Here is a 55,507-nt window from a genome sequence, read left to right as displayed (position 1 = left end):
AAAACGGCCCCACCGCGAGTCCCGCGTTCACCCATACCGAGTCCCGCATTCACACATGCCGAGTTGCGGTTTCGTGCACATCCCGGCTGCTACGCCGCGAACCGTCGCTGCGAGAAGACACGTCGGATCTCGGCGTGCAGCCGGGCCGGATCCTTCAGGTCGTCCGCGGTCGCGCGGATGACGGTCCAGCCCCGACGCCGTAGGTCCTCGTCGCGGGCGGCGTCCCGGCCCACCCGGTCCACGTGGGCCGCGTAACCGTCGTACTCGAGGGCCACCAGCGGTTCCTCCCAGGCGAGATCCAGGCGATAGATCTCCCGGCCACTCATGTCGAGCACGGGAAACTGCGGCGTCGGGACGGGAAAACCCGCGTCGTACAGGCTGAGCATCAACCAGCTCTCGGCCGGTGACTCGGCCAGCCCACTGCCAAGCGCGAGGAGAACCTGCGACCTCCGCCGGCCACGCGGATCCCGCCGGCCGGCGATCCGGTGGCCGACCTCGGCCCGGAACTCGTCCCGCAGTTCCGGCGACAAGGACGCGAGCGCCTGGTCGAGACACGCCAGGGCGTCCCGGCGGGGCGCCCGGCACAACAGCTCCGCCAGGGCATGTTCGAGGGCCATCACCCGCAGCCCGTCCAGGACCACGACGTCATCCTCGTCGTACAAACCCTGGTGAACGGCCACATCCGGCAGGTTCGACAGCCGCCGTTGGTAGTCCACCAGGAGGTGGATCCTCCCGCCGCTCGCCGCGGTACACCCGTGGAGGAACGCCGCGGTGTGGCTCGTCAGCACCGCGCGCGGGCCGGCTAGCAGGAGCGCCGCCGCGGCCCGAGTACGGAGTTCGAGCTGGCAACCGCGAACGACGACCACGTGACGGGAGTACGGAATCAGCAGTCCGTCGCGCAGGAGCGCCTCGAGTCGGTACCGGCCCAGCTGCCGGCGCAGGTCGCGGACCCGGTGGGCACCGTGGAGTCCCGGCGGTAGTGCGTACATGCGATCACGGTGCACCAGCCGCCGCGTTCAGGTCGGCCGCCGATCTCCAACTGTGGATAACTCCAGCGGCTGTGGATAACTGCGGATCTGCACGAAACCGCAACTCGGTAAGTGTGAACGCGGGACTCGGTGTGTTTGAACGCGGGACTCGCGGGTGGGGGGTTGCGTCGGGGTGGGGTGGCTGGGATGCTCGGGGAAACATTCCAGTTGGATTGTATTTGCGGGGAGTCGTTATGGCGCGGGCTCGGTCGCTGGTCGGGAAGGTTGTCGTGATCACGGGTGGGGCTCGTGGGATCGGGGCTGCCACCGGGGTCGCGCTTGCTCGGGCCGGGGCGTCGGTGGCTATCGGGGACCTCGATCTCGACCTTGCGAAGGGGACGGCCGGGGAGATCGACGCGCTGGCCCTGCCGCTCGACGTGACCGACCGGGACGGGTTCACGAAGTTCCTCGACGAGGTCGAGAAGCAGCTCGGGCCCGTCGACGTGCTCATCAACAACGCCGGGATCATGCGGCTCGGGCGGTTCGAGGACGAGGACGACCGGACCACCGCGCACCATCTCGCCATCAACCTGCATGCCGTCATCCACGGCACGCGGGAGGCGATCAAGCGGATGCGGCCGCGCGGGACCGGGCACATCGTCAACATCGCGTCCGCGGCCGGGAAGGCCGGGTTCCCCGGGGGCGCCACGTACTGCGCCACCAAGCACGGGGTCGTCGGCATGTCGGAGGCCGTGCGCCACGAGCTGCGCGGGTCGGGCGTCGAGGTCTCCGTCGTCATGCCGGCCGTGGTGCGCACGGAGCTGGCCGCGGGGTTGACCGAGTCGCGGTTCATCAAGCCGGTCGAGGCCGTCGACGTCGCCGCGGCGATCGTGAAGACGTTGCAGCGCCCCAGGTTCGACGTGTTCGTGCCGCGGTCGCTCGACGCGACGTTCCGCTTCACGCGCCTGCTCCCCCGGCCCGCCGCCGAGTGGGTGGCGCGGACGTTCAAGAGCGACCAGGTGCTCTTCGGCGCGTCGCCGGAGGCGCGCAGGGAGTACGAGGCCCGCGCCGCCGCGAGCGCGCCGGGCGCCGATCGGGAGAGCGCCTGATGAACCCCGTGACGGACGCCCTTCTCGCGACGCTGAAGGCTCGCGTCTGTTCGTCCACTTCGGACACCTACACGACCACCGAGGTGTTCACGGGCGGCGAGCTGGCGACCATGCCGGAGTCGTCCGTCGGCGACGTGAACACCGCCTACGAGCTGGCCCTGCGGGCGCAGCGGGAGTGGGCGGCGCTGCCGTTGCGGGACCGGCTCGCGGTCTTCCACCGGTTCCACTCACTCCTGCTGAAGGAGCGGGAGACGCTCGCCGACCTCCTGCAGGCCGAGACGGGCAAGGCACGCCGTGACGCGTTCGAGGAGCTGAGCGAGCCCGCGATCGTCACCAGCTACTACCTGCGCACCGCCCCGAAGCTGCTGCGGCCCCGGAAGCGGGCCGGGCTGCTTCCCGGTGCGATCACGGTTCGTGAGCTGCGTCAGCCGAAGGGTGTCGTCGGCATCATCTCGCCGTGGAACTACCCGTTCGCACTCTCCTTCGGCGACCTCGTCCCGGCGCTCGTCGCGGGCAACGGCGTGGTGCTCAAGCCGGACAGCCAGACCGCGCTCAGTCCCCTGTTCGGTGCGGAGCTGCTCTACCGCGCGGGCCTGCCGAACGGCCTGCTCCAGGTGGTCCTCGGCGACGGCCCGGTGATCGGCGGCGCGGTCGTCGACACCTGTGACTACATCGGTTTCACCGGCTCGTCCCGGACGGGCGCGCTGATCGCCGCCCGGGCGGGCGAACGGCTCGTCGGGTGTTCGCTGGAGCTCGGCGGCAAGAACCCGATGATCGTGCTCGACGACGCGGACATCGCGACCACGGCGACGTCGGCCGTGCGCGGCTGCTTCGCGAACGCCGGTCAGCTCTGCCTGTCCCTGGAACGGATCTACGTGCCGGACGCGATCTTCGACCGGTTCGCCGACGCGTTCGTCGCCGAGATCGGCAGGCTGCGCCAGGCCGGCGGGTACGACTACGGCGCGGACGTCGGCTCGCTGACGTCGCAACGCGCGTTGAAGACGGTGTCCGAGCACGTCGACGACGCGAGGGCGAAGGGCGCGACCGTGCTCACCGGCGGGCGCCCGCGGCCGGACCTCGGCCCGTACTTCTACGAGCCGACCGTGCTGACCGACGTGACGCCGGACATGTTGTGCCACAAGGCGGAGACATTCGGGCCGGTCGTGTCGCTCTACCCGTACCGCGACGAGGACGAGGCCGTCTCCCTCGCCAACGACACGGAGTTCGGCCTGAACGCGAGCGTCTACGGCCGGGACCTGACCCGCGCCGCGGGGGTGGCCACGAGAATCCGCGCCGGCACGGCGAACGTCAACGACGGCTACGCGTCCGCGTTCGGCAGCACGGACGCGCCGATGGGCGGCATGGGCGCCTCGGGCCTCGGCCGCCGGCACGGCGCGGAGGGCCTGCTGCGCTACACCGACGTGCAGGCCGTCGCCGTCAAACGGATCGAGATGCTGAACCCGCCGCGGTGGCTGCCGTACGGCGTGTTCTCGCGGTTCATGGCGGTGTCCCTGCGTGTGATGAAGGCACTTCGGCTGCGCTGAGGCGGGTTGGCCAACGGCCCCCGAGCCGGTCGTACGACACGGCACCGGCAGTTCCGTGAACTGCGCGTTTCGCCCCGTTCTGTCTGTGAACTGGGAAGAAGTAGCGGCCAGTCGGCCCCTTGTGGAAGTGGACCTTTCGCGGGAACTATCAGCTATCGGGCGGAAACGGACCGTGAGGGCCCGCCCGCACAACTGAACACGGCAACCTCCAGCGCCGGCTTGTTCCGGCGTCCCCTGCGGGAGGAAAAGCGTGAGACCCACACGCCCGTCCATCATGGTCGCGGCGCTAGCCGCCGCCACCCTCGTCCTCTCCACGAACGGCACCGCGGTGTCCGACCCGCAAGGGCGCACCTCCGCCGAGTACGTGGTCAGCGGCGTCAAGACCAACGAGGCCGTGAGCTCGGTCGCCGCCACCGGCGCGGCCGTCAACTCCGTCGAGCACGGACTGCTCAACGTCACGGCCACCCCAGATGAGATAGCCGAGATCGAGCGGCTGGGCTTCCGGGCCGAGCGGCAGGACTCCATGCCGAAGGCCGAGGACGCCACACCTCTGGACTTCCCCAGCGCCGACTCGAACTACCACAACTACTCCGAGATGACGACGACGCTCAACCAGGCCGTCGCCGCGTTCCCGAACATCGCGAGCCAGCGCTCGATCGGCACCTCCTACGAGGGCCGGCAGATGGTCGCGATCAAGATCTCGGACAACGTGGGCACCGACGAGGACGAGCCCGAGGTCCTGTTCACCGCCCACCAGCACGCACGTGAGCACCTCACCATCGAGATGGCGCTGTACCTCGTCAACGAGCTGACCACGAGGTACGGCTCCGACAGCCACATCACCGACCTCGTCGACAGCCGCGAGATCTGGATCATCCCGGACCTCAACCCCGACGGCGGCGAGTTCGACATCCGTACCGGCTCCTACGCCGGGTGGCGCAAGAACCGGCAGCTGAACAGCAGCGGTTCCGCCATCTACACCGACACCAACCGCAACTGGCCCTACAAGTGGGGCTGCTGCGGCGGATCCTCCGGGAGCACCGGCTCCGAGACCTACCGCGGCCCGTCGGCGGGCAGCGCGCCCGAGGTCCAGAACGTGATGAACTTCGTCAGCTCGCGCCGGATCGGCGGCGTGCAGCAGATCAAGACGAACATCGACTTCCACACGTTCAGCGAGCTGGTCCTGTGGCCGCGGGGTTACACCACCACGAACACCGGCACGGACATGACCCAGCAGCAGTACGACACGTTCTCGACGCTCGGTCAGCAGATGGCGGCCACCAACAACTACACGCCGGAGCAGTCCTCCGACCTCTACATCACCGACGGCACGATCGACGACTGGCTGTGGGCCACCGAGGGCGTCTACTCGTACACGTTCGAGATGTACCCGTCGGACGGCGGTCTCGACGGGTTCTACCCGCCCGACGAGGTGATCAGCCGCGAGACCACGCGCAACCGCGCCGCCGTCCTGCTGCTGCTGGACTACTCCGACTGCCCGTCCCGGGTCATCGGCGTCACCTGTGACGGCTCCGAGCCGCCGCCTGCCGGGCCGACGTTCGAGAACACGACCGACGTCAACATCCCCGACGCCGGCGCGGCGGTCAACAGCCCGATCACGGTGACCGGCGTGTCCGGCAACGCGCCGTCGGACCTGCAGGTGTCGGTCAACATCCAGCACAGCTACCGCGGCGACCTGCAGGTCGACCTCGTCGCCCCGGACGGCACCGCGTACCGGCTGAAGAGCACGTCCACGAGCGACTCCGCCGACAACGTGATCGCGACCTACACGGTCAACGCGTCCAGTGAGGTCGCGAACGGCACGTGGCAGCTGCGGGTGCGGGACCTCTACAGCGCGGACACGGGCTACATCAACTCCTGGAGCCTCACCTTCTAGAAACGGCCGCCGTTCCCCGGAGCCCGATCTTCGGGGGACGGCGGCCTTCGTACCGATGAAAGGGATGTGGATGACGTCTTGGAGACGACGGCTGACGTTCACGGCGGTGAGCGTCCTGGCCGTTCTGGGGGCCGCGGCGGGCCAGGCGGTCGCCGAACCACCGGCGGCGAACGACGTACAGCCGCAGGTCATCGGCGGCACACCCGCCGCTCAGGGCGAGTTCCCGTGGATAGTGCGCCTGTCCATGGGCTGCGGCGGATCGATGATCACCGAACAGATCGTCCTGACCGCGGCACACTGCGTGCCGGCGACGGGTCCGAACACCGGCATCACGGCCACGCTCGGTGTAGTGGACCTGCAGGACCCGAACCGGGTCGTGGTCAACTCCGACTACGTGATCCGGGCACCGGGCGCGGGCGGCCCGCCCGGTGACGACTGGGCGCTGATCCGGCTCGCGCGGCCGGTCGACGTCCCGACCGTGCCCATCGCCACGACACCCGAGTTCGACACCGGCACCTTCACCGTCGCCGGCTGGGGCGCCGCGACCGAGGGCGGTCCGCAGCAGCGGTTCCTGCTCAAGGCACAGGTGCCGTTCATCGACGACGAGCAGTGCATGAGCGCGGGGAGCAGCTACCTCAATCTCGTGCCCGCGGAGGAGATCTGCGCCGGCAACTGGGACTCCGGCGGCGTGGACACCTGCCAGGGCGACTCGGGCGGCCCGCTGCTCAACCGGGACGCCAACGGTGAGTTCGTCCTGATCGGCACCACGAGTTGGGGCATCGGCTGCGCCCGCCCGCAGAACCCGGGCGTCTACATGCAGGCGAGCCACTTCTCGGACGCCATCCTCGCGGCGGCGGCGTCGCTCGGCCCGAGGTGCACGCCGGCGGCCAACACGACCGGCCTCGCCATCCCGGACCTCGGCGAGGTGACCAGCCAGGTGACCGTGGCCTGCGACGGCAACGCGTCGGGCCAGACCAAGGTGGAGGTGAACATCAACCACCCGTACCGGGGTGACCTGGTCGTCGACCTGATCGCACCGGACGGCACGTCCTACCGGCTGAAGACCGCGAAGGGCGACGACGGCGCGGACAACGTCAACGAGCTGTACACGGTCAACGCGGCGAACAAGGCCGCGAGCGGCACGTGGACGCTGCGGATCCGGGACGTCTTCAGTGGCGACACCGGCACGTTGAAGAACTGGAAGCTGACCGTCTAGTCCATGTTGGTCTCGACCCGCTGAGGGCCATCCGCCGTATTCGGGGGGTGGCCCTCAGCGGCGTGCACAGGCAAGATAGCCGAGGTTACCGTGAGGTAGCGTCGCTGTTGTGCGGACATGGCGACGCCCTTCGTTCCCAAGGAGCAGACCATGCGCGAACTCGCCGTCCCCCCGCTGGCCAGCGTGCCGGAGAGCGGCGGCCTGGCCGACGTCGTCTACCTGAACGTCAAGGAGGCGCCGACCGACGTCGTGTTCCGCAGGAAGGTCGGCGGGGCGTGGCGGGACGTCACGACCGAGCAGTTCCTCGGCGAGGTCGTGGCGGTCGCGAAGGGCCTGGTCGCGTCCGGCGTCGGGCCGGGTGACCGGGTCAGCATCCTGTCGGCGAACTGTTACGAGTGGACACTGTTCGACTTCGCCGTCTGGGTCGCGGGCGCGGCGTCGGTGCCGGTCTACGTCACCTCCTCGGCCGAGCAGGTCGAGTGGATCCTGAGCGACTCCGGCGCGGTCGCGGTGGTCACGGAGAACGCGGTGCTGGCGGAGCGGGTCGAGCAGGTCCGCGACAAGCTCGGCAGCCTCAAGCAGGTCTGGCGGATCGACGACAAGGCGGTCGAGACGCTGGTCGAGGCCGGCAAGGACGTGGCGGACGAGGTGCTCGACGAGCGCAGGGCCGCGGTCAGGCCGGACGACCTGGCGACGCTCATCTACACGTCCGGCACCACCGGCCGGCCCAAGGGCGTCGCGCTCACCCACCGCAACCTGTACGCGGCGTGCCGCAACGCCGTGGAGTACCTGTCCGTGCTGTTCAAGCGCGGCACCCCTCTCGACGAGGCCTCGACGCTGCTGTTCCTGCCGCTCGCGCACGTGTTCGGCCGCATGGTCGAGGTCGCGGCCTTCATGGCCCGTGCCACGGTCGGTCACTGGGCGGACGTGAAGACGCTGACCGACAACCTGGCCGCGTTCAAGCCGACGTTCCTGCTGACCGTGCCGTACGTGCTGGAGAAGGTCTACAACGGCGCCCGGCAGAAGGCGCACTCGGGCGGCAAGGGCCGGATCTTCGACCTGGCCGCCGAGACCGCCGTCGCCTACAGCGAGGCGGACGGCAGGGCGGGCCTCGGCCTGAAGCTCAAGCACGCCGTGTTCGACCGGCTCGTGTACGCGAAGCTGCGGGCCGCGCTCGGCGGGCAGGTCAGGTACGTGATCTCCGGTGGCGCCGCGCTCGGGCCGCGACTGAACCACTTCTTCCGCGGCATCGGCATCATCGTGCTCGAGGGCTACGGGCTGACCGAGTCGTCGGCCGCCTCGGTGGTCAACTCGCCGGACCGGGTCAAGCCCGGCACGGTCGGCCGGCCGCTGCCCGGCTCCGCGGTCCGGATCAGCGACGACGGCGAGATCCAGATGCGTGGCGAGGCGATGTTCACCCGGTACTGGCAGAACGACGCGGCCACCGCGGAGGCCATCGACGGCGACGGCTGGTTCGCGACCGGCGACCTCGGTGAGCTGGACGAGGACGGCTACCTGAGGATCACCGGGCGGAAGAAGGAGATCCTGGTGACCAGCGGCGGCAAGAACGTCGCGCCGTCGGTCATCGAGGACCGGATCGCCGCGCACCCACTGGTCGGACAGGCGCTCGTCGTCGGCGACGGGCAGAAGTACATCGCGGCGCTGATCACGATCGACGCGGAGTACTTCGGCTACTGGAAGACCACGGCCGGCAAGGACGCGGCCGCGTCGGTGACCGACCTCGCGGCCGACCCGGAGCTCAACGCGGAGATCCAGAAGGCGGTCGACGAGGGCAACCTCGCGGTGTCCAAGGCGGAGTCGGTCCGGAAGTTTCGGATTCTCGACACCGAGTTCAACCCGGAGAACGGCTACCTGACGCCATCGCTCAAGCTCAAGCGCAACATCATCATGAAGGACTTCGCGAACGAGGTTGACTCCCTCTACTCCTGACTTGGTGTAACCACTTGTTCTCCGGATCGTAGTAGGTATGGTTTTGTCGCCCTGCCCACCAGTTTTGGAGGTTGACAGCCATGGGACGGCACTCCTCCGTCAAGTCCCGTGGCTGGCGCGCGAGATCGCCGTTGATCGCGTTGTCAGCGCTGCTGGTGCTCGCACTGGTGGGCTGGTTCACGTACGACTTCCTCGCCGACCGGCTGCGAGCGTCCAACTGCGACACCACGACGGCACTGAACGTGACGGTGTCACCGGACATCGCGCCGGTGATCAACCGCGCAGCTCAGGAGATGTCCTCACAGGACAGCTGCTACGACATCCGCGTGACCGACCGCGACTCCCAGGAGACGGCCGAGTCACTGGTGGTGTCCGACGGCAGCGAGCCGCCGGACGTGTGGGTCCCGGACTCGACGATCTGGTTGCAGCGGGCGCAGGCACGCGGTGCGTGGGACGTGCCGGTGTCGGGAACCTCGATCGCGAGCTCGCCGGTGGTGCTGGCGCTGACCCAGGACGCGGCGACGCTGCTCGGCTGGCCGGCCAAGCAGCCGTCGTGGGCGGAGGTGCTCGCCTCGAACCTGAAGATCGGCATGCCCGACCCCGCCCGCGAGCCGGTCGGCGTGTCGGTGCTGTTCGGCGTCCGGGACCTGATGAAGGCCGAACCCGACCCCGGCGCAGCGGTGACCACCGAGCTGCGGCGGCTGACGTCGGACGTCGTGCCGACGGTGGGCGACCTGTTCAACCGGCTGCCGGGCGTCGGCGCCGGGGAAGACCCGCTGGACGGTTTCCCGGTGTCGGAGAACGCGGTGCTGCGCAACAACGCGCGGCAGGACACCCCGCTGGTCGCGGTGTACGCGGACCCCGCGGTGCCGTCGCTCGACTACCCGTACGTGCTGCTGCCGACCGCGCGTGGGAAGAAGCGAGAGGCGGCGGAGAAGTTCCTGACCGCGCTCATGCAGCAGAAGACCGCAGATGCCCTGTCCGACGCGGGTTTCCGCACCCCGGACGGCGAGATGTTGCGCAACCGCGGCACGTCGGAGCTGACCTCCGGGGCGAAGGTCACCCCGGCGGAGGTGCCCGGGTCGGACGACGTGGACGACCTGCTCAACGCGTGGGCCGGCGTCAACCTGAACGGACGTGTGCAGGTGCTGCTGGACGTGTCCGGCTCGATGGCCGAGCCGGTGCCCGGCACCGGGGCCAACCGCATGGCGCTGACGTTGCAGGCGGCGTCGCTGGGCATCGGCCTGATGAAGCCGACCACGAAGCTCGGGGTGTGGCTGTTCTCGACGAAGCTGGACGGGGACAAGGACTATCGCGAGTTCCTGCCCATGCGGCCGATCGGCGAGCAGGCCAGGGACGGTGGCCTGGAGAAGCTGAAGACGATCCAGGCCGTGCCCAACGGCGGCACGGGCCTGTACGACAGCGTGCTGGCCGCGTACCAGTCGGCCCGGCAGGGCTACGAGCCCGGCCGCATCAACGTCGTGATCGTCCTGACGGACGGCAAGAACGACGACAGGAACAGCATCACCCGTGACACGCTGCTGTCGGAGCTGGCGAAGCTACAGGACCAGCGCCGCCCCATCCTGATCGTCGGCATCGGCATCGGACCGGACGTCGACAAGGGCGAGCTGCAGGCCATCTCTGGCGCGACGGGCGGCCAGGCCTTCACCACGGTGGACCCGACGAAGATCGGCGACATCTTCTACGCGGCACTGTCGAAGGTGCTCTGCCAACCCCCGCAGTGCCAACCGAAACCGGGTGGCTGACCGCCTCTCCCGGCACGTGACAGACTCGGGCGTCATTCCGTAACGGCCCGTCCATCCCTACGATAAGCAGGCAAGGTCGGGGCCTGGCGAGTACTACGGGAGTACCGGTGGCCATTGCCCTGCCCACGCGTCGGCGGCATGCCCGCACCGAGGACCCCGCTCCCCCACACCTGCGGCTCGCGGCCTTCCTCGTCGCCGCCGTGCCGGTCCTCGTCCACGCCTCGGTCGCCCTGCGCGGCTTCTACGGCCAGGACGACTTCATCATGACCTACCGGGCCGCGCACGCCGACCTGCTCGACCCGGCCTTCCTCTTCCAGGACCACAACGGCCACCTCGTGCCGGGCACCTACCTGCTCGCTTGGCTCGAGACCGCGATCGCCCCGCTCAACTTCACCGTCGCCATCCTCCCGGTCCTCGCCTTCCACGCCGTGATGCTCTGGCTCTTCTGGCTGGTGCTGACCAGGCTCTTCGGACCCCGCTGGTCGGTTCTCCCCTTCTTCGCCGCCCTCACCGCCTCGCCGCTGGTCCTGTTCCCCACCATCTGGTGGGCGTACGGCATGCAGCTCCTCCCCATCCTGGTCGGCATGGCCGCCGCGCTGCTCGCGCACCTGCGCTACCTCGACACCGGCGCCACCAGGTACGCCGTCCAGGCCGTCGCGTGGACAGGATTCGGCCTGCTCTTCAACGAGAAGGCCGTCCTGATCACCGCCGTCCTCTTCGCGGTCACCGTCCTGCGTGGCGACTCCTTCGGCGAGGCGATCGTGCGGCACTGGCGCGTCTGGGCGGCGAACGTGGCCCTCCTAGCCGGCTTCGCGGTCCTCTCCACCGCGCTCACCGCCAGCCAGACCACCGGGAAACCCGTCTCGGCGCCGGACCTCGCCGAGTACGCGTTCCGGGCCGTCGTCGACACCTTCCTGCCCGGGATCCTCGGCGGCCCGTTCGCCGCGCCCGGCAACGGCGCCACCTGGGCGACCCCGCCGCTCGCCGTGCGGATCGTGGCCGTCGTGCTCGCCGTCGCCATCATCGTGGGCAGCAAGAAGGTCCTGCCCTGGCTGTTCCTCGCGGCCTACGTGGCCGTCGGCCTCGCGCTCGTCGCGGTCACCCGGCTCGCGGACGTCGGCCCGGCGATCGGCGCCGACCCCCGCTACCTCGCCGACGCCGTGCCGGTCGCGGTGATCTTCGCGGCCTTCGCCTACCAGGGCAGGCGCGACCGGCGGTGGCCGATTGTCGCCGTGGCGTCACTCCTGGTCGTCGGCGGCACGGTCAGCTTCGTGCGGGTCGCGCCACCGCTGCAGTTCCGCGACGCGCGGGACTACGTCGCGACCGCCCGCGCCGCGCTCGCCGACCAGCCCGGCATCGTCCTGTACGACACCACGGTGCCCGGCTCGATCATCATCGACTGGTTCATCTACGACGACTTCACCTCGCGCGTGGTCGGCCTCGCGCCGGAGAAGCCCCGCTTCGACCGGCCCGCGGAGACCCTCTACCAGCTCGACGCCACCGGCCGGCCACAGCCGATCACCACCCTCACCGACTCCGTGCGCGGCGAGCGCGGCCCGGTGGCCGACTGCGGCCATCTCGTCGAGGGCGCGCCCGTGCGCATCCCGCTGACCGGCGCGTTCTTCGGGCGCCGCGTGCTGAAGCTCGGCTACTACACCGGCGACGCCGGGTACGCCGTCGTCGCCACCGGCGACACCCGGGAGACCGTCCGGCTCCGCGAGGGGCTGCACGTGCTGTACATCCCGGTCACGGGCACCCAGTCTCACGTCGACGTGTCGTGGAGCGCGGACCGCCAGCCCCTGTGCGTCACCGACGTCGAGATCGGGACACCGCGCTAGAACGGGTCGTACGGTCCATGATGGCCGAACCAGCCGGCCACCGGCCGCAACCGCAGGCGCAGCAACACCTTGAGCACCACGTTGCCGAAGAACCACGGCAGCTGCGTCACGACGCGCCACCGGTCCGTGAGCGCGGGCCTGCGCACCGCGAACCTGGCGAGCGAGCGGCTTCTGTCCACGTAGGAGTACCGGGCCCCGGCCAGCACCTTGACGAGTGTGCCGGCCGTCACACCGATCGACGAGAAGCAGTCGTGCACCAGGATCTCGCCGCCCGGTGGCAGATGGACGGACCAGCGCAGGTCGTCCACGTAGGTCCAGTAGTCGTGCTTGCCGTCGACGTACAGCAGGTCGATCGGTCGCGTCCAGGACCCGCGCAGCTTCGTGGAGTAGCCGACGACCAGCTCGACGACGTCGGTCAGGCCGGCGGCGGAGATGTTGGCCTCGAAGCGCGCCCGCGTCCCCGTGCCGCCGAACAGCCGACCGTCGACGAAGGCGTCGATGGCGACGACCCGGGCGCCGACCTCGCGGGCCGCGTGGCCGAGGACGACCGTGGACCTGCCCTGGTGGCTGCCGATCTCGACGACCGTCGCGCCTGGTGGCAGCCTGCGCACGGCGTCCCACAGCATGCGAGCCTGTCCCTCGCTGAGCCAGCCCGGGATGCCGGCCGCGGCGGCCCAGGCCGGGTCGAATCCGATCGTCACACCACCTGTCACGAGCGAACAGTAGCTTTAGGATCAGCCGGATGTTAACCACCGTTCGTACCTGGCCACGCAACCCGGCCGCATGGGTCATGGCCCTGCTGACGGTGGTGTCGTTCCTGCAGCGGCCCGGTCGGACCACCTTCGACACCAAGCTCGACCTCGTCGTCGACCCGGTGGCGTTCCTCGGCCGCGCGCTGCACCTGTGGAACGCCGACGCGACCGGCGGCGAGCTGCAGAACCAGGCGTACGGCTACCTGTTCCCGATGGGCCCGTTCTTCGCCGCCGGTCAGCTGCTCGGCGTGCCGCCGTGGGTCACGCAGCGGCTCTGGTGCGCGCTCGTGCTGTGCCTGGCCTTCGGCGGCATGCTGCTCCTGGCCCGCGCGCTCAACATCGGCTCGGAGCCGGCGAGGTTCGCGGGCGCCGTCGGGTACGCGCTGGCACCACGCATGCTGACCGAGATCGGGCCGCTGTCGGCGGAGATGTTGCCCGCCGCGCTGCTGCCGTGGGTGCTGTTGCCGCTGGTCAGGGCGAACCGGCTCGGGTCGCCGCGGCGGGCGGCGGGGCTGTCGGCGCTGGCCGTGCTCGGCATGGGCGGGGTCAACGGCGCGATGGTCGTGATGTCGCTGGTGCTGCCGGGCCTGTGGCTCGTGACCCGCCGGTGGACGCGCGAGCACGTGCGGCTCGTCGGGTGGTGGGTGGCCTCGGCGGTCGCGGTGTGCCTGTGGTGGGTCCTGCCGCTGCTGCTGCTCGGCGAGTACAGCATGCCGTTCCTGAACTACATCGAGTCGGCGACGAACACGACCGCGCCGATGTCGCTGTTCGAGGTGCTGCGGGGCACGAACCAGTGGGTGGCCTACGTCATCGAGGGCACGCCGTGGTGGCCGTCCGGATTCCTGCTGATCGACAACCCGCTGCTGATGCTCGCGACCGGCATGGTCGCGGCCGTCGGCCTGTTCGGGCTGGCGCGCGGCCGGCTGCCGGAGCGGCGGTTCCTCGTGCTCAGCGTGCTGACCGGGTTGACGCTGCTGACCATCGGCTACGTCGGCGCGCTGGACAGCCCGCTGTCGTCGGTGGTGCGTGGGCTGCTGGACGGGCCGCTGGCGCCGTTCCGGAACGTGCACAAGTTCGAGCCGGTCCTGCGGCTGCCGCTGATGCTCGCGTTCACGCACGCGATCACCGGCCGGCTGCCCGGCCTGGCCCGCGCGACGACGCCGGTGGCCGCGACCAGGGCGCGGCTGGCGGTCGGGGTCGCGCTGGTCGTGGTCATGGCCGCGCCGGCGTGGCTGTTCACGCTGCGGCCGGGTCCCGGCTGGTCGGACGTGCCGGACTACTGGCGGTCGGCGATGACGTGGCTCTCCGACCACAGCGACGTCCACTCCGCGAGCTCCGCCCGTGACCCCCAGGCCCGCACGCTGCTGTTCCCCGGCACCGGCTTCGGCGAGTACACGTGGGGCCGCACGGTCGACGAGCCCGCGCAGGCACTCGCGCGGGCACCGTGGGCGGTACGCAACCAGGTGCCGCTGGGGTCCGAGGGCAACACGCGGGTGATGGACGCGGTGGAGGACGTGCTCGCGGACGGGCGCGGCTCGCCGGCGCTGGCCGGGTTCCTGGCGCGGGCCGGGTTCCGGTACCTGCTGCTGCGTGGCGACATCGACCGGCGGACGACCGACGCGCCGCCGACGAACGTGATCCGTGCCGGGCTGGCGAGCTCGGCCGGGGTGACGCGGGTGGCGGCCTTCGGGCCGCTGGAGGTCTACCGGGTGGCGCCGGACGTGCCGCTCGTGACCGCGGTGTCCACCTCGGACGTGCCGACGGTGAGCGGCGGGCCGGAGTCGTTGCTGCCGCTGCTGGAGTCGGGCGTCCTGCCGGCGTCGACGCCGGCCGTGCTCGCGGGCGACGGCGGCCTGGCGGACTCGCGGGAGTGGCTGGTGACCGACGGGCTGCGCCACCGCGAGCGCAACGTCGGGCGGACGCGGGACAACCTGAGCCAGACGCTGACGGCGGACGAGCGGCCGAGGCAGGACCGGCCATCGACGGACGTGCTGCCGTTCCAGGGCCAGGCGCACCAGACGGTCGCCGCGTACCGCGGGATCCGTGACGTGACGGCGTCCTCGTCGGCGGCGTTCGCGGACGCGGTCGGCGCGAGCGACCCGTCCGGGCTGCCTTTCGCCGCGGTGGACGGGGACCCGCTGACGTCGTGGCGTTCGTCGAGCTTCGCCGGTCCGGCCGGGCAGTGGCTGGAGGTGGAGCTGGACACGCCGCGGACGGTGCCGTACGTGGATCTGTCCATTGTGGACGAACTACGCGTCGGCTGGCCGGTGACGAAGGTCCGGCTGACCACCGACGCGGGTTCGGTCGACCGTGAGGTGGCCTCGACCGCACAGCCGCAACGGTTCTCGCTGCCGACCGGGGTGACGAGCCGGGTGCGGGTGACGGTCCTGGCGGTGGCGGCCGACCGGGACAACGGGAACGTCGGGATCGCCGAACTGGGGATCCCCGGGGTGACGCCGCACCGGGCGCTCGTGGCGCCCGCGGACGCCATGCCGGCGTTGAACCAGGAGGCGAACTTCGTGTTCACGCGGGGTTCCCAGCCGAGGTACGCGTGCGTCGGCGGTGTGTGCGACCCCGGTTTCACGAGGACCGGCGAGGAGCCGGACGGCGTGCACCGGTTGTTCAACACGACGTCCGCGGCGAACTACCGCATCGAGGGGACAGTCCTGCCGGCACTGGGCGGGCCGAACCCCGTGTCGTTGCCGGGCGTGGCGGTGTCGTCGACGAGCCAGCTGGCCGGTGACCCCGCCGCCGGCCCACTGTCCGCCGTGGACGGCTCGACGTCGACCGCGTGGCGGCCGGACGTACGGGACCTGCGCCCGACACTGCGAGTGTCGTGGGAGACGCCACGGCAGCTGCACGGCCTGCGCATGGTCGGCAGCGAGGCGACCGACGTCGAGGTCACGGTGCCGCAGGGCGCCCAGACGGTGCCGGTACGCAACGGCGTGGCGAAGTTCGAGCTGACCACGAACTCGATCGAGATCCGGCCGATCGGCGGCACGGGCGCGGTGAACGAGCTGCGCCTGCTGGGGATGGACCTGCCGCCGGTGCCGGCCACGTTCACCGTCCCGTGTGGGCAGGGCCCGGTGGTCACGATGGACGGGTTCACGTACCAGACGTCGGTGTCGGGGACGCTGGCGGACTACGTGACGCACCGCCCGATGCGGTTCGAGACGTGCGCGGACTCGGCGGGCGGACTGGACCTGCCGTCCGGCCGGCACGAGGTGCGCACGGACCGCGCGGCGTCGTTCGTGGTGCAGGACCTGTGGCTGCTGAGTGGTTCTCCACCGCGCGCGGCCACCCGCCCGGTGACGGTGACGCGGTGGGACACGACGCATCGCGCGGTACGCGTCGAGGCCGGTGCGGCGGCCGTGCTGACGGTGCCGGAGAACGCGAACAGCGGTTGGGTGGCGACGCTGAACGGCCGGACGCTGCCGAGGGTGCGGGTGGACGGTTGGCAGCAGGCGTGGGTGGTGCCGGCGGGACGCGGCGGGACGGTGACGCTGGAGTTCACCCCGGACGGCCGGTACCGCCAGGGCCTGCTGATCGGCGGCGTGACGGCGGCGGTACTGCTGCTGTCACTGCTGATCCCGGTACGCCGCCGAGCAACCACCAGGCGATGGCTGCCGGCACGCCGCCTCTTCACCGCACGAGACCGACAGTCCCCACCCTCCAACGGGCAACCGGGAACGGATTCACCCACCCAACCCGCACGAAAGTCCCTTTCGCGCGCCGGGGGGCCCCCCGAATTCAACGCTACCGGAGAGCACCGACATTCACGCTTGCCAGCGGAGCTGGCAGCTGAATCGGCATCGGTGCCGGCCTCAACGCCACCGCCTGGCTCGGCTTCGCCGTCCGGCACGGCTCGGCGGGCCGTCTCGGTGCGGGCGGGTGGCGAGCGGTGGGTGCCGGTCGCACTCGTGGTGTTGCTGGGCATGCTGGGTGGGATGCTGCCGATCATCCTGCTGATCGCGTGTCTGCTGGTCCGCACGTTGTGGCCACCGGCACCGCGCTGGCTGGCCGTCGGCGGCGCCGGGCTGGCGTGCGTGATCGCGGTCAGCGGGCGGGTGCTGCGCAACGGTCAGGAGTGGGCGCACGGCACGGCCGCGCAGGCCCTACTGCTCCTCGCCGTGGCCGCGGTCGTCGCCGGGTGTCTCGACTGGTTCGCGCCGCGACCGAAGCTCGACCAGCGCGCCCGCGCACACGAGCACTCCGTTGGCGATGACGGCGGCGGTGACGACCTGCGTCAACCGATCGTGCAGCCAGCCGGCCACGAGCACGATCTCGACCACGACGGCGCCCCAGATGAGCAGCGTTGACCGCCGGTCGTTGCTCGCGATGCGGGAGTACATCAGGATCTGGACGAGCGACAGCATGGACCCGACCAGCGCGAACGGCCAGACAGGGAAGCCCGCGTAGTCCCCACCCCCGATGACGGCGACCACCGTCGCCCCCAGACCAGCGGCGCCGGCGACGACCACGAGGTCGAGCGCCCCGCAGACGGCGAGCGCGACCGGCACCATCCGCCGCCGCCCGTGCTCGCTGGCGAACCTCGGCAGCACGAGAATGGCGACGGCCTGCGGCAACCAGTAGGCGATCTTGGCGACGATCGCGCCGACGGCGTACTTGCCGGCCTCGTGGGCGGGCAGGAAGTGCCGCGCCAGCACGAGGTCGAGGTTGACGAGCAGGACGAGCGCGAGCATGGCGCCGACGGCGTGCAGAACGTCGCCGACGTTCGCCTTCCGGTGCCGTCGAGGCCGGGGCCGGCCGCACAGGAGCCACCCGAGAAAGGCGACGGCCGCCGCACCGGCGGCGGTGCCGGTCAGCGCGCCGACGGCGTCGCCACCGACCACGAGCCCCACCACCGTCCCACCGATGCGGACGAGCGCGTCGGCCGTGAGGAGCCCGGCCATGGCCGTGAAGCGCCGCCGCCCCTGGAGAATCCCGAGACAGAGCCCGTTGAACGTGACACCGGCGAGCGCGACCGCCACGAGGACCGGCGGCACCGGCGAGTCAAGGTGCAGGAGCACCACCAGCAACGGCGAGGCGACCAGCGCGACAGCGGTGACCACCCCGGCGGTCACCAGCCCGAGCGCGACAAGCCCACCCTCGCCCTGCCCCCGGGCGACCCGCAGAGCGGCGACGGTCTGCACCCCCATGGCCGGCACCGCCCCGATGACGAGCACGGCCAGGAGCGACCCGAGCTCCCCGAACGCGGCTGGCACGAGAAACCGCGCCGCGATCACGTTGAGCAGGTAGGAAGCGAGCTGGTTCCCGGCAACCCCCGCGGACACGACAAGCGCGGACACCCTGGTCGTCGTCGACACCTCCGCGGTCACGCCCGGGACTGTAACCCGAACCCCCGCGAGTCCCGCGTTCGAACATAGCGAGTCCCGCGTTCACCCACACCGAGTTGCGGTTTCGTGCGGACAGCGCCACGGCTCCCACCCCGTCTGACCGATGTCGGCCAGCCACACATGCACGAAACCGCAACTCGCACTGTCCGAACGCGGGACTCGCACCGTCCGAACGCGGGACTCGCGGCGGTTCGTGGTGGGATGCGGGGGTGATGGGTTGGGCGCGGCGGCTGGTGGTGCCGGGGGTGTGTCTCGGGATGGCACTGCTCGTGCTCGCGCCTCTGCTCGGCCGGGGGTTCGTGCTCAGCTACGACATGGTGTTCGCGCCTCGCCAGTACCTTCTGCCCGACTCGTTCGGGCTCGGGTCCGCGCTGCCGCGGTCCGTGCCGGCCGACGCCGTCGTCGGGGCGCTCACCACGTTCGTGCCGGGAGACGTCGTCGCGCAGGTCTTCCTGCTCGGGGCGCTCGTCGCCGGGCCGCTGGGCGCGGCGAGGCTCGTGCCCACGGAGTCCCTCGGCGTACGGGTGGTCGCCGCCGTCACCTACGGCTGGACCGCCTACCTCGCTGAGCGGCTCCTCATGGGCCACTGGCCGTACCTGCTCGCCTACGCCGCCCTGCCCTGGGTCGTCCTCGCGCGCAGGAGCCCCGCAAAGCTCGTTCTCGCCTGTCTGCCGGGGATTCTCACGCCGACCGGCGGGATTCTCGTCGCCACGGCCGCCGTTGTCGCCGCAGGCCCCAAGCGGCTCAGGTTCACCGTCCCGATCGCGATCGTCCTCAACGCGCCCTGGTGGGTACCCGCGGTGCTGCACTCGGGCACCGCACTGTCCTCCGCGGACGCCGTGGGTGCCTTCGCCGCCCAGGGCGACAACTGGGGTGGGCCCGTCGTCAGTCTCCTCGGGCTCGGCGGGATCTGGAACGCCGAGGTCACGCCGGCCAGCCGGGGCAACCCGCTCGTGCCCGTGCTCACCATCGCCACCGTCGTCGTCGCGTTGCTCGGACTGCGGCACCTCCACGCTCGCTGGGCCCGGCGGATCACCGTCCTCGGCGCCGTCGGTGTCCTCATCGCCGCCCTGCCAACACTGCCCGGCGGCCGCCAACTGGTCGGCTGGGTCGTGACGAACGTGCCCGGCGGCGGGCTGCTGCGCGACTCGCAGAAATGGGTGGCCTGGTGGGCACTTCCCCTGGCGCTCGGGGTCGCGATGGCGGTGGAGCGGGTCGGGCGTAAGGCCATCGTCGCCGCCGCGGTCGTCGTTCCGCTCGTCGCCATGCCGGACTTCGCCTTCGCCGCCTGGGGGCAGCTGCACACCGCGCAGTACCCGGCGGACTGGTACGAGGTCACGGACATCCTCGCGCACGACCGACGGCCGGGCGACGTCGTCACCCAGCCCTTCAGTGCCTTCCGCCAGTTCGCCTGGAACCAGAACCGCACGCAGCTCGACCCCGCGCCACGCTTTCTGCCGAGGCCGACGGTCATCGACGACACCCTCTACGTCAACGGCCGGCCACTGCCCGGGGAAGACCCGCGTGCGCAACGGATCCGGGAGGGCGAACCACTGGCCGGCCTCGGCATCGGCTGGGTGCTCGTCGAGCGCGGGACGCCCGGTCGGACCAGTCTGGACGGACTCGAGCCGATCTATCGCGGTCCGTGGCTGGAGCTGTACCGCGTGCCCGGACCCATCGCCGATGCGCCGGATGGACCAGCGCGGACGCCGATCATCGTGGCGTTCGCGGCTGCCGGGGCCTTGATCCTGTTCAGCTTGTTGTGGCTGGCGTTACCGACCGGTAGATTGACAGCCTCGCGGAGCAGACGGAGGTGAAGCCGTGGGCAGGCTGATCGGCGTGATCGCCACAGTGTTGGTCGCAGTCGCTGCTGCCACGGGGGTCACCTTCGCGGTCAACAACGCCGCCGCGCCGGACAAGTCCGTCAACCTCGAGAACCCGGCCTCGCCCAACAACATGGGCGGCAGCGGTTCGGGCGCGGTCAGGTACGGGTCGACTCCCTGACGAGCTCCTCGAACGCGTCCACGCTTCTGGCCCAGTCGTACCTGCCCGCCCTCGCCCGGCCCGCCACGGCCATGCCGGCCCGCAGGGTGGCCGCGCCGAGCAGCCGGTCCACCTTCTCCACCAGGTCGTCGAAGTCGTCGGCCAGCAGGCCGGTGAAACCGTCCACAATGGACTCGGCCACGCCGCCCGCGGCACGGTAGGCCACCGACGGCACGCCGTGTGCGGCCGCCTCCATGATCGCCACGCCCCAACCCTCCTTGACCGACGGGCACACGTGCACCCACGAGCGCGCGATGATCTCGTGCTTGTCCTGCTCGTCGACCCAGCCGTGCAGTGTCACGCGGTCCTGCACGTCCCGGAGGTCCGCGTGGCGACGCAGGTTCGACAGCCACCAGCCCTGGCCCACGACCTCCAGCCGCAGCTTCGGCCAGCGTGCCGCCAGGCGGGCCACCACGTCGATCGCGTGCTCCACCTGCTTGTGCGGCACCAGCCTGCCCACCAGGACCAGGGTGGGATCCCGGTCCTGCGCGGCACGCGTGGGTGGCACGGGGTCCAAACCGTTGTGTACCACCGTGATCCGGGCCGCGGACACACCGAGCCGGTCCAGCTCGGTCCGCGTCACCTCGGACACCGTGACATAGGCGCAGTTCCGGTACAGCCGGGGAGCCAGCCTCGACTCCACCAGCCAGCCGATCCGCCCCAGCACCGGCCCCAGCACGGCGGTCCACTGTTCCCGGTGCACGTGGTGCACGAGGACCAGCACCGGGCACCGCGCGACCAGGGGCGAGAAGAACGGCATCCCGTTCTGCACGTCCACGACCAGGTCGGGGCGGAGTCGCAGAACGGCGACCAGCGCCCACAGGTACACCGTGAGCCTGCCGCCGCGCCGGCGGAACCGGACGCCGTCGACGACCTCGTCGGCGGGCGCGTTGGCATGAGCCGCGCACTGGATCGTCACGTCGTACCCGCGCCTCGCCAGACCCTCGGCCATCCGCTCCACGTAGCGCTCAGACCCGCCACCCTCGGGATGCCGGGTGTCGCGCCAGTTCACGAGCAGTACCGTGGGACGACTCATGAACGCTCCGCCAGACTAAAAAGGCTACTGATCAGTACAGTGGATCAGAAAACCGACCGGAAAGACAGCCCTAAATGGTAGGTAAGACCAACTCCCTACAGAGATCGATCCACCTGTTCCGCGCATTTCTGAAAGAGCAGTCCGAACCGGACTACTTCTACCAGGTACTCGCCGGCGACTCGGTGCGCCAGATATCGGAGTACGTTGCACTGAACGGCCGAACGATTCTCGACGTCGGCGGTGGCCCCGGCTACTTCGCCGACGCGTTCCGGGCCGCCGGCGCCGTCTACTTCGGCATCGACCCGGATGTCGGGGAGCTGTCCGCGCGTGGCGATCCCGCCAAGGACATGATCCGCGCCAGTGGCACTGAACTGCCCATACGCAGCACATCCGTGGATGTCTGCTACTCCTCGAACGTCCTCGAGCATGTCGCCGACCCGGTCCGCATGCTCGACGAGATGGTCCGGGTGACCCGGCCGGGCGGCACCGTGTTCGTCTCCTTCACGCCCTGGTTCTCGCCGTGGGGCGGCCACGAGACCGCGCCATGGCATTTTCTCGGCGGCCGTTACGCGCGCCGCCGATATGCCCGCAAGAATGGGCACGAACCGAAGAACAAGTTCGGCGAGAGCCTGTTCGCACTTACCGTCGGAAAAGCACTCCGATGGTCCCGGAGGTCCGACGACGCGATACTCGTCCGCGCCCTCCCGAGATATCACCCGTGGTGGGCGACATGGATTGTCCGGGTGCCTTTTCTGCGCGAGCTGGCCTCCTGGAACCTGGTGCTCGTGCTCCGTAGGCGCTAGCCGCTGGCACCGACCGGCTGGCGCTCCCGCGGCGGCACCCCGTCGGCCATGCCGGACTCGCCGCGACCGAAGCCGAGGAACAGCAGGAACAGCCCGACGGCCGCCAGCACGCCACCCACGATCCACATCACGATCGGCCACATGGTCAGCAGTTGCAGCTGGCTCTTGGCGTCCTCGGCCTGGCGGACGAAGTCGCTCACGGTCTTGTCGTTGAGCCGCAGCGTGCCGTTGAAGACCACCGTGCCCTCGCCCGGCTCCTTGCCCGGCGGCACCAGCTCCTGCGTCATCTCCTGCTGGCCGAGGACGATCACGCCGGTGGACGGCTCCACCCACAGCGTGCGCTTGCCCTTGTAGTACAGGTCGGCGTCGACGCTCGGCTCGTCCGGCTCATCGACGAGCGACCCGGGCACCTCCTCCTCGCCGATCCGGGTGTTCGGCACGTCCATGACGAACTTGTAGACGTCCAGTCCCTGGATGGTGTCCTCGCCGACGTACTTGGCCTTGACGGCCTTGCGCACCTGCAGGTCGTAGAACCGGTAGTCCTGCTGGTCGACGCCGAACGGGAACTTGAACGACAGACCCGGCTGCTGGACCACGCCACGCTTGGTGGGCGTCTCGCGCTTGCCCTTCTCCACCTCGACGTACTGGCCCTCGCACGGCGCGACGGCCTCGCCGGAGAACCGGTCGAAGCACAGCTCGCGCACCGTGGCGTTGATCGTGATGCCCGTCGACTCGTCGACGGTCTTGATCGCCTCGACGTAGGCCGCGATGTCGCCGTCGGCCTTGACCTCCGGCTGCGTCAGGTCGCCGGTCACGTAGGTGGTCGACCGGACGTTGAGATCGTCCTCGACCTCCGGTGACGGCGTGCCGTCCACGGTCTTGATCACGAGCGCGGTGATGCCCGTGCCTTCGGCCACCGACGTCGACTTGGTGTCGAGTGGGGCTTTGGCCAGTTGCGGATACGCCCAGAAACGCAGCAACAACCCGAGCGCCACCGCGAAGACCCCCAGTCCCAGCAGGACGAAGCCGACGACACGACGCACCGGACCTCCTCTTCGAGGCGTAGACGATGGGCGCCAAATTACCGGACAGTAACCCGAACACAAGGCCCATCTGGAGCAGTGTTGAGGCATGATTCAGACATGCGATGCGACGTGTGGTGGGCGCACCCGGCCGCGGAGACCCCCGGACTCTTCGGTCTGCTGGACGAAGTGGAGCGCGGTCGCTTCGCGGGATACCGGCGGGAGGCCGACAAGCTGCGCTTCCTCACCGGGCGCGCGCTGATCCGCGGCGTCGTGTCCGCCGAGCTGGGCGTCGCACCCGGTGACGTGGTGCTGGACAGCTCCTGCTTCGACTGCGGCAAGCCACACGGCAAGCCGAAGGTCGTCGGCTCGACGCTGGAGGTGTCGATCTCGCACTCCGGCGAGTGGGTCGCGCTCGCGATGACCGACGGCGCGCCGGTCGGCGTCGACGTCGAGGAGGTGCGGGACGCCGAGGTCGACGGCCTGGCCGGGATCTGCTTCTCGCCGCCGGAGCTGACCACGTTCAAGGCGGTACCCGACGACGACCGTCGCGGCGCGTTCTTCACGTACTGGGCCCGCAAGGAGGCCGTGCTCAAGGCCACCGGCAAGGGCATGTGGGTCCAGATGAGCAAGCTGACGCTGGCCGCCCACGACGACGCCCCCCGAGTCCTCACCTCCGAGGCCTCCGAAGTGGACATCGACGCCGTACGCATGGTCGACCTCGACCGCGGCCCCGGCTACCGCGCCTGCATGGCCGTCTTCACCGACTCAACCCCCAAGGTCGAGGAACACGAGGCCACAGACCTGATCAAGTCCCTCTCCTGACCCCCGCGAGTCCCGCGTTCAGACACACCGAGTCCCGCGTTCAGGCACAGCGAACTGCGGTTTCGTGCCCCGGCCGACCAAGACCTGCACGAAACCGCGACTCGATGTGCGCGACCGCGGGACTCGGCATGCACGAACGCGGGACTCGGTATGTGCCAACGCGGGACTCGGTAGGTGTGGACGCGGGAGTCGGAGTGTGGGGAGGCGGGGGTCGTGAGGGTTAGGTGACGTCTAGGTGTAGGCCCATTGCGCGCAGGAGGGTTTGGAACTTTGCGGAGGTTTCGGTTACCTCCAGGTCGGGGACCGAGGCTGGCATGATGCCCGCGCCCGAGTACAGGGTCATGGTCGGCGGGCCGGTGACGGGTTCGGTCAGTTCGGCGCAGCGGATGCCGACGACCCACTGGCCGTCGCCGTCGGCGTCGCACCAGCCGATGGCGCCGGCGTAGAAGCCGCGGTCGAAGGGTTCCAGCGCCTCGATGGTGGCCCTGGCCTGCGCTACGGGGGTGCCGCAGACGGCCGGGGTCGGGTGCAGCGCGCTCGCGAGTCGCAGTGCGGTGACGCCCGGGTCGCGTAGCTCGCCGGTGACGCGGGTGGACAGGTGCCAGACGGCGGTGGTGCTGACGAGCTCCGGCTTGTCGGGCACGTCGAGGGTGCGGCAGAACGGCCGGAGCGCGTCGGCGACGGCCTCGACGACGACCCGGTGCTCGTCGTGGTCCTTCTGCGAGGCGAGGAGGGCCTGACCGTTGGCGTGGTCCTGGTCGGGGTCCTGGTGCCGTGGGATCGACCCGGCCAGTGGGTTCGCGACGACGGTGGCGCCGGTGCGGGACACCAGCATCTCGGGCGTCGCGCCGACCAGCGTCCGGCGGCCGGCGGTGGCCGGGAGGTCGACGGCGTAGGTGAAGCCGGCGGCGTTGTCGGAGACGAGGTTCGCGAGCAGGGTCCGGACGTCGACCGGCGCGGCCATGGTCAGCCGCAGCGAGCGGGCCAGGACGACCTTGCGCAGGTCGCCGGCCGCCAGCTCGTCGACGGCGCAGGCCACGGCGCGGGCGTACCCGGCGCGGGAGGGCATCGCCTCGACGCTCACCGCGGACCCGACGGGCCTGCGTGGGTAGGCACGCAGGGGCCCTGACCAGCGGGCCGCTTCCGGGAGCACGATGTGCGGCGCGGCCTCGACGTCGAAGGGAAGCGCGCCGACGGCGACGGGAACGTCGGAGTCGACCAGGAGCTTCGTGACCCGCTTGGCCAACTCGTCCGGGTCGGGCTCGGTCACGACCTGGCGTTCGCCGGTCGCCAGCAGCGCCCGCCGCGGCGAGGTCAGGAGGAACGAGCCGGGGCGATAGTCCTCGATCACGTCTCCATCATTGCCCACGAGCCGGGCCGTGAAACTCCCTTGGCGGTAGGATTTTGAACACGTTCAGGGCCCGCGAGCAGCTCCCACTCACGGGCCCTGACGGTGTGTCCTGGATCGGTTAGTTCAACGCGTCGATGAGCGCGGCGCGTTGACGGTCGCCGAGGCCGGCCGCGCGCCGGTCCGGGTCGATGCCGGTCTGCTCGAGCAGCGCGGCGACCTTCACGGCACCAAGTCCGGGCACGGCCTTGAGCAGGGCGGCGACCTTGGTCTTGCCGATGGTCTTGTCGTCCTTCGCCTTGCCGAGCACCGACGCGATGGTCCGCTCACCGGACTTGATCGACGCCAACAGCTCGGAGCGCGCCTTGCGCGCCTCCGCCGCCTTGGCCAGCGCGTCAGCGCGCTGCTCTGGAGTCAACGTGGGCAGAGCCACCGTGGTGTTCCTTCCTTCTCCGTCTTCTGGCAGGTCCGCGCAGGTCGACGACCAGGCAAAAGCCTGGACCGCTCCCCCGCGGCGCCGCTGCCAGTAAACACATCAACGCCTCGGAACATACGCGCGACACGCGAAGACTTCGCGCCGAAACCGCAGGTAACCCACCTTCCGGGGGTCCAATACGGAGTGTTACCCGTGTTCTGGCGCACTTTCGCGCACTACTGTTCTGGCCAGTAGCGGTAATCAGCCACAGGGAGCTTGAACAGCGATGTTGGGCACCATGCAGGACGGTCAACTGTCCATCGCGAACCTGCTGCGGCACGGCAGCCGGGTCCACGCCAGCGCCGAGGTCGTCACGTGGACCGGGACCGAGGCCCGCCGAACCAACTACGCCGAGGTCGGCAGGGAGGCGGCACGCCTCGCGCACGCGCTGCGCAGCCTCGGGGTGACGGCCGACCAGCGGGTCGGCACGTTCATGTGGAACAACGCCGAGCACCTGGTCGCCTACCTGGCCGTGCCGGCGATGGGCGCGGTGCTCCACACGCTCAACATCCGCCTGTTCCCCGAGCAGCTGACCTACGTCGCCAACCACGCCGAGGACCACGTCGTGCTGGTCGACGGCACGCTGGTGCCGCTGCTCGCGAAGGTGCTGCCGACGTTCGAAACGGTCCGGCACGTGGTGGTCGTCAACGGCGACGCCTCGTCGCTGCGGGCGCCCGACGGCGTGACCGTGCACTCGTATGCCGGGCTGCTCGCTGACCAGCCCGACACGTTCGACTGGCCGGACGTGGACGAGAACTCCGCCGCGGCGATGTGCTACACGTCCGGCACCACCGGCGACCCGAAGGGCGTCGTCTACACGCACCGCTCGATCTGGCTGCACTCGATGCAGGTGTGCATGACCGACTCGATGGCGTTGTCGCAGGCGGACCGGGCCTTGGTCATCGTGCCGCAGTTCCACGCGATGTCGTGGGGCCTGCCGTACGCGGCGCTCATGGTGGGCGCGTCGCTGATCATGCCGGACCGGTTCCTGCAGCCGGAGCCGCTGGCCGCCATGATCGCGGCCGAGAAGCCGACGATGGCGGGCGCGGTGCCGACGATCTGGCAGGGACTCCTGGCCCTGCTGACGCAGAAGCCGCAGGACCTCGCGCCGCTGGGCCGGGCCGTCGTGGGCGGCTCCGCGTGCCCGCCGTCCCTGATGGCCGAGTTCGACAAGCTGGGCGTGACGATCGTCCACGCCTGGGGCATGACCGAGACGTCACCGCTGGGCTCGGTGTCCCTGCCGCCCGCCGGGCTGCCGCCGGAGCAGACCTGGGAGTACCGGATCCTGCAGGGCCGCTTCCCGGCGTCCGTGCGGGCCAGGCTCCGGGACGACGAGGGCAACGAGCTGCCGTGGGACAACGAGGCGGTCGGCGAGTTGGAGTGCGCCGGGCCGTGGGTCGCGGCGGCGTACTACCGCGTCGAGCCCGGTCAGGAGGGCGCGGAGAAGTTCACCGACGACGGCTGGCTGCGCACCGGCGACGTCGGCGCGATCACGCCGGACGGCTTCCTGCGGCTCACCGACCGGTCGAAGGACATCATCAAGTCCGGCGGCGAGTGGATCTCGTCGGTGGACCTGGAGAACGCGGTGATGGCGCACCCCGCGGTCGCGGAGGCCGCGGTGGTCGGGGTGCCGGACGAGAAGTGGTCGGAGCGGCCGCTGGTGGCGGTCGTGCTGCGTACCGGCGAGTCGGCCACGCCGACCCAGCTGCGTGACTTCCTGGCCGACAAGGTCGCGAAGTGGCAGCTGCCGGAGAACTGGACGTTCATCGACGAGGTGCCGAAGACGAGCGTCGGCAAGTTCGACAAGAAGCGGATCCGCGCGGCAGCCGCGGACGGCACCCTGGACGTCACCCACCTCTGACTGTTCCGCCTCCCCGGGGTTTTTGAGTGTTGGTTTTGTTGGGGAGGTGCGTTCTGTTTGGGTACGTGCTTGTGGCTGGGCTGCGTCACGTTCCCCTGAGGTGGCGGTTGGTGGCCTCGGGGCTTGAGGTCACAGATGGGGGGTGGCCTGGGTGCGGGCACGCGACGGCGGTGGGCGGCCTTGACCCTCGAGTTCGGGGATGGGGGGTGTCATGGGTGCGGGCACGCGACGGCGGTGGGCGGCCTCGGGGCTCGAGTTCAGGGAAGGGAGGTGCCATGGGTGCGGGCACGCGACGGCGGTGGGCGGCCCTGACCCTCGAGTTCAGGGAAGGGAGGTGTTCTGGGTGCGGGCAGGCGGTGATAGGCCGTCTGTTGCATGGTGGGCGTCGGATCATCGTAGTCGTATCCGACGTTGTTGGTGGGGAGAAACTGCTGGTGGGGCGCGTTGTGTGGGAGTGGGGGGTGTTGTGATTTGGCATTTGGCCTAAACCAAATGGTCGGCACCGACCGTCGGAGATCGGTATCGTCGGCCACGTGCCCGAATCCCGTATGCGGAAGCTGACCGCGACTTCGTACGTCGTGCTGGGCATGCTGAGCTACTCGCCCGCGACCAGCTACGACCTCAAGCAGTGGATCGCGAACACCATCGGGAACTTCTGGGCGTTCGCGCACTCCCAGCTGTACGACGAGCCCGCCCGCCTGGTGGCCGACGGGCTGGTCAGCGAGGACGTCGAGGAGGGCGGCCGGCGGCGCAGGACGTACTCGATCCTCCCGGCGGGCCGCGAGGCGCTGCGCGACTGGCTCTCGGCGCCGACCGAGGAGCCGACGGAGGTACGCGACCTCGGCCTGCTGAAGCTGTTCTTCCTGAACTTCGGCACCCGCAAGGACCTGCTGCAGCTCGCCCGTGACCGCCGCGAGTCGCACCGGACGCGGGCCGACGCGTACGAGGAGCAACGCGCGGAGGTCGTCGACTACGCCGACCGCTGGCAGGTCAAGACGATGGAGCTGGGCATCCGCTACGAGCGCTGCGTGGAACAGTTCTGGGCCGACTTCCTGGCGGAACTGGAGGAAGAGGACCGCCGCTGAACCCACCGTCCGGCGTGCGTGCGCGGACGACATCCGCGAACTGTTTACATGACCTTGGACTGCCAGGAAAATCCTTGGCATGCGCGCACATCCATTACGCCTGGTGACCGCCGCTCTGTCGGCCGCACTGGCGATGTCCCTGTCCGCCGTGCCGGTCATGGCCGCACCGGCCACCGCTGACGCACCGGTCGACTTCCACGAGTGGAAGTCACCCGCCGACTTCCGCAAGGGCCGCGCCGAAGGTGTCCGGCCCACGCCGGCGGGCCTGGTCATCACCCGACCCGCCGGCACGGTCGAGCACACCGAGCCCGACCTCGGCACCACCCGGACCTACGAGTTCGGCCGCTGGACCTCCCCGGTCTACCGGCCGGGCTTCGACGCCACGCAGCTCGTCGCCTCCTGGAACGCCCGGACGCCGGACGACACCTGGCTGAGCGTCGAGATGCAGGGCACCACGGCGCAGGGCACGAGGTCCGGGTGGTACACGATGGGCCGCTGGGCGCTGAAGGACACCGACATCGTCCGCACGACGGTCCCCGGCCAGGAGGACGCCGTCGGCTACATCGACGTCGACACGTTCGTCGCGTCGCAGCCGATCGCCGGCTACCAGCTGCGGGTCACCCTCTACCGCGAGCGGGGCACGCACCGGTCACCCACGGTCGGCATGGTCGGCGCGATGACCTCCCACATCCCCGACCGCTTCAGCGCGCCCGCCGGGCCGACCGCCGGCGCGTGGGGCACCGAGCTGCCCGTGCCGCGCTACTCGCAGAACATCCACGCCGGCCAGTACCCCGAGTACGGCGGCGGCGGTGAGGCCTGGTGCAGCCCCACCTCCACGGAGATGGTCGTCGAGTACTGGGGCCGCGGGCCGAGCCGGAAGGACCTGGGCTGGATCGACCCCGCCATCGCCGACCCGCAGATCCCATTCGCCGCCCGGTACACCTACGACCACGACTACGACGGCACCGGCAACTGGCCGTTCAACACCGCCTACGCCGCCTCCTTCGGCCTGTACGGGCACATCACCCGCCTGCACTCGCTGACGGACATCGAGAAGTTCATCAGGGCGGGCATCCCGGTGATCACGTCGCAGTCGTTCCTGTCCAGCGAGCTGGACGGCGCGGGCTACGGCACGTCCGGGCACATCATGGTGGTCGTCGGCTTCACCGCGAACGGTGACGTCATCGCGAACGACCCCGCCTCGCACGACAACGACGCCGTCCGCAACGTGTACAAGCGCGACCAGTTCGCGACGATCTGGCTGCGCACCAAGCGCGTCAACGCCTCCGGCGGCATCTCCGGCGGCCCGGGCGGCGTGGCCTACATCATCGCGCCGCCGTGGAAGAAGCTGCCGAGGGTCTGACACCCTCGGAGGCATGTTCGCGGACGAGGAGTACCCGGCGGCGCCCTACCCCGGGCGCCGCCCACCGGGCTCCTTCGTGCACGACGACGCCACCGGCTGGGACCTCACCGCCGACCCGGCGGCCCTGTCCGGCTGGCGGGTCGACGGCCGGGACCTCGACGACTGGCTCGCGGCACGGGACGCGCCGCCGTTGGCCGACCGCGTCCCCGTGCTCTGCTACGGCTCCAACGTCTGCCCGTCCAAGATCACCTGGCTGCGCACGGCCCTGGGCATGACGGGGCCCGCCGTGCTCCTGACGGCCCGCTGCACGGGCCTCGCCGCGGTCTGGGCCAGCGGCCTGCGGGTCGTCGACACCCAGCGCCCCGCCACCCTCGCCGCGCTGCCCGGCAACGTCGAGGACCACGCCGTGTGGCTGGCCACCCAGGACCAGGTCGCCGTGCTGGACCGCTGCGAGGGCCGCGGGGAGCGCTACCACCTCGCCCGCGTCGACACCGGCGCGGTCCGCCTCACGAACGGCACCCTCGTCGACGGCCCCCTCGCCTACACGGCCGCCGCCCCGCGGCGCATGCCGCTGCTCGTCGACGGCAGGCCCGTCCGGTGCGCGGACGTCCCCCAGGCGGGCGCCGCCGCCCTGACCGGCGTGCCGGCCGACACCGACGGGCTCACCGTCCGTGAGATCAGCGGGGCGCCGGCACCCGAGGACTTCCCCGGCCGGGTGTTCGTCTACGGCACGCTCCAGCCGACCGCATCCGACTGGTGGCGGCTCGAACCCCATGCCGGCCAGACGTACGAGGCACGCATCCCGGGTGTCCTCTACGACACCGGACTCGGCTACCCCGCGTTACGACCGGGCACTGGGCCGGGTGTCGCCGGATGGGTAGTCCACCTGGCGGAACCCGCCCGCGTGCTGTCCGAACTGGACGACTACGAGGGCACGGAGTACCGGCGGACCAGAATCGCGCTACCAGGCGGTTTGCCGTGCTGGACCTACGTGTGGGTCGACTCCGTCGAGGGATTGCGTATCCTGGCGGCCCCGTGGGGAGGCGTGGAACCCGTCTCGGAGGTGAGGGCGTGGCCCGACATGACCGACTCTGTGTGATCGCGGCGCTCGTCCTGACGGCGACCAGTGCCTGCGGCGCAGGTCAGAACGCGGCCAGCGAGCCAACACCGACCCTCTCCCCGACCACCTCGACCTCCTCCTCGCCACCGCCGCCGACCAGTGGCGTGGCCGCGCCATCAGGCCCGGTGACCAACTGCACCGCCGACCTGCTCACCGGTTCCGTCGAGACGATGGGCGCCGCGGCCGGCCACCGGTCCGTGGTGCTCGTCGTGACGAACAAGAGCAACCGGACCTGCACGATCAAGGGGTTCGGCGGCCTGCAGCTGCTCACCGCCACCAGGGAGCAGATCCCCACGAACGCGGAACGCAACCTCGATCCGGTGCCCACGCTCATCCGGCTGAACCCGGGCGGCGAGGCCGGCAAGCGCCTGCACTGGACGGTGGTCGCGACCGGTGACGAGCCGACCACCGGTCCGTGCCAGCCGGTGGCGAGCGCGATCAACGTCCTGCCACCTGATGAGACCGCACCCTTCGAGGTCGACTACGAGTTCGGCTCGGTCTGCGACCACGGCAAGCTGGAGACGAGCGCGTACTACCCGCACTGAGGCCCTGACCCCTTATTTGCGCCATTCCCTGGTCAGACGTGCCGTTCAGGAGGCACGCTCTCCCCATGAACACCGAGCCCGACCTCGCGACTGCGCAGACGGTGCGGCAACCGGTGCCTCCGCACACCGAGTCCCCGCCCGAAGCGGAACGGCCGGCGGACCCGCTGGCCAAAGTCATGCTCACCCCGCGCCAGTTCTGGGTGGTCCTCTCCGTCGCCGGGCTGCTGCTCGGCCTGCTGCTCGCGTTGCTGCCCGTGCGGGTGGCCAACGCGGACCCGGCCAACCCCGGCCACGTCACGTGCGGCAACACGATCGGCGGCGTGGAGACCGGCCCGCTCGCCGGCGCGCTCGACCGGCCGGGCCAGGACGTCCTCGCCACCTACGTGAACACGTGCGAGAGCGCGATCGCCACCCGCCTCGCCTTCTCGTGGCCGCTGTTCTTCGCCGGCGCGCTCGTGATCGTCTGGCGCGGCGTGGTGCGCAGGGAACCGCCTAGCGCTTCTCATCCAACAGCTTCCCGGGGTTGAGCACGCCGTCCGGGTCGAGGGTCCGCTTGACCGCGGCGAGCACGTCCACGCCCAGCGGGCCGATCTCGCGGGACAGGTACGGCGCGTGGTCGACGCCGACCGCGTGGTGGTGGGTGATCGTCCCGAGTGTCCCGATCGCCTCGCACGCGGCCGCCTTCGCCTGCCGCCACTGGGTTTCCGGGTCGTCCTCGGCACGCGGGACGAGCACGGTGAAGTACAGCGAGGCGCCCGTCTCGTAGGCGTGTGAGATGTGACACGCGACGACCGGCGCCCGGCCGGGCGCGGCCAGCGCCGCGACGAGCGCGCCGCGGACCGCGGTGCGCAGCTCGCTCAGGTTCTTCCAGTACGCGGCGGTCTCCAACGTCTCGACGCAGACCCCCTTGTCCAGCAGGGCGTCCCGCTGCCGTGGGCCGGCGAACCGGCCGTGCCGCCAGGACTCCCCCGCCGCCGTGCCGAGCGAGACCGGCCGCAGGTCACGCAGCACCCGCAGCGTCGCGCGCCGGCGCAGCGCGAGCTCCTCGGTGGACGTGGCCTCCCAGCCCAGGATCAGCAGGCACGGTTCGAGGACGCCCCGCAGGCGCAGGTACTTGCGCACCAGCGCGGTCTTCCAGCCACCGGACAGCGCGAAGGCGACGTCGGTCTCGTGCGGGTCGGACAGTCGTGTCACGTCCGCGAGCACCTGCCGCTGCGCCAGCTCACGCATGGCCAGCGCGCCGGCGTCCCAGCCGTCGACCACGAAACCCTCGTAGCGGCGCACGGTCGGCAGCTCACGCACCCGCACGGTCACCTCGGTGATCACTCCGAACGCGCCCTCGCTGCCGACGACCAGCTGCCGCAGGTCGGGACCGGCCGCGGACGCCGGCGCGGCGCCAAGCCGCCACTCACCTCGCGGTGTCGCGACGCGCACGCCCTCGACCATGTCCTCGAACCGGCCGTAGCCGGCGGAGGCCTGGCCGGCCGACCTGGTCGCGGCGAAGCCGCCGATCGTCGCACGCTCGAACGACTGCGGCACATGCCCGAGCGTCAGCCCGTGCGCGGCGAGCAGCCGCTCCGCCTCCGGTGCGACCACACCGGCCTGGAACACCGCGAGCCGCGACACCGGGTCCACGGACACGAGCCGGTCCAACCGCGCCAGGTCGAGCACCACGACCGCGGCCTTGTCGCCCCGCAGCGCGGCCACCCCGCCGACCACCGACGTGCCCCCACCGAACGGCACGACGCCGACACGGTGTGTCGCGCAGACCTCCAGAACCCGTTGCACCTCATCGGGATCCGCCGGCACGACCACCGCGTCCGGCACGGGCGCCGCGCCGATCCCACGGTGGCGCAGGAGGTCCAGGTAGGACAGACCACCGGTGCGGCCAAGGCGTTCGTCCCGACCCGTATGCACGTGCTCCTTCCCGAGCACGGCGCACAGCGCCTCCCGCGCCGCCGGCGGCAGCCCGGATTCCGGTACGGTCAAAGCGGAATCCGGGGCAGCCGGCGTTGTTCGTACGGGCAGACCCGTCCGCGCCGCTAGCCAGCGGGCGGCGTGTGCCGGCAGTATGGCGTTGCTGTCACCGTCGACGGGCGTCCATCCGCGACGCTCGAGGCGGTCAAGGTGGTCATTGTTCTTGCTCACTAGTATAGTGTGACATATGGCCACCATCCGTCACACTCCGTCACCCAACCGTGTTGCAGATGATGTACTGCTCGACGCGGCCAAGGAGTGCGTGCTCGCGGTAGGCGTCCGCCGGACCACGCTGAGCGATGTCGCGCGCACCGCCGGAGTGAGCAGGATGACGCTCTACCGCCGCTTTCCCGATGTGCGCGGCATGCTGTCCGCATTGATCACCCGCGAGGTCGGCACGATGCTGGCGAAGGCGACCGAGGCGGCGCGGGACGAGCCGACCGCACGGGGGCAGCTCGTCGTCGCGTCCGTGCAGATGCTGCGTTCGCTGGCCGCCAACCCGTTCATGCACGCGGTGATCGAGCGGGACGCGGAGATGCTGGTGCCGTACATCTTCGAGCGGATCGGCACGAGCCAGCGGATGACCGAGGAGTACCTGTACGCACAGCTCGCGGCCGGGCACGCGGACAACTCGATCCGGTCCGCGCCGCTGAAGGTCCAGGCCCGCACGGTCTTCCTGTTGCTACAGCCGTACGTGTTCACGATCCGGCCCTCCACATCGGACGTCGACCTGGACGACCTGCTGACCGAGTTGGGCCGGATGCTCGACGTCGCCTTACAGCCGTGAGCGCTGCCCGCGGAGCGAACCGCCGGCACCGCGCCCTCGTGGGGACGCCGTGACGACCGCGCTCAACGCGACGCGCCGTGCCGCCGACCTGGCGGCGCTGACGGCCGGCGAGGTCGTCGACGTACTCGTGGTCGGCGGCGGGGTGACCGGTGCCGGCATCGCGTTGGACGCGGCCGCACGCGGGTTGTCCGTGGCGCTGCTGGAGGCCCGCGACCTGGCGTTCGGCACGTCTCGGTGGTCGAGCAAGCTCGTCCACGGTGGACTGCGTTACCTGGCGAGGGGTGACGTGCGGCTCGCGCACGAGAGCGCGGTGGAGCGCGGCATCCTGATGACGTCGACCGCGCCACACCTGTCCCGGCCGCTGCCGCAGCTGATTCCCTTGCACAGCCAGATTTCCGGCGGTCATGCGGCGGTCGTCCACCTTGGGCTGATGGCCGGGGACGTGCTGCGCCGCGCGGCGCGGACACCGTCGGCGCTGCTGCCCTCGCCGCGGCGGGTGTCGGCGCAGGAGGCGCTCGCGCTGGCGCCGGGGCTGCGTACGTCGGACCTTCGTGGCGGGTTGCTCTCGTTCGACGGCCAGCTCACCGACGACGCGCGGCTCGTGGTCGCACTGGCGAGGACCGCGGCCGGACTCGGCGCGAAGATCCTGACCCGCACGCCGGTCGTGGGTCTGTCCGGCACCGCCGCGGAGATCCGCGACGGCGGCCGGCTCGTGGAGGTCCGGGCCCGCGCGGTGATCAACGCGACCGGCGTGTGGGCGGGACGCCTGGTGCCGTCGGTGCGGTTGCGGCCGTCGCTGGGCACGCACCTGGTGGTGTCCGGCCCGTCGATCGGCCTGGCCAACACGGCGGTGACCGTGCCGGTGCCGGGCTCGCGGTCGCGGTTCGTGCTCCTGCTGCCGCAGCGGGACGGTCTGGTGTACATAGGGCTGACCGACGAGCCGTTCGACGGCGAGATCCCGGACGAACCGGTGGCCCCGCCGTCCGACGTGGACTTCCTGCTGCTGGTGGCGTCCTCGGTGCTGGCCAGGCGCCTGACCCACGACGACGTGCTGGGCAGCTACGCGGGACTGCGACCCCTGCTCGACGCGCCGGGCCGCAGCGCGGACCTGTCCCGCGACCACGCGGTCCTGCGCTCACCGGAGGGCGTGCTGACCATCGTGGGCGGCAAGCTGACGACCTACCGCCGCATGGCCGAGGACGCCGTCGACGCGGCGGTCGCGGCCGCCGGCCTGACCGCGACGGAGTCCCGCACCCGCCACCTCGCCCTGGTCGGCGCGGCGCCCCGTCCCGTCCTGTCCACGGTGGACGCACCAGAACGCCTGGTCGCCAAGTACGGCACCGAAGCCCCACGCGTGGCCGCCCTGGACCCCACCCCGGTGGCCGACGACCTGGAGATCACGGCCGGCGAGGTCCAGTGGGCGGTCCAGCAGGAAGGCGCCCTGGACGCCGACGACGTACTCCACCGCCGCACCAGAATCGGCCTGGTCCCAACAACCCTGGCCGCGGCCCGCGAACCCGTCACCGCCCTGGTGACCAAAACCCTCCCCACCACCCCCTGACCCGCGAGTCCCGCGTTCAGACATACCGAGTCCCGCGTTCAAACACCATGAGTTGCGGTTTCGTGCTGCACGAAATCCCAACTCGGTGCGTGAACGCGGGACTCGGCGTGCGAACGCGCAACTTGGTATGCGCGAACGCGGGACTCGGTATGCGCGAACGCGGGACTCGGGGTGTGTGAGTGCGGGACTCGCGGGTTAGTGGGGTTGTTGGGCTTGGCGGAGGCGTTCTGCTACGCGGGCCACTTCTTCCTGGGTGCCGATGATCTCGAAGTGCATCTCGTCGCGGCGGCCGGTGTAGTCGCCGCCCCAGCGGACCACGTTGTCGACCTCGCCGAGGATGCTGTGGATCTCCGTGGTCTGGGACGGGGTGAAGGTGCCCTGGGCGCCGAGCACGTGGCGCGTCGCGTTGATGTCGACGGCGGTGGCGCTGGCGTGGTTGGAGATGGCGTGGCTGCCACGCACGTTGCGGTCGGCGTAGCCCCAGTCGTCGTGCTCGCCGGCCGGGCCGTTCAGCTCGACGCCCTCGACGCGGGAGTTCACCTGGCCGAGCACGTGCATGAGCACCTCGCCCGCGTCGCCGTCGGCCACCGTCACCCGGATGTTGGTGCCGGGGATGGTGTGCGCGCTGCGTTGCGGGTTGACCGGCCAGCCGTTCTGCGACACCCGGCCACCGGTCTGCGCCGGCGCGGCCTGCCGCGGCGCCTGTACCGGCTGTGCGCCGGTCACCGGCTGCTGGGCGGCGCCCCGCGTGGCCTGGTTCGGGTTGACCTGCGGTGGCGCCTGCAGCTGCGGGCCGGCCTGCACCGTCGACTGCGGGCTCGTCTGCGTGGCCTGCGGGTTGAACTGCGGCACGGCCTGTACCTGCGGACCGGTCTGCGCCTGCGGGTTGAACTGCGCGGCCGTCGTGGAGTTCTCGCCGGCGATGGGGACCTGCCGCCACTGGTAACCCGGCGCGGCGGGCGTCGCGGGGGCCTGCGCCACCAGCGTCGCGTTCTGGCCGGCGATGGGCACCTGCTGCCACTGGTAACCGGGCGCGGCCGGCGTCCCGGGGCTCGAGTACACGCCCATGTTGTTCGGATCGAGGCCCTGCGACTGCACGGTGTAGGACACCGGCGTGATCTGGGGCGTCAGCACCGGCTGGTCGCTCGCCTTGCCGCCGATCTGCGCCAGCAGCTGCTTGACCTGCTGCACCAGCTGGACGATCTGCTGCACGGTCTTGATGATCTTCTGCAGCTTCTCGACGACGTCCTTGACCTTCTGCATCGTCTTCGTGGCGGTCGTGACGGCCTTCTGGACCGACTGCGCGATGCCCTTGGCGATCGACGCGCCGAACGACAGCCACGACGACGCCAGCGCCTCGATGCAGATCGTGATGATCTGCTGCACGGCCTGGCTGATCAGGTTCATCACCGTCTGGCGGGCCTGCGCGACGGCCTGGCCGGCCGTCTTCATCGCGGACGAGACCGCCTGGCTCGCCTGTGCCAGCGCCTGCAGGCCGTCCGCCTGGTTGGCGCTCGTCGTGCGGTAGCCGGTGCCTGCGGCACCCGTCCAGCTGGTGGTCTGGGTGGTCGACGCCTGGCGGTACACCTGGGCGGTGTTCGACAGGCCCTGCGCCGCGGTGGACCACGACTGCGCCGAGCCGGTGATCGCGCTCGGGTTGCCCATGAGGATGTCGAACGGCTCCCGCAGGAACTTCACCGCGTTCAGCACCCAGCCGACCCCGGCCGAGCTGATCGCGCCGAGCGGGTCGCCCGCGACGCCGATGACATCGAGCGCGACGTTCGCGACGCCCATGGCGGAGCCGAGGATGTCGCCCTTGTCGATGGCGTCGGAGGTGCTCTTGATGTGTGTCAGCAGGTTCTGCACCTGGTTGGTCGACGAGCTGGTCGTCGTGCTCGGTGCGACGATGGTGTCACTCATTTCCTACCCCCGGTCATGACTGCTTGCTCGACCGCTTCCGCCTGTGCTTCGTGTTCCTCCGCGAACGGGGCGGTGGTGAACACGCTCACGTGCTGGTCCTCGATGGTCTGGTACCCGTCCGCGGCCTTGTCGAGCCCCGACCGGACCTGGTCGACGGTCTCGCCCGCGTGGCCCATGGACTGCCGGACCGTGTCCGCCGCACCCGTGACGGCCGACGCGAAGAACTCCGCGATCTGACCGAAAGCACCACCCGACACCGAGTCCTGCGCGCCGCTCGCAACGGACCGCACCGTCCCCGCGATGTCGCCGACCGTCCGTGCGTGTGCACGCACCTCGTCGATGTTCACGTTGAAACCGTCACCCATGGGTTCCGCCACTCTCCTTGTGTGACGCGACGATCACGTCGCTCATCGCTTCTTGTCCGTCGGCTGCTCGTCCTTCACCGCCGAGGTGAACGACGTCATCCCGGCGGTGAAGACCCGCACGTGCTGGTCCTCGGTCCGCTCGTAGCCGTCGGCGGCCAGGTTCAGGCCCGACCGGACCTGGTCGACGGTCTCGCCCGCGTGGCCCATGGACTGCCGGACCGTGTCCGCCGCACCCGTGACGGCCGACGCGAAGCACTCCGCGCTCTGACCGAAAGCACCACCCGACACCGAGTCCTGCGCGCCGCCCGCGACGGACCGCACCGTCGCCGCGATGTCGCCGACGGCCTGGGCGTGCGAGCGCACCTCGTCGACGTTGACGTTGAAACCGTCACCCATGGATCCGCCCTTCCCCTCAGTAGTCCTTGGTTACCTCTGGTGGGCTGTCGAAGTAGTCGTCGTCCGTCCGCGGGCCGCGCCGCGCGGTCGGGTCGGCCGGGACGTCGTCGCCGGTGTAGCCCTGTGGCAGGTTCGCCCGGACGGCCTCGAGCGCCGCGCCCTCGCCGACGAACTTCGTCATCACGTCCAGGACCTGCTTGCCGGCGTCGCGCTGGGCCTGCTTGCTGGTCTCGAGGATGACCCTCGCGAGGTGGTCCGGCTCCAGGTCGCGCACGCCGGGACGCAACACCAGGTCGGCCAAACCCCCGTTGGCGGTCACCCGCACGGTGACCTCCCCGTCCTGTGAGGTGGCCGACCCGCCCACCTCACGCAGTGCCTGGTCAGCCTTGTTCGCGCTGGCAGCAGCCTCTTTCAGCTTCTCGTCGTACTGCGCGAACCACTTCTCCGGGTCCATGCCTCGTTACTCCCAATGGTCCTTCGTGGATCATCTGCACCCTTGCCAGAACCTACGCGGTACCGGACAGCCGACGGTTGTACTTCGGCGAAGAATTTTCAAAGGTAACCACCGGAATCTTCCGGCGCGCGAACCCCTGGATACTTGTGTTCGACACCAAGCGAGGGAGGCGCGGGTTGCTGGAGCTGAACCGGGTCGCCAAACGCTTCGGTGACGTGGTGGCGTGCGCGGAGATCGACCTCGCGGTCAAGTACGGCGAGGTCTTCGGCCTGGCCGGGGGCGGCAAGACGACCGTGCTGCGCATCGCGGCCGGGTTGATCCAGCCGGACGCCGGCACGGTCTCGCTGACCGGGCGGCTGGGTTACCTGCCCTCCGCCCGCGGCCTGTACCCGCGAATGCGGGTGCTGGACCAGCTGGTGTTCCTGGCCGAGCTGCATGGCGCCGACACCAACGAGGCGGTGCGTGCGGCCGAGCTCTGGGCGGCGCGGTTCGGGCTGCGCGGCCGGCGGACCGACCGGGTGCGGCAGCTGTCGCTGCTCGACCAGCGGCGGCTGTGCCTCGCGGCCGCGTTCGTGAACACCCCGGACGTGCTGGTGCTGGACGAGCCGTTCGCGGACCTCGACGCGGCGAGCGCGGAGGTGCTGGCGGCGCTGGTGCGGGAGCGGGCGGCCGCCGGTTCGGCCGTGCTGCTGGCGACCGACGAGCTGGCGGTGGTGGAGCGGCTGTGCGACCGTGCCGGTGTGCTCCACAATGGACGAATGGTGGCGGAGGGCGCGGTCGAGGACCTGCGGGCACGGGTGGAGCTCGCGGTGTCCGCACCGGAGGCGCCGGTGGACTGGGCGGCGGGACTGCCCGGCGTGACGGTGCTGTCCGTCCACGATGGACTCTTCCGGCTCGCGCTGGCCGACGGCGCGGACGACCAGGCGGTGCTGGCCGCGGCGCTGGCCACCGGTCCGGTACGGGAGTTCAGCCGGGTGCGGCCCGGCCTCGCGGACGTCTTCCGCGACGTGGTGGGCTCCCGATGAGCCGTGGCATGTGGCTGGTGGCCCGCCGCGAGGTGGACAACCGCCTGCGCACCAGGTCCTTCCTCGTCGGCACGCTCGTGTCCGCCCTCGCGCTGGCCGGTTTCGTGCTGATGCAGAGCACGGTGTTCGACGGGGACCGGCGCGACACCATCGGCCTCGCCGGTCAGGCGATCGCGGTGTCGGACCAGTTGGTGTCCGAGGCACGCCAGGTCGGCCGCGCGGTGCGCACGGTCGAGGTGACCGACCTGGCCGCCGGCCGGACACAGGTCGCCGACGGGTCACTGGACGCGCTGGTGAGCGGTGCGCCGGCCGCGCTGACCGTGCTGGTGAACCAGAGCCTGGACGACGAGCTGCGCGGTGTCCTCAATGGACTGGTGCGCCAGCAGGTGCTGCGTGGACAGCTCGCGGCACTGGAGGACTCGGCGGGGCTGGACGTGAACAGCATCCTGCGCAACGTGTCCGAGGCACACGTGACCGTGCACGCACTGTCCCCTGTGGACAACTCGCTCAGCGAACGGCTGCCGATGGCGCTGGTGGTCGTGGCGTTGCTGTACCTGGCGTTGCTGCTCTACGGGTCACTGGTCGCCCAGGGGGTGGTGGAGGAGAAGTCGAGCCGGGTGGTGGAGTTCCTGCTGGCGGCCGTGCGACCGAGACAGCTGCTGGCGGGCAAGGTGCTCGGCCTGGGACTCGTCGGCCTGGTGCAGCTGGCGGCCGTCGGCGTGGTCGGGTTGGTCGTCGGCGCCGCGGTGTCGGTGCTGCCGTCGGTCGGCGCGGCGGTGGCGGCGCTGGCGTGGGGCCTGCTCTGGTACGTGCTCGGCTTCTTGTTGTACGCCATGGTGTTCGCCGCGGTGGGCGCGCTGGTGTCCCGGCAGGAGGACGTGCAGTCGGTGCTGATGCCGGTCACGGCCGTGCTGGTGGTGGCGTTCGTCCTGGGGATCGCGGTCCTGTCCAGGGATCCGACCGGCACGACGACGACCGTGCTGTCGCTGATCCCGCCGTTCTCGCCGATCCTGATGCCGGGTCGGCTGGCACTGGCCGCGGTTCCGTTCTGGCAGGCGGCCCTTGCCCTGGCCCTCACGGCGGCGACGATCGTGCCGCTGAGCCGTGCCAGCGCCCGGATCTACCAGAACTCGCTGCTGCGCAAGGACTCCCGCAGCACCCTCCGTCAGGCCCTGCGCCGCACGCCATGAAGGACCCCACCGCGGCATTGGCTGCCGCGGTGGGGTCCTTCAGGAGGGGTCAGCGGTCGCCGAGCAGGACGTAGTCGCGCTCGGTGTGGCCGGTGTAGACCTGGCGCGGGCGCCCGATCTTGGTGGCCGGGTCGTTCATCATCTCGCGCCAGTGGGCGATCCAGCCCGGGAGGCGGCCGAGGGCGAACAGGACCGTGAAGAACTTCGTCGGGAAGCCCATCGCGCGGTAGATCAGGCCCGTGTAGAAGTCGACGTTCGGGTAGAGCTTGCGCTCGACGAAGTACTCGTCGGCCAGCGCCCGCTCCTCCAGCTCCTTCGCGAGGTCCAGGAGGCTGTCGTCGCCGCCGAGCCGGGTCAGGATGTCGTCGGCCGTCTTCTTGATGATCGCGGCCCTCGGGTCGTAGTTCTTGTAGACCCGATGGCCGAAGCCCATCAGCTTGACGCCCTTCTCCTTGTTCTTGACCCGCTTCACGAAACTGTCGATGTCACCGCCGTCGTCGCGGATCTTCTCCAGCATCTCCAGCACCGCGCTGTTCGCGCCGCCGTGCAGCGGGCCGAACAACGCGTTGATGCCGGCCGAGATCGAGGCGAACAGGTTGGCCTCGGACGAGCCGACGAGCCGGACCGTCGACGTGGAGCAGTTCTGCTCGTGGTCGGCGTGCAGGATGAACAGCAGGTCCAGCGCGCGGGCGAGGTCGGGGTCGACCTCGTACGGCTCGGCCGGGAAGCCGAACGTCATGCGCAGGAAGTTCTCCACCAGCCCGAGCGAGTTGTCCGGGTACAGGAACGGCTGGCCCACCGACTTCTTGTAGGCGTACGCGGCGATCGTCGGCAGCTTGGCCAGTAACCTGATCGTCGAGATCTCGACCTGTTCCGGGTCGAACGGCCGCTGGCTGTCCTGGTAGAAGGTCGACAGCGCGGAGACCGCGGAGGACAGCACCGGCATGGGGTGCGCGTCGCGCGGGAAGCCGTCGAAGAAGCGCTTCAGGTCCTCGTGCAGCAGGGTGTGCCGGCTGATCTTCGAGGTGAAGTCGTCCAGTTCCGCCCGGGTCGGCAGCTCGCCGTAGATCAGCAGGTAGCTCACCTCGATGAAGGTGGCCTTCTCCGCCAGTTGCTCGATCGGGTAACCGCGGTAGCGCAGGATGCCGTTGTCGCCGTCGATGTAGCAGATCGCCGACGAACACGACGCGGTGTTGACGAACCCGGGGTCGAGCGTGACGAGCCCGGTGGTCGAAAGCAGCTTGCTGACGTTGATACCGTCAGAGCCCTCCGAGGCGTGGGCGACGGTCATCTCGTAGTCGCCGCCTGGATAGCGCAGGGCGACGGATTCCGTCGCGCCGTTGTTGTTCTGCCCGTCAGGCATGCGTGGTCCCTCTCAACAAAATCGTCTTGTGTTCTTAACGCTAGTGCGCGCGACGCTTGGGCGGTAAGGGCAAAGGGTGTGGGCCACCGCACTTTACGGCGCAACGCCCAGTTCAGCAGCGTAAGGCGGCTCGGCGCCCGCCCGCGAGACGGTGACCGCGGCCGCTCGCACCGCGAAGTCGAGTGCTTTCCGCCACTCCTCCGCGTTCACCTCGCGTAGCGCGTCCGGTGTCGAGATGCCGGAGTTGTGCAGCCAGCACAGCAACGCTCCGTGCACGGTGTCACCCGCGCCGATGGTGTCGACCACCGTTGTGGGCGGCGTGGCCGGAACGGGCACGGCCACTTCATCGCCGGCCGCGGTGCGCACGAGGATCCCGTCGGCTCCCCTGGTCAGCACGACGGCGGCCGGGCCCTTCGCCAGCCAGCCCCTGACCGCCTCGTGCGGGTCGCCGTCGGCGAGCCACGCCGCGTCCTCGATGGACAGCTTCAGCAGGCCGATGTCCGGCAGCCAGGTCGCGAACCGGTCGCGGTAGGCAGGCGTCACGAGGGCGGTGCGGATGTTGGGGTCGAGGACCGTGAGCCGGCCGTTGGCCGCGTGGTCGCGGAGGAGCTGCTCGTAGTGGGTGGCGCCGGGTTCGAGCGCCAGCGAGAGCGTGCCGAGCGAGACGATCTCGACGTCGCCGGGCAGCGGGCCGGGGTGACGTACCTCACGGTCGGCCGTGCCCTGGACGTAGAACGAGTAGCGGGCCGAGCCGTCGGGCCCGATGCCCGCGATCGCGAGGGTGGTCGGCTCGGGTCCACGTTGGACCATGGTCGTGTCCACACCGGACAGTCTCAGCCGGTCGAGCAGCGCGTCCCCGAAGGCATCCGTCGACAGGCGCGACAGGAAACGGACCGGCGCGTCGAGCCGCCCGACCGCGATCGCGACGTTGTACGGCCCGCCGCCGGGCAGTGGACGAAGCTGGCCCAGCTCGCCAGGACGCGCCTGTGCCGCTGGCACGAGATCGACGAGGGCCTCGCCGCCGACAAGGATCATTTGGTTTCCTCTCCTACCCAACAGTAGGAAGTCATACTGTTTGTCGTCGGACTCAAAAGGTCTTGCGGAGGGAACGGCATGGCTGCCGAACGTTTGCTGCCGAGCACGGAGGCTGAGGACCTCGTCAAGCTGGCCAGGGAGATCGCCCGGGACGAGCTCGCGCCGGTCGCGTCGGAGTACGAGGAGGAGCACCGGTTCCCCCGGGAGCAGTTCCGGCTGCTGGGGCGCAGCGGGCTCCTCGGGTTGCCGTACGCGGAGCAGTGGGGCGGCGGCGCGCTGCCGTACGAGGTGTACCTGCAGGTGCTCGAGGAGATCGCGACCGCGTGGATGTCGGTCGGCGTGGGGATGTCGGTGCACGTGATGTCGTGCTTCGCGCTGGCCACGGAGGGCACGGACGAGCAGCGTGCGCGCTGGCTCCCCGACATGCTGGGCGGCGAGCTGTTGGGCGCGTACGCGCTGTCGGAGTCCCAGGCGGGTTCCGACGCCGCGGCGCTGAGCTGTCGTGCGGTCCTCACAGGAGACAAGTATGTGGTCAACGGCGTGAAGGCGTGGATAACCCACGGCGGCGAGGCCGATTTCTACACGACGATGGTCCGCACGTCGCCCGACGGCGGCCGGGGTGTCTCGTGCCTGCTGGTCGACGGTTCGACGCCGGGCCTGTCGGCCGGGGCGCCGGAACGCAAGATGGGCCTGACGGGCTCGACGACCTCCCAGCTGGTCTTCGACGACGCGACGGTGCCCGCCGACCGGCTGCTGGGCGCCGAGGGTGACGGCCTGCGCATCGCACTGTCGTCGCTGAGCTCGGGGCGGCTCGGGATCGCGGCGTGCGCGGTGGGGCTGGCGCAGGCGGCACTGGACGAGGCCGTCACCTACGCGCGGGGCCGCGTCCAGTTCGGGCGGCCGATCATCGAGTTCCAGGGGGTGGAGTTCATGCTGGCGGACATGGCCGCGGCAGTGGAGTCCGCCCGCGCGACGTACCTGGAGGCAGCCCGGCGGCGCGACCGCGGCCTACCGTTCACCCGGCACGCGTCGATCGCGAAGCTGGTGGCGACCGACGCGGCGATGAAGGTCACGACGGACGCGGTCCAGGTCCTCGGCGGCGCGGGCTACACGCGCGACTTCCCGGTGGAGCGCTACCTGCGCGAGGCGAAGGTCGCCCAGATCTTCGAGGGCACGAACCAGATCCAGCGAATGGTCATCGCCAGGGAGTTACGCAGGGCCTGACTCCAGGTTCTCCGCCATGTGCCGCAGGGTGCGCACCGTGCGGTGGTAATCGTCGTCGGCCAGGCCGGTGAGGAACGTGGCCCGGATGCCGTGGACCTTCCGCTGGACCGCGGCATGTGCGGCCTCGCCGGCCGGGGTGAGCGCGTAGCTCCCGGCGAGCCAGCCGCGGCGGGCCATGTCCCCGGTGACCTCGTCCAGCGTGCTGACGCGTTCGTCCTGCGTGCTGACGCCTTCGGTCCAGAACGGGCGCAGCGCGTCCCGAAGGCCGGCCGCGTCCCGCGGTGCCTCCCGCAGGATGTTCAGCACCTGCCAGTGCCTCCTCGTCACCCCCTCCGCCCCGAAGGCCCGATCCATCGCACCGTCGATCAGCCGATCAAGATGCTTGAGCCAGTAGCCGATCGGCCATTCAATGCCAGTTTGCATACACATGTCATATCACATGTACATGACAGAGGCTATAGACTGCACCGCGTGGAACGGGAAGCCGCAGCCGAGGACATCGCAACCGTGGAACGCGATGCCGCAGCCATGAACCACGACCTCGCAACCGCCGAGCGGGATGTCGCGGCCGTGGAGCGGGCCATGGTTGCCATTCGCCGCAGTCAGACGCGGCGTGCCCTCGCGCGACGGGCCGGCGCCAGCACCACCGGTACCGAGGTCCTCGACGTCGTCGAAGAGGCCGAGGAGGCAGGCGAACCCGCCACCGTCACCAGCGTCGCCGCCGCTCTCGACGTCGACCAGCCCCGCGCCAGCAAACTCGTCGCCGCCGCCGTCGAGGCCGGACTCGTCCGCCGGGAGGCCGACCAGAAGGACGGCCGGCGGGCACTACTGGTACGCACCGACGAGGGCCGGCGCGTGTCCACCGAGATCCACGCCTTCCGCCAGCGAACGATCAGCGCGGCCATCGAGGACTGGCCCGCGCACGAGCAGGCCGACTTCGCCCGCCTCCTCACCAGGTTCGTCACCGCCTTCACCCCACCCACCCGCGAGTCCCGCGTTCACCCATAGCGAGTCCCGCGTCCAAACACACCGAGTCCCGCGTTCACACACCGAACTGCGGTTTCGTGCAGACACGTGTGCACGAACCCGCAACTCGCACTGTCCGAACGCGGGACTCGCGGGGTTATTGGTGGTCCTTGTAGAAGGGGCTTCTTGTCATGCCTTGGTTTGTGGGCTCGTCGAAGTGGTAGACGGGCTGGCCGTTGACGAAGACGCGGACTGCGCGGCTCATTACGTCGAGGGGGTCGCCGGACCACAGGACGATGTCGGCGTCGAGGCCGGGTTTCAGGGCACCGACCCGGTCGTCCAGGCCCATGATCCGGGCCGGGTTGACCGTGATCGACCGTAGGGCCGTGTCGGAGTCCAGGCCTTCCTTCACGGCGAAGGTCGCCTGGTGGACCAGGAAGTCGATCGGCACCACCGGGTGGTCGGTGGTCAGCGCGATCTCCACGCCGGCGCGGGCCAGGATGCCGGGGTTGCGCAGCGAGCGCCTGCGCACCTCCACCTTCGACCGCCCGACGATCAGCGGGCCGATGATCACCGGGATGCCCTTGTCCGCCAGCACGTCCGCGATCAGGTGACCCTCGGTCCCGTGGTTGACGATCAGCTTGTAGCCGAACTCCTCGGACAGCCGGATGGCGGTCGCGATGTCGTCGGCCCGGTGGCAGTGCTGGCACCACGGCAGCTCGCCGTCGAGCACGCGGACCAGCACCTCGTTCGTGTTGTTGCGCTCGAACGGCTTGTTCTCCCGGTTCGCGTGCTCCCGCGCGGTGCGGTAGTCCTGGGCCCTGGTCAGCGCGTCGCGGATCACGGCCGCCACGCCGAGCCGGGTCGACGGGAGCTTGTCCTTCTCCCCGTACACCCGCTTCGGGTTCTCGCCCAGCGCGCTCTTCACGCTCACCGGCTGGCGCACCAGCATGTCGTCGGCCGTCTTGCCCCACGACTTCACGGCCACGGTCTGGCCGCCGATCGGGTTGCCCGACCCCGGCTTGACGACCACGGTCGTCACCCCGCCGGCCAGCGCGTCGCGGAAACCCTCGTCATCGGGGTTGATGCCGTCGAGGGCACGCAGCCGCGCGCCGTTCGGGTCGGTCATCTCGTTGACGTCGACGCCCGCCCAGCCGTCGCCTTCCTCGTAGACGCCCAGATGCCCGTGCGCCTCGACGAAACCCGGCAGCACCCACGTGCCGGACGCGTCCACGATCTCCGCTTCCTCCGGCACGTCCACATCGGCTTCGGCCCCGACCGCGACGATCACGCCGTCGTCCACCAGGACCGTGCCACCCTCGATGGGCTCGCCATCGACGGGCACGACGTATCCACCTGTAATCGCGATGCTCACGACAGCAGAACCTACGCGCCCAGTGGGGTGATACCCCAGCGACCCGCCCAGGTCTCACCCGGCCGCAGCCACAGCAGGTCCACCCCGGAGTTCAGCGCGTCGGGCGGGCACGTCATCGGCTCGACGGCCACCGCTCGGGCGCCCTTGCCGGGGTACTCGTCCGGCGTGAACACCTGCACCCAGCCGAACACCGGCTCCGCCCAGACCTCGACGCCGGTCGCGCCGGAGCGGACCGAGTGCCGCACCAGCCCGTCCGCGCCGGGCACACAGCCGCCGAACGCGGTGTCCAGCTCGATGCCCCGCAGCGGCCGGCCCTCGCCGAAGTCGTACTCGGTACCGACCACGTCGATCGGCGAACCGTTGGGAATCATGGTGTCCAGGTCGACCGGCAGGACCGTGTGGGCGGCGAGCGTGAGCACGCAGTCGTCGACGTCCACGTTGCCCGGCCGCGGGTAGGGGTGCGTGCCGACGCCGAACGGCATCGTCCGCTCGCCGAGGTTGTCGACGGTGTGCTCGACGGTCAGGCCGGTGTCGGACAAAATGTAGGAGATCCCAGTGCGAAAGGGAAACGGCCAGCCCGGCGCGCCGGCGACCCGCACCTCCAGCGTGACCGCACCGTCCTCATGCGACGCCACGGACCACGACGCGTGCCGCACCAGGCCGTGGATCGCGTTGCCCCGCACGGCTTCCGTCGCCTCGAGGGTGTGCGTCTCGCCGTTCTGCGTCCACTTGGCACCGGCCACCCGGTTGGGCCACGGCACAAGCACCGCACCGGCCCCGATCTGCGGCTCGTCGCCGTAAGTTTCGGCGTAGGGCACCCCGCCGACCTCGAACGCGCGCAGCCCCGCGCCGACGGTGTCGACGACCGCCTTCGCGGAGCCGTGCGTGATCTCCAGCTGCTTTCCTGTCATGAGCGGAAAGCCTACGGGGGTCAGTGCTCCTGCGCCCGTTCCTTCACCTGTTCGCCACGCGACCGCATGACCGCCCGGTTGACGAACCACAGCAGGACGCCGACCCCGATGAGGACCAGCCCGACCCAGTAGTCGCTCGCCGGCCGGCCGGACAGCCACGGGACCGCGAGGTACGCGCACAGCACGGCGCCGACGATCGGCGTCCACCCCGGCGCGCGGAAGTGGCGGTGCGCGACCTTCTCCTTGCGCAGCACCAGCAGGGCGACGTTCACCACGGTGAACACGCACAGCAGCAGGAGCGCGGTCGTGCCGCCGAGCGTGGTGACCGCCTTGGTGCCGGCGGTGCCGGCCAGCAGCGCCACGGCGATGAGGCTGGTGGCCAGGATCGACACCCACGGCGTGCGGCGGAGCGGGTGCACGGCGCCGAAGACCTTCGGCAGGATCCGCTCGTTCGCCATCCCGTAGAGCAGGCGGCTCGCCATCAGCATGTTGATCAGCGCGGAGTTGATGACCGCGAACAGGCCGATCCACTCGAAGATCCAGATCGGGAAGTTCGGGGCGCCGACGCCGATCACCTCGAGCAGCGCGCCGGACTCGGCCGCCGCGAGGTCGTTGGCGGCGATGAGCAGCGACGACGTGACCGCGACCAGCACATAGATGACCGCGGCGGTGGCGAGGCCGGACAGCAGCGCCTTCGGGAAGATCCGCTGCGGGTCGCGGCACTCCTCGGCCATGTTGACCGAGTCCTCGAAGCCGACCATGGCGAAGAACGCGAGCGAGCTGGCCGCGGTGATCGCGAGCAGCCAGTTGGTGTCGGCCGTGTTGATCTCGACGAGGCGGCCCGGCTCGCCGTCACCGCTCGCGACCGCGAAGATGCCGACGCCGATGATGATCGCGAGGCCGGACACCTCGATGCAGGTCAGGACCACGTTGGCCTTCACCGACTGGGACACGCCGATGAGGTTGACGGCGGCCAGCAGCGCGACGAACAGCACCGCGACACCCACGATGACCGGCTCGGACAGCTCGATGTCGAACGCGGCGGGCAGGTAGGTGCCGGCGAACGCGCGTGCGGCGGCCGACGCCGAGGTGATGCCGGAGCACATCACCGCGAACGCGACCAGGAAGGTGAGGAACGGCTTGCGGAACGCGCGGTTGGTGTACAGGGCGGCGCCCGCGGCTCTCGGGTACCTGCCGACCAGCTCGAGATAGCTGAACGCGGTCAGGAACGCCACCACGAACGCGACGATGAACGGCAGCCAGAGCGCGCCGCCGACCTTGCCGGCGACACTGCCGGTCAGCGCGTAGATCCCGGTGCCCAGTACGTCCCCGATGACGAAGAAGTAGAGCAGCTTCGGGCCCATCACCCGGTTCAGCTCGGTCTTGTCCTCGATGAAGGCTGTGTTCTCGGTCACCATCACCTGAATATGCCCGATCTGGGTGGGTATGACCAGATCAAGTCGTTACGGGTTCCCCAACTATCCGGTGGTGGCCCGGTAACGCCAGAACGCCGGCAGGCAGACCACGGCGACCACGGCGAAGATCACGACGAGCACGCCGCCGCCGGTGGCCGCCGTCGCGGTGCCGACGCCGGCCGCCGCCCAGCCGTGCGCGAGGTCGGCGATGCGCGGCCCGCCCGCCACGACGACGGTGAAGACGCCCTGCATGCGGCCGCGCATCTCGTCGGTGGTGGCGGTCTGGAGGATCGCGCTGCGGTAGATCATGCTGACCAGGTCCGCGGCACCCGCCATGACCAGGAACATGACGGCGAGCCACAGGTGCTGGGCGAGCCCGAAGCCCACGATGGCCAGGCCCCACGCGACGACCGCGACGGTGACGCCGACGCCGTGCCGGCTGATGTGCGAGAGCCAGCCGGACAGCAGGCCGAAGATCAGGGCGCCGATCGGGATGGCCGCGTAGAGCCAGCCGAGCGCGAGGCCACCGCCGTGCGGGTCGCCGAAGGTGCGCTCCGCCATCTCGGGGAAGAGGGCACGCGGCATGCCGGCGACCATGGCGATGATGTCGAGCAGGAAACTTGCCAACAGAACGTTCTTCGCGGCGATGTACCGGAAGCCCGCCGCGATGTCCTTGATGCCGGCCCTTCGCCGGACCCCGTCGAGCGGGCTCAGCTTGGGCAGCCCGGCGAGGAGCAGGGTCGCGAGCACGAGCGCGACGGAGTCGGTGAGGTACAGGACGGGCAGGCCGGCGAGCGGCATGAGCGCGCCGGCGAGCAGCGGCCCGAAGACCATGCCGAACGACCCGACCGTGGCCGACAGCGCGCTGGCCGGCGCGATCAGCTCGACGGGCACGAGCCGGGCGACCGCCGCGGTGCGGGTCGGCATGTTGACCGCGACGAACGCCTGCTGGACGGCGAACACGCTGAGCACGACCCAGACGTTCGCCCCGACCACGGCGAACAGCCAGAACAGCACGCTCGTCGCCGCCACCCCGACGTTGGTGACGAGGATGACCGTGCGCCGGTCGAAGGCGTCGGCCAGGGCGCCCCCCAGAGCCCGAAGATCAGCAGCGGGACGAGCCCGAACGCGCCGGCGAGGCCGACGAACCCGGACGACCCGGTGAGGTCGAAGACCTGCTTGGGCACCGCGACGGTGGTGAGCTGCGACCCGACCGCGGTGATCGCGGTGGAGATCCAGAGCCGGCGGTAGGTGGGTATCCGCAATGGCCGGGTGTCGATCGCGACCCTGACCCGGCGAGTGGACTTAGCTGCGGAAACCCCCACGCAAAGAGCTTAGGCCCGCTAACGACCTGGCGTCGCGTGACTTTCGCCCCACCTACGGCGAGGGTGCCCGTCAGGACGGTGAACGTCCCGAGGGGCACCCTCGCGGTGGGTGACCAGGTCAGGGGCCGACGCGCTCGACCTTCCAGCCGTCGCGGCCGAGGTGGAAGCGGAGCCGGTCGTGCATGCGGTCCATGCGGCCCTGCCAGAACTCGACGACCTCGGGCCGGATGCGCCAGCCGCCCCAGTGCGGCGGCACCGGTACCTCGTCGGCGTCGGCGAAGCGGCGCTGGACGTTCGCGAGCGCGTTCTCCAGCACGGTCCGGTCCCGCACGACGGCCGACTGCGGGGAGGCCCACGCGCCGAGCTGCGAGCCGCGGGGGCGGGACGACCAGTACGTCTTGGTCTCGGCGGGGCTGACCTTCTCGACCGTGCCGCGGACCGTGGCCTGGCGGTGCAGCGTGTACCAGGGGAAGGTCGCCGAGGCGAAACGCGTCGACATCAGGTCGTGGCTCTTGGCCGAGGTGTAGTTGGTGAAGAACACCACGCCACGCTCGTCGAGCCCCTTCATGAGCACGGTGCGCGACGCCGGGATGCCGTCCGCGTTCGCGGTGGCCAGGACCATGGCGTTCGGCTCGGGGGCGCCCGCCCGGATGGCGTCGTCCAGCCACTTCTGGAGCTGCTCGTGCCAGGTGCCGGCCAGCTCGCTCTCGCTCAGCATCCCCTCTTCGTAGGACACCCGCATGGTCGGCAGCGCGAGCGCGATGTCGGGCGTGGCAATGTCGGCGTCCGCCATCCTTGGTCTCCTCGACGCGTAGGGACTACCTCACGTTTCGACAGTACGGGTGGAACCGGCCCGAAGGAAACCGCGCAGCGGGTGATGACCCACACTTGAATCGATCTGGAAACAGCCTGTTCGCAGGACGTTAGCCCGGTCGGGTGATCGCCGCGATGCAGATCTCCCTGATCTCGGTCGCCACGTCCGCCACCGGCACCGGCGGCTCGGTCGCCTGCCACTCGCGCACGAGCCCCGTGATCGCCCCGACGAGCGCGATGGCGGTCAGCCGGTAGTCCCGCGCCGGCGCCAGGCCCGTGGCGGCCGCGCGGTCGCATTCGGCGGTGATGAAGTCGACGTAGCGCGCGTACCAGGTCAGGTGCTGGCGCTCCATCGCCTGGCTTATCCCGGGCGCCTCGACGTAGTTGAGTCGCGGGAAACGGGGATCGGAGGTGACAGCTTCGACGAAAGCGTCTACCAATCTGGTGATTCGCGTTAGTGCATCCGCATCAGCGAGCGAGTCGAGCACCGGAAGCACGCGCTTCATCGCGACGGTGTTGATGTGCGAGTGCAGTTCCAGGAGCAGCGCTTCCTTGCTCGCGAACTTCTCGTAGAAATTCCTGGTGGAAACACCGGCCTTGGCACACAGATCGGCGATCTTGGTCTTGTGATAACCGCGGGTGGTGAACTCGTCCAGCGCGGCCTCGAGGAGTCGCTCCCGCCGCTCGGCACGACGCTGCTCGGTGTCCACCCCTCGGTACATCCGGCTGTGCGCACCCGCGCCCTGAGCCATCGAACCTCTCCTTGGCCCTTGTGAAAACAGGTCCAGTTATTCTGAAATTGGTAATTACCAGTGCAGTGGTAAGTGGTCTGACATGGTCAGCGGAATCCTCCCCGTGGTGACCGCCACCCAGTTGACCATCCTCAGGCGGACCGTTCTACACCCCATAGGTTCCAGCGGTGCAAGGGACCCCGGCCCGTGATCACCATCTGAAAACAAAGGCCCGAAAATCCACTTTCGTCCACAGTTCGACAACCGTGACCTGCAACGATGACTTACCGTGTCCGCCGGGCACGTTCGGGAATGCTCTGATCACTTTCGGTCATGACCGTGGGAGGGTGCTACACGTCCCCTGCCGACAGGTAGCGCCGAGCCGGCGTGCCGCCGTCACCGCGTCGTCCGCCAGGGCGGTCGTGAGCGTGCCGCCCGCGGCGAGGCGGGTTCGCGACCACCACTCACCGCTCGCCGTCTCGCTCATGTCGTTCGTGCACAGTGCCGTGGCGACGACACGCCGGCCCATCAGCAGCTCCCTGGTGACCGCCAGGCTCTGCCGGAGCACCGGCCGGCCGGCACGGGTGACGTGCAGTGCGGTCGTCAGGTCGCCGCCGGCCTCACCGGCCCGGCCCAGCACCACGGTCTCGCGCATGTGGAGCCGGGCGCCCTCGGCCAGCGTGACGGTGAGGAGCGACTCGTGCCGGGCCCGCCGGGTGATCACCGTGGGTTCCGGCAGGTAGGCGACGGTCGCCTCCTCGCCCAGTTCGATGTGGACGGTCGTGTGGCTCTCCTCCCCGTGTGGACCGGGAAGTGCGACGGTGGCCGCGATGCCGGCCAGGGTCAGGCACGCGCCGGGGCCGACGCGCACGGTCAGCGTCAGCTCGTCGCCGCCGAGCGGGCTCGCGGCGGAGCCGACCAGGTGCACGACCGGCTCGCCGCGGACGGGGACCAGGGTCAGCGGTGCGGCCGAGCGCAGCGTGCGGACCACGGAACGGCCGGCCGCGTCCAACTCGACGGTCAGGTGCGCATGTGCCTTCACACCATCAGTTTCCGCACCCAGTCGGCCACCTCTGGCGCGTCCGGAGTGTCCACGAGGGACTGTTGGACGACGGGCAGGCCGCCACGGACCCGGTGCGCGTCGCCGGCCATCACGGTCAGGTCGGCGCCGACCTGCGGGGCCAGGTCGGTCTTGTTGATGACGAGCAGGTCGGCGGTCGTGACGCCGGGGCCGCCCTTGCGCGGCACCTTGTCCCCGCCCGCCACGTCCACCACGAAGATCTGCCGGTCGACCAGGCCGCGGCTGAACACGGCGGTCAGGTTGTCGCCGCCACTCTCGATGATCACCAGGCGCAGCGCGGGAAACCGCTCGGCGAGGGTGTCGACGGCGTCGAGGTTGGCGGTGATGTCGTCGCGGATGGCGGTGTGCGGGCAGCACCCGGTCTGGACGGCCTCGATGCGGGCCGGGTCGAGGACGCCGGCCCTGCGGAGGAAGTCGGCGTCCTCGGTCGTGTAGATGTCGTTGGTGACCACGGCGAGCTCGACCTCCTGGCCGAGCGCCCGGCACAACGCGGCAACGAGCGCGGTCTTGCCGCTGCCGACCGGCCCGCCGATCCCGATCCGCAGCGGGCGGTCGCCGCCGGGCAGGCCGGGGTGCGGGTCCGGGTCCGGCACGGTGGGGTCGAAGTTGATCGGGTGGACGTGGTCCGGCTCGTGGTTGTGGTCAGCTGACAAAGAGACGCACCTCTTCCCGGTGGTGGCGGTCGTGCTCCTCGGCCAGGAGGTCGAGCCCCGGCGAGGAGGGCGCGGGCAGGTCGGCGGGGTCGAGGTGCGCGGTGGCCGTGGCCGCCGCGGCGACCGCCGTGACCTCGTCACCGAGGGCGGCGACGATGGCGTTGACCCGCAGGGGGTCCAGCCCGAGCAGCCGGACGGCGGCACTCGCGGGCCCGGAGATGGCGAGGTAGGCGGCGGCAAGCGCGGCATCGGCGGGCGCCCCCGCGAGGATGCCGAGGATGACGGCGTGGTGCGGCCGGCGGCCGATGCCCAGCAGGACTTGCGCAGGGCAGGTTGCCATCTGGCCGGCCGCGCGGGCGGTGGCCTTTCCCTGTGCGCGGGAGGCCGCGCGTTGCGCCGCGGACGGCGTGCGGGCGTCCAGCTCGTCGTCCACTGTGGACCATTCGGTGAAGCCCTGCCCCGCGAGGTGGGCCGACGCCGCCGCGAAGACCGCCGCCAGGGTGCCCGCCGTCCGCAGGCGGTGCCGGAGGAACGCCGGCAGGTCGTCCTCCGTGCGTACCAGGCCTCTCGCCGCGGCCTCCTCCAGGCCGCCCGAGTGCGCGTGGCCGCCGCCCGGGAAGCGGGAGTCGGCCAGCAGCAGTGCCATCACGTTCATCAGACCAGGAAGTAACGTTGGGCCATCGGCAGCTCCGTCACCGGCGCCGGTTCGACCAGCTCGCCGTCGACGTGCACGGCGAAGCTGTCCGGGTCCACGGTCACGTCCGGCAGCTCCGCGTTGTTCACCATGTCCGCCTTCGTGACCGCCCGGGTGTCGGACAGGGCCGCCAGCGGAGTCCAGGTGCCCAGGTCCAGGTCAACGGCCGACGGCGCGACGAAGTGCAGGCTGGACGCGGCCGCCACCCTCGGCGCCGCGCCGTACATCGGCCTGGCCAGCACCGGTTGCGGTGTCGGGATGGACGCGTTCGCGTCACCCATCGCGGCCCACGCGATGAAGCCGCCCTTCAGCACCAACGACGG

General features: G+C 70.5%; 46 protein-coding genes and 2 pseudogenes. 24 read left to right on the top strand and 24 right to left on the bottom strand.

Annotated elements, in window-relative coordinates:
• Positions 1–89 precede the first annotated feature (89 nt).
• Positions 90–989: an endonuclease domain-containing protein gene (locus VET29_RS08095; protein ID WP_324916855.1), complete on the bottom strand. Its 900-nt coding sequence runs from the start codon at positions 987–989 to the stop codon at positions 90–92.
• 233 nt (positions 990–1,222) lie between these two features.
• On the opposite strand from VET29_RS08095, the gene VET29_RS08090 reads away from it, so the two are divergent.
• The 7 genes from VET29_RS08090 to VET29_RS08060 all read left to right on the top strand — a co-directional run bounded on the left by VET29_RS08090 (position 1,223) and on the right by VET29_RS08060 (position 12,288).
• Positions 1,223–2,077: an SDR family oxidoreductase gene (locus VET29_RS08090; RefSeq protein WP_324916852.1), complete on the top strand. Its 855-nt coding sequence runs from the start codon at positions 1,223–1,225 to the stop codon at positions 2,075–2,077.
• On the top strand, positions 2,077–3,621 hold the full coding sequence (locus tag VET29_RS08085; RefSeq protein ID WP_324916849.1) for a succinic semialdehyde dehydrogenase: 1,545 nt from the start codon (positions 2,077–2,079) through the stop codon (positions 3,619–3,621). The genes VET29_RS08090 and VET29_RS08085 overlap by 1 nt, the downstream gene beginning before the upstream one ends.
• A gap of 250 nt (positions 3,622–3,871) precedes the next feature.
• Positions 3,872–5,518 carry a M14 family metallopeptidase gene (locus tag VET29_RS08080; protein ID WP_324916847.1) on the top strand — a complete coding sequence of 549 codons (1,647 nt, stop codon included), beginning with the start codon at positions 3,872–3,874 and terminating at the stop codon, positions 5,516–5,518.
• Between the two features lie 70 nt (positions 5,519–5,588).
• Complete coding sequence (locus tag VET29_RS08075) at positions 5,589–6,734, top strand: trypsin-like serine protease (RefSeq protein ID WP_324916845.1); 1,146 nt, start codon at positions 5,589–5,591, stop codon at positions 6,732–6,734.
• A 150-nt stretch (positions 6,735–6,884) separates the two neighbouring features.
• Positions 6,885–8,684, top strand: coding sequence for a long-chain fatty acid--CoA ligase (locus VET29_RS08070; RefSeq protein WP_324916841.1), 1,800 nt, complete (start codon positions 6,885–6,887; stop codon positions 8,682–8,684).
• 80 nt (positions 8,685–8,764) lie between these two features.
• Complete coding sequence (locus VET29_RS08065; protein WP_324916837.1) at positions 8,765–10,450, top strand: substrate-binding and VWA domain-containing protein; 1,686 nt, start codon at positions 8,765–8,767, stop codon at positions 10,448–10,450.
• Between the two features lie 107 nt (positions 10,451–10,557).
• Complete coding sequence (locus tag VET29_RS08060) at positions 10,558–12,288, top strand: hypothetical protein (protein WP_324916834.1); 1,731 nt, start codon at positions 10,558–10,560, stop codon at positions 12,286–12,288.
• On the opposite strand, the gene VET29_RS08055 is transcribed toward VET29_RS08060, so the two are convergent.
• Complete coding sequence (locus VET29_RS08055; protein ID WP_324916831.1) at positions 12,285–12,989, bottom strand: class I SAM-dependent methyltransferase; 705 nt, start codon at positions 12,987–12,989, stop codon at positions 12,285–12,287. The genes VET29_RS08060 and VET29_RS08055 overlap by 4 nt on opposite strands.
• Before the next feature lie 41 nt (positions 12,990–13,030).
• Here VET29_RS08055 and VET29_RS44035 point away from each other — a divergent pair, with 41 nt between their 5' ends.
• The 3 genes from VET29_RS44035 to VET29_RS08035 all read left to right on the top strand — a co-directional run bounded on the left by VET29_RS44035 (position 13,031) and on the right by VET29_RS08035 (position 20,401).
• Entirely contained in the window at positions 13,031–17,359 is a 4,329-nt protein-coding gene (locus tag VET29_RS44035) for an alpha-(1->3)-arabinofuranosyltransferase (RefSeq protein ID WP_414636460.1), read from the top strand.
• A gap of 1,295 nt (positions 17,360–18,654) precedes the next feature.
• Positions 18,655–20,214 (top strand): hypothetical protein, encoded by a 1,560-nt coding sequence (locus tag VET29_RS08040; RefSeq protein WP_324916827.1) that lies wholly within the window; start codon positions 18,655–18,657, stop codon positions 20,212–20,214.
• 4 nt (positions 20,215–20,218) lie between these two features.
• Entirely contained in the window at positions 20,219–20,401 is a 183-nt protein-coding gene (locus VET29_RS08035) for a hypothetical protein (protein ID WP_324916824.1), read from the top strand.
• Here the strand turns inward: VET29_RS08035 and VET29_RS08030 are convergent.
• Complete coding sequence (locus tag VET29_RS08030; protein ID WP_324916821.1) at positions 20,379–21,476, bottom strand: glycosyltransferase family 4 protein; 1,098 nt, start codon at positions 21,474–21,476, stop codon at positions 20,379–20,381. The genes VET29_RS08035 and VET29_RS08030 overlap by 23 nt on opposite strands.
• Positions 21,477–21,583: 107 nt before the next feature.
• Between VET29_RS08030 and VET29_RS08025 the strand changes: the two genes are divergently transcribed.
• Positions 21,584–22,279 (top strand): class I SAM-dependent methyltransferase, encoded by a 696-nt coding sequence (locus VET29_RS08025; RefSeq protein ID WP_324916861.1) that lies wholly within the window; start codon positions 21,584–21,586, stop codon positions 22,277–22,279.
• Here VET29_RS08025 and VET29_RS08020 read toward each other — a convergent pair.
• Entirely contained in the window at positions 22,276–23,322 is a 1,047-nt protein-coding gene (locus tag VET29_RS08020) for a DUF3068 domain-containing protein (RefSeq protein ID WP_324916818.1), read from the bottom strand. The two genes, VET29_RS08025 and VET29_RS08020, sit on opposite strands and share 4 nt — an antisense overlap.
• Positions 23,323–23,421: 99 nt before the next feature.
• Here VET29_RS08020 and VET29_RS08015 point away from each other — a divergent pair, with 99 nt between their 5' ends.
• The gene (locus tag VET29_RS08015; protein ID WP_324916816.1) at positions 23,422–24,126 is read left to right on the top strand and encodes a 4'-phosphopantetheinyl transferase family protein; all 705 of its coding nucleotides are present in this window, start codon (positions 23,422–23,424) and stop codon (positions 24,124–24,126) included.
• 220 nt (positions 24,127–24,346) lie between these two features.
• Here VET29_RS08015 and VET29_RS08010 read toward each other — a convergent pair whose 3' ends face one another.
• Entirely contained in the window at positions 24,347–25,477 is a 1,131-nt protein-coding gene (locus tag VET29_RS08010; protein ID WP_324916814.1) for an isochorismate synthase, read from the bottom strand.
• A gap of 118 nt (positions 25,478–25,595) precedes the next feature.
• Positions 25,596–25,907, bottom strand: coding sequence for an integration host factor, actinobacterial type (mihF, locus tag VET29_RS08005; RefSeq protein WP_324916811.1), 312 nt, complete (start codon positions 25,905–25,907; stop codon positions 25,596–25,598).
• Positions 25,908–26,175: 268 nt separating this feature from the next.
• Between mihF and VET29_RS08000 the strand changes: the two genes are divergently transcribed.
• The 6 genes from VET29_RS08000 (at position 26,176) to VET29_RS07975 (ending at position 32,450) form a co-directional block, all read left to right on the top strand.
• Positions 26,176–27,810 carry a long-chain fatty acid--CoA ligase gene (locus tag VET29_RS08000; protein ID WP_324916807.1) on the top strand — a complete coding sequence of 545 codons (1,635 nt, stop codon included), beginning with the start codon at positions 26,176–26,178 and terminating at the stop codon, positions 27,808–27,810.
• A 533-nt stretch (positions 27,811–28,343) separates the two neighbouring features.
• A complete protein-coding gene (locus VET29_RS07995) occupies positions 28,344–28,895 on the top strand; it encodes a PadR family transcriptional regulator (protein WP_324916804.1) in 552 nt (183 codons plus the stop codon).
• A 79-nt stretch (positions 28,896–28,974) separates the two neighbouring features.
• Positions 28,975–30,258: a C39 family peptidase gene (locus VET29_RS07990; protein ID WP_414636459.1), complete on the top strand. Its 1,284-nt coding sequence runs from the start codon at positions 28,975–28,977 to the stop codon at positions 30,256–30,258.
• A gap of 13 nt (positions 30,259–30,271) precedes the next feature.
• The gene (locus VET29_RS07985) at positions 30,272–31,357 is read left to right on the top strand and encodes a gamma-glutamylcyclotransferase family protein (RefSeq protein ID WP_324916801.1); all 1,086 of its coding nucleotides are present in this window, start codon (positions 30,272–30,274) and stop codon (positions 31,355–31,357) included.
• A gap of 146 nt (positions 31,358–31,503) precedes the next feature.
• On the top strand, positions 31,504–31,923 hold the full coding sequence (locus tag VET29_RS07980) for a DUF4232 domain-containing protein (protein ID WP_324916798.1): 420 nt from the start codon (positions 31,504–31,506) through the stop codon (positions 31,921–31,923).
• Positions 31,924–31,988: 65 nt separating this feature from the next.
• Positions 31,989–32,450, top strand: a complete 462-nt coding sequence (locus VET29_RS07975; RefSeq protein WP_324916795.1) for a hypothetical protein — start codon at positions 31,989–31,991, stop codon at positions 32,448–32,450.
• Here the strand turns inward: VET29_RS07975 and VET29_RS07970 are convergent.
• Positions 32,416–34,098, bottom strand: coding sequence for an FAD-binding oxidoreductase (locus VET29_RS07970; RefSeq protein WP_324916792.1), 1,683 nt, complete (start codon positions 34,096–34,098; stop codon positions 32,416–32,418). The two genes, VET29_RS07975 and VET29_RS07970, sit on opposite strands and share 35 nt — an antisense overlap.
• Here VET29_RS07970 and VET29_RS07965 point away from each other — a divergent pair.
• Together VET29_RS07965 and VET29_RS07960 are read left to right on the top strand one after the other, a co-directional pair.
• Entirely contained in the window at positions 34,088–34,687 is a 600-nt protein-coding gene (locus VET29_RS07965; protein ID WP_324916789.1) for a TetR/AcrR family transcriptional regulator, read from the top strand. The genes VET29_RS07970 and VET29_RS07965 overlap by 11 nt on opposite strands.
• Positions 34,688–34,736: 49 nt before the next feature.
• The gene (locus tag VET29_RS07960; protein WP_324916786.1) at positions 34,737–36,248 is read left to right on the top strand and encodes a glycerol-3-phosphate dehydrogenase/oxidase; all 1,512 of its coding nucleotides are present in this window, start codon (positions 34,737–34,739) and stop codon (positions 36,246–36,248) included.
• Between the two features lie 195 nt (positions 36,249–36,443).
• On the opposite strand, the gene VET29_RS07955 is transcribed toward VET29_RS07960, so the two are convergent.
• From VET29_RS07955 to VET29_RS07940, 4 genes are read right to left on the bottom strand one after another with little or no spacing between them, the layout of a single operon-like run.
• Positions 36,444–38,168: a M15 family metallopeptidase gene (locus tag VET29_RS07955; RefSeq protein WP_324916783.1), complete on the bottom strand. Its 1,725-nt coding sequence runs from the start codon at positions 38,166–38,168 to the stop codon at positions 36,444–36,446.
• Entirely contained in the window at positions 38,165–38,533 is a 369-nt protein-coding gene (locus VET29_RS07950) for a type VII secretion target (RefSeq protein ID WP_324916781.1), read from the bottom strand. Before VET29_RS07950 ends, VET29_RS07955 begins: the two co-directional genes overlap by 4 nt.
• A 42-nt stretch (positions 38,534–38,575) precedes the next feature.
• Positions 38,576–38,929 (bottom strand): type VII secretion target, encoded by a 354-nt coding sequence (locus tag VET29_RS07945; RefSeq protein WP_324916779.1) that lies wholly within the window; start codon positions 38,927–38,929, stop codon positions 38,576–38,578.
• A gap of 16 nt (positions 38,930–38,945) precedes the next feature.
• Positions 38,946–39,383 (bottom strand): YbaB/EbfC family nucleoid-associated protein, encoded by a 438-nt coding sequence (locus tag VET29_RS07940; protein WP_324916777.1) that lies wholly within the window; start codon positions 39,381–39,383, stop codon positions 38,946–38,948.
• A 176-nt stretch (positions 39,384–39,559) separates the two neighbouring features.
• Here VET29_RS07940 and VET29_RS07935 point away from each other — a divergent pair, with 176 nt between their 5' ends.
• Together VET29_RS07935 and VET29_RS07930 are read left to right on the top strand one after the other, a co-directional pair.
• Positions 39,560–40,408, top strand: a complete 849-nt coding sequence (locus tag VET29_RS07935; RefSeq protein ID WP_324916774.1) for an ABC transporter ATP-binding protein — start codon at positions 39,560–39,562, stop codon at positions 40,406–40,408.
• On the top strand, positions 40,405–41,598 hold the full coding sequence (locus VET29_RS07930; RefSeq protein WP_324916770.1) for an ABC transporter permease: 1,194 nt from the start codon (positions 40,405–40,407) through the stop codon (positions 41,596–41,598). The genes VET29_RS07935 and VET29_RS07930 overlap by 4 nt, the downstream gene beginning before the upstream one ends.
• Before the next feature lie 49 nt (positions 41,599–41,647).
• On the opposite strand, the gene VET29_RS07925 is transcribed toward VET29_RS07930, so the two are convergent.
• Both VET29_RS07925 and VET29_RS07920 read right to left on the bottom strand, forming a co-directional pair.
• Positions 41,648–42,961, bottom strand: a complete 1,314-nt coding sequence (locus VET29_RS07925) for a citrate synthase (RefSeq protein WP_324916766.1) — start codon at positions 42,959–42,961, stop codon at positions 41,648–41,650.
• A 93-nt stretch (positions 42,962–43,054) separates the two neighbouring features.
• Positions 43,055–43,996, bottom strand: a complete 942-nt coding sequence (locus VET29_RS07920; protein ID WP_324916763.1) for a carbohydrate kinase — start codon at positions 43,994–43,996, stop codon at positions 43,055–43,057.
• Positions 43,997–44,074: 78 nt separating this feature from the next.
• Here VET29_RS07920 and VET29_RS07915 point away from each other — a divergent pair, with 78 nt between their 5' ends.
• Entirely contained in the window at positions 44,075–45,220 is a 1,146-nt protein-coding gene (locus tag VET29_RS07915; RefSeq protein WP_324916759.1) for an acyl-CoA dehydrogenase family protein, read from the top strand.
• Here VET29_RS07915 and VET29_RS07910 read toward each other — a convergent pair.
• On the bottom strand, positions 45,206–45,643 hold the full coding sequence (locus VET29_RS07910; RefSeq protein ID WP_324916755.1) for a hypothetical protein: 438 nt from the start codon (positions 45,641–45,643) through the stop codon (positions 45,206–45,208). The two genes, VET29_RS07915 and VET29_RS07910, sit on opposite strands and share 15 nt — an antisense overlap.
• A 159-nt stretch (positions 45,644–45,802) precedes the next feature.
• Here VET29_RS07910 and VET29_RS07905 point away from each other — a divergent pair, with 159 nt between their 5' ends.
• Entirely contained in the window at positions 45,803–46,228 is a 426-nt protein-coding gene (locus tag VET29_RS07905; protein ID WP_324916753.1) for a MarR family winged helix-turn-helix transcriptional regulator, read from the top strand.
• 115 nt (positions 46,229–46,343) lie between these two features.
• Here the strand turns inward: VET29_RS07905 and VET29_RS07900 are convergent, their stop codons facing one another.
• From VET29_RS07900 to ureC, 10 genes and pseudogenes are all read right to left on the bottom strand, one after another.
• A complete protein-coding gene (locus VET29_RS07900; protein ID WP_324916750.1) occupies positions 46,344–47,561 on the bottom strand; it encodes an amidohydrolase in 1,218 nt (405 codons plus the stop codon).
• An 11-nt stretch (positions 47,562–47,572) separates the two neighbouring features.
• On the bottom strand, positions 47,573–48,472 hold the full coding sequence (locus VET29_RS07895; protein ID WP_324916747.1) for an aldose 1-epimerase family protein: 900 nt from the start codon (positions 48,470–48,472) through the stop codon (positions 47,573–47,575).
• A gap of 20 nt (positions 48,473–48,492) precedes the next feature.
• Positions 48,493–49,890 carry an APC family permease gene (locus VET29_RS07890; protein WP_324916744.1) on the bottom strand — a complete coding sequence of 466 codons (1,398 nt, stop codon included), beginning with the start codon at positions 49,888–49,890 and terminating at the stop codon, positions 48,493–48,495.
• 60 nt (positions 49,891–49,950) lie between these two features.
• Positions 49,951–51,212, bottom strand: a pseudogene (locus VET29_RS07885) (MFS transporter).
• A gap of 118 nt (positions 51,213–51,330) precedes the next feature.
• On the bottom strand, positions 51,331–52,005 hold the full coding sequence (gene pdxH, locus VET29_RS07880) for a pyridoxamine 5'-phosphate oxidase (RefSeq protein ID WP_324916741.1): 675 nt from the start codon (positions 52,003–52,005) through the stop codon (positions 51,331–51,333).
• A gap of 130 nt (positions 52,006–52,135) precedes the next feature.
• The gene (locus VET29_RS07875) at positions 52,136–52,777 is read right to left on the bottom strand and encodes a TetR/AcrR family transcriptional regulator (protein WP_324916738.1); all 642 of its coding nucleotides are present in this window, start codon (positions 52,775–52,777) and stop codon (positions 52,136–52,138) included.
• A gap of 310 nt (positions 52,778–53,087) precedes the next feature.
• Positions 53,088–53,798 carry an urease accessory protein UreD gene (locus VET29_RS07870; RefSeq protein WP_324916735.1) on the bottom strand — a complete coding sequence of 237 codons (711 nt, stop codon included), beginning with the start codon at positions 53,796–53,798 and terminating at the stop codon, positions 53,088–53,090.
• Entirely contained in the window at positions 53,795–54,490 is a 696-nt protein-coding gene (gene ureG, locus VET29_RS07865) for an urease accessory protein UreG (protein ID WP_324916732.1), read from the bottom strand. The genes VET29_RS07870 and ureG overlap by 4 nt, the downstream gene beginning before the upstream one ends.
• Complete coding sequence (locus tag VET29_RS07860; RefSeq protein ID WP_324916729.1) at positions 54,480–55,145, bottom strand: urease accessory protein UreF; 666 nt, start codon at positions 55,143–55,145, stop codon at positions 54,480–54,482. The genes ureG and VET29_RS07860 overlap by 11 nt, the downstream gene beginning before the upstream one ends.
• Positions 55,145–55,507: pseudogene (gene ureC, locus VET29_RS07855) on the bottom strand (urease subunit alpha); the annotation flags it as partial. The pseudogene ureC and the gene VET29_RS07860, both read right to left, overlap by 1 nt.

The organism is Actinophytocola sp. (assembly GCF_035634895.1).
Classification (GTDB): domain Bacteria; phylum Actinomycetota; class Actinomycetes; order Mycobacteriales; family Pseudonocardiaceae; genus Actinophytocola.
This window is presented reverse-complemented; position numbering and strand designations above follow the sequence as displayed.

Bases quoted from the DNA above. Each gene is read 5' to 3' on its own strand.
- VET29_RS08090 (WP_324916852.1), top strand. From the start codon at position 1,223: ATGGCGCGGGCTCGGTCGCTGGTCGGGAAGGTTGTCGTGATCACGGGT.
- VET29_RS07950 (WP_324916781.1), bottom strand. From the start codon at position 38,533: ATGGGTGACGGTTTCAACGTGAACATCGACGAGGTGCGTGCACACGCA.
- VET29_RS07895 (WP_324916747.1), bottom strand. From the start codon at position 48,472: ATGACAGGAAAGCAGCTGGAGATCACGCACGGCTCCGCGAAGGCGGTC.
- VET29_RS44035 (WP_414636460.1), top strand. From the start codon at position 13,031: ATGTTAACCACCGTTCGTACCTGGCCACGCAACCCGGCCGCATGGGTC.
- VET29_RS07940 (WP_324916777.1), bottom strand. From the start codon at position 39,383: ATGGACCCGGAGAAGTGGTTCGCGCAGTACGACGAGAAGCTGAAAGAG.
- VET29_RS08040 (WP_324916827.1), top strand. From the start codon at position 18,655: ATGGCACTGCTCGTGCTCGCGCCTCTGCTCGGCCGGGGGTTCGTGCTC.
- VET29_RS08030 (WP_324916821.1), bottom strand. From the start codon at position 21,476: ATGAGTCGTCCCACGGTACTGCTCGTGAACTGGCGCGACACCCGGCAT.
- VET29_RS07910 (WP_324916755.1), bottom strand. From the start codon at position 45,643: ATGCAAACTGGCATTGAATGGCCGATCGGCTACTGGCTCAAGCATCTT.
- VET29_RS07915 (WP_324916759.1), top strand. From the start codon at position 44,075: ATGGCTGCCGAACGTTTGCTGCCGAGCACGGAGGCTGAGGACCTCGTC.
- VET29_RS07920 (WP_324916763.1), bottom strand. From the start codon at position 43,996: ATGATCCTTGTCGGCGGCGAGGCCCTCGTCGATCTCGTGCCAGCGGCA.
- VET29_RS08015 (WP_324916816.1), top strand. From the start codon at position 23,422: ATGCGATGCGACGTGTGGTGGGCGCACCCGGCCGCGGAGACCCCCGGA.
- VET29_RS07860 (WP_324916729.1), bottom strand. From the start codon at position 55,145: ATGAACGTGATGGCACTGCTGCTGGCCGACTCCCGCTTCCCGGGCGGC.
- VET29_RS07955 (WP_324916783.1), bottom strand. From the start codon at position 38,168: ATGAGTGACACCATCGTCGCACCGAGCACGACGACCAGCTCGTCGACC.
- VET29_RS07925 (WP_324916766.1), bottom strand. From the start codon at position 42,961: ATGCCTGACGGGCAGAACAACAACGGCGCGACGGAATCCGTCGCCCTG.
- VET29_RS07930 (WP_324916770.1), top strand. From the start codon at position 40,405: ATGAGCCGTGGCATGTGGCTGGTGGCCCGCCGCGAGGTGGACAACCGC.
- VET29_RS07945 (WP_324916779.1), bottom strand. From the start codon at position 38,929: ATGGGTGACGGTTTCAACGTCAACGTCGACGAGGTGCGCTCGCACGCC.
- VET29_RS07990 (WP_414636459.1), top strand. From the start codon at position 28,975: ATGCGCGCACATCCATTACGCCTGGTGACCGCCGCTCTGTCGGCCGCA.
- VET29_RS07965 (WP_324916789.1), top strand. From the start codon at position 34,088: ATGGCCACCATCCGTCACACTCCGTCACCCAACCGTGTTGCAGATGAT.
- pdxH (WP_324916741.1), bottom strand. From the start codon at position 52,005: ATGGCGGACGCCGACATTGCCACGCCCGACATCGCGCTCGCGCTGCCG.
- VET29_RS07875 (WP_324916738.1), bottom strand. From the start codon at position 52,777: ATGGCTCAGGGCGCGGGTGCGCACAGCCGGATGTACCGAGGGGTGGAC.
- VET29_RS07905 (WP_324916753.1), top strand. From the start codon at position 45,803: ATGGTTGCCATTCGCCGCAGTCAGACGCGGCGTGCCCTCGCGCGACGG.
- VET29_RS08085 (WP_324916849.1), top strand. From the start codon at position 2,077: ATGAACCCCGTGACGGACGCCCTTCTCGCGACGCTGAAGGCTCGCGTC.
- VET29_RS08065 (WP_324916837.1), top strand. From the start codon at position 8,765: ATGGGACGGCACTCCTCCGTCAAGTCCCGTGGCTGGCGCGCGAGATCG.
- VET29_RS08070 (WP_324916841.1), top strand. From the start codon at position 6,885: ATGCGCGAACTCGCCGTCCCCCCGCTGGCCAGCGTGCCGGAGAGCGGC.
- VET29_RS07890 (WP_324916744.1), bottom strand. From the start codon at position 49,890: ATGGTGACCGAGAACACAGCCTTCATCGAGGACAAGACCGAGCTGAAC.
- VET29_RS08075 (WP_324916845.1), top strand. From the start codon at position 5,589: ATGACGTCTTGGAGACGACGGCTGACGTTCACGGCGGTGAGCGTCCTG.
- VET29_RS07970 (WP_324916792.1), bottom strand. From the start codon at position 34,098: ATGGTGGCCATATGTCACACTATACTAGTGAGCAAGAACAATGACCAC.
- VET29_RS08000 (WP_324916807.1), top strand. From the start codon at position 26,176: ATGTTGGGCACCATGCAGGACGGTCAACTGTCCATCGCGAACCTGCTG.
- VET29_RS07985 (WP_324916801.1), top strand. From the start codon at position 30,272: ATGTTCGCGGACGAGGAGTACCCGGCGGCGCCCTACCCCGGGCGCCGC.
- VET29_RS08095 (WP_324916855.1), bottom strand. From the start codon at position 989: ATGTACGCACTACCGCCGGGACTCCACGGTGCCCACCGGGTCCGCGAC.
- VET29_RS07975 (WP_324916795.1), top strand. From the start codon at position 31,989: ATGAACACCGAGCCCGACCTCGCGACTGCGCAGACGGTGCGGCAACCG.